The organism is Agrobacterium larrymoorei (genome assembly GCF_005145045.1).
Classification (GTDB): Bacteria; Pseudomonadota; Alphaproteobacteria; order Rhizobiales; family Rhizobiaceae; genus Agrobacterium; species Agrobacterium larrymoorei.
Map to the genome: position 1 here is coordinate 891,990 of NZ_CP039692.1, position 50,511 is coordinate 942,500.

The following is a 50,511-nucleotide window of genomic DNA, read 5'->3' on the forward strand; positions in this document are numbered from 1 at the left end:
CTCTTCAGGCCAATGCCGCTAATGGATGTGGCGGCGCATCTTGGTATGCTCTCAGCTCCAAGACTGCTTCGGGCGAGAGAATGAACGCCTCCAATCTTACCGCTGCACATCGCTCCTTGCGCTTCGGCACTAAGGTCAAGGTTACGAACTCCCGTAACGGCAAGGCCGTTGTGGTGCGCATCAATGACCGTGGCCCCTTCATCAAGGGTCGTGTTCTCGATCTCTCCAAGGCTGCCGCCAAGAACATAGGCATGGTAAGCTCCGGCACGGCAAAGGTCTGCTACGAGGTTCTGGCCTCCAATTAAGCGGAGGATTTCCGAACAGGATTTTCGGGAATTCTTGCCAAAGCCTTGCCCTCGCCGCCATTCGCGTCTACCAACCGGGCAATCACGGAAAGAGGTAGACAATGCGTTTGGGCGGGCGTTTAGCCGGGGCAATCGAAGTGTTGGCAGATATCGAGGCGCGCAGACGCCCGGTTGCCGACGCACTGAAAGACTGGGGACTGGCGCATCGTTTCGCTGGTTCCGGCGATAGGGCCGCCATCGGCAACATCGTTTACGATGCCCTTCGCATGAAACTTTCCCACGCATGGTTGATGGATGACGAGAGCGCCAACGCGCTCGGCTATGCCGTTATGCTGCGTCAATGGGGGAAGACGCCGGAGCAACTGGCTGCGGAATTCGAGGGCGACAAATTCGCGCCTGCTCCTCTTTCAGAAGACGCTATCAAAGCATTCAACACGCGCTCTCTTTCCGATGCACCGCTTCATGTCCAAGGCGATATTCCGGAATGGGTTCAACCTTCGCTCGAGGCTTCCTTCGCAGACCAGTGGCTGCGACAGGCGCAGGCCTTGAACGAGCGCCCGACACTGGACTTGCGTGCAAACACATTAAAGGCGAACCGCGACAAGGTTCTCAAGGCGCTTGAAGAAGCCGGAGCCGAGGCCACCCGGATCGCCCGCCAGGGCGTGCGTATTCCGGCAGGCGCTGGCCCGTCGCGGCTGCCCAATGTGACGGCTGAACTTTCCTTCCAGAAAGGCTGGTTCGAGGTGCAGGACGAAGGTTCGCAGATCGTTGCCGATCTCGTCGGCGCGCAGGAAGGCGAACAGATTTTGGATTACTGCGCAGGCGGCGGCGGCAAGACGCTCGCCATGTCTGCGAGCATGAACAATAAGGGCCAGGTCCACGCTTTCGATGCGGACCGCAAGCGCCTTGCGCCTATCATCGAACGGCTGAAGCGCGCTGGCACGCGCAACGTTCAGGTGCACGACCGCCCGGCCGGATTGGCTGCGTTTCGCGAGAAATTCGACCGCGTGCTGGTGGACGCACCCTGCACCGGCACCGGCACATGGCGCAGGCGCCCAGATACGAAGTGGCGCCTGACGCAGCGAAATCTCGAGGAGCGCGTGGGCCAGCAGGCGGAAGCTCTGGATCAGGCAAAGACGTTCGTGCGTCCCGGTGGTGAGCTGCTCTATGTAACCTGCTCCGTTTTGCCTGAAGAGAATGAGCGGCAAGTCCGCCGCTTCTGCGCGGAAAACTCTGAATTCTCGATCAAGTCCGCTCTCGACCGCTGGACGAAGACCTTCGGCGCTGCAGCCTCAAAACCTCATTCGCCAGACGGCGAAACCGTGACGCTGACACCGGCTACGACAGATACTGACGGCTTCTTCTTCTGCGTCATGAAGCGCGACGGCTGATCGATTTTTGCCTGCTCGAAGTGCCCGGCATCTGCTTTCTCTCAATGCCGGGCGCCTTGTTGGAAATCTTCTAAACTAGAATGTTTGACACAAGTTTGTGATTGGTTCAGAACTCGCCCTCACAGCCTCGTTACTGGAGCGCTGAACAGGAGAGAGCATGTTCCGCAAAACCGTCCTCAGCGCCAGTGCCGCGCTTCTAGCCGCTTCAGTGGCATTCACCGCCCTTCCCGCACGCGCCGCGACCGATCCGGCTGCAGTGGTCAAGCATTACGCCGAGCTTGCGCAGGCCAAATATCAGGATTCGCTGACAACGGCGGAAGCGCTGGACAAAGCCATCGATGCGCTGATCGCCACGCCGAGTGAGGCGAACCTGAAGGCGGCTCGCGCAGCCTGGATAAAGGCGCGCGTTCCCTACCAGCAGTCCGAGGTCTATCGCTTCGGCAACCCTATCGTCGATGAGTGGGAGGGCAAGGTAAACGCCTGGCCGCTGGATGAAGGTCTGATCGATTATGTCGATAGCTCCTACGGCACCGAGAGCGACGAGAACGAACTCTACACCGCCAACATCATCGCCAACAAAGAGATCACCGTTGGTGGCGAAAAAGTGGATGCATCCAAGATCACCCCGGATCTGATCCGCAGCCTTGCCGAAGCGGGCGAAGTGGAAGCCAACGTCACCACTGGCTATCACGCCATCGAGTTTCTGCTTTGGGGCCAGGATTTGAACGGCACCGGCCCCGGTGCTGGCAACCGCCCCTACACAGATTACGACACCAAGAACTGCACGGGCGGCAATTGCGACCGCCGCGCGGATTACCTCAAGGCTGCGTCAACGCTTCTGGTCGCCGATCTTCGAGAAATGGCCGCCAACTGGGCGGCGGATGGCGAAGCAACGAAGGCGGTGGAAGCCGACCCCAAGAAGGGCTTGACGGCGATCCTAACCGGTATGGGTTCGCTCTCTTATGGCGAACTTGCCGGTGAGCGCATGAAACTCGGCCTTCTGCTGCACGATCCCGAAGAAGAGCATGACTGCTTCTCCGACAACACTTACAACTCGCACCTGAACGACGCCATCGGCATCGCATCCGCTTACACCGGCGAATATACGCGCGTGGACGGAACGAAAATGACCGGCCCATCGCTTTCGCAACTGGTTGCCGCCAGCGACAAGAAGCTGGACGACGAGATGAAGGCCAAGCTCAACAAGACGCTCGATGCCATGCACGCCATGGAAAAACGTGCCCAGACCGTTGAAGCCTACGACCAGATGATCGGCGAAGGCAACAAGGAAGGCAACGCAACCGTGCAGGCCGCCATCGACGGGCTTCTCGACCAGACCAAGACCGTAGAGCGCGTCATTGCCGCCCTCGATCTCGGCAAGATCGAACTCGAAGGCTCCGAGAGCCTGGACAACCCCAACGCCGTGTTCAAGTAAGATATCGAAAGGGCCGTTGATGAACGGCGGCCCTTCGTCTCATGTCATAGGCCTTCAGGCTATCGTGCAACGAATGCTTCATACTCCCCGTCATCCCGGACTTGATCCGGGATCCAGCGGCGCCGCGTCTGCGGCGCAGGGAAGCATTTTGCCGCCGAGATGCGTAGCTGCTGAGTGCCGCGTCAGGCCCGGCATGACGCAGAACGCGGCTTGCTTCTTTGTTTCGGTGGACGATCTTCCATGAAACGGTCGCACCTACGTCCCCTCGTTTTGTCGATGGTCTGTGCTTCAGTTGGCGCCTTTGCGGCCGATCAAGCAACCCGTACCGATCTCTCCAAATCCGATCTCAACCGCGTCCGGCAGGTTACGAAACCCACCACGGATTTTTCAAAACCCGAGCCATTCGAGGCAATGTCCGCTGGCGCGACGACCACGCAAGCGGTCTCTAGCACCACTGCTTTCTCCCAGCCCTCCGCCAGCATCACCTTCGAGCAGCAGCAGGATTTCAAACTGGGAAATGCGCTGTTCCAGAAGCTCTGGGTGTCGTCGCCATCCTCCACGCAGGCATCCGATGGCTTGGGCCCACTTTACAACGCCCGCTCCTGCCAGACCTGTCACATCAATGATGGCCGAGGCCGCCCTCCACGTGACGGGGAAGATGCGGTGTCGATGTTGTTGCGGCTGGCGCGGCCTGCGAGAACCGAGGCCGAACGAGCGCGGGTTCAGGATCATCACGCGCTGAATTTGCCGGATGTCACCTATGGCGCACAGCTTCAAAACCTTGCCGTACCGGGCCTGAATGCGGAGGGAAGGCTCAAGATTACCTATGAAGAGCGTGAGGTTGCGCTTGGCGATGGCGAAATTATCCATTTGCGCAAACCCACCTACAGTATCGATGGTTTGAACTACGGACCGCTCGAAACCGATACGACGCTGTCCCCCCGCATCGCGCAAGCGACGCTGGGCCTTGGTTTGATCGAGGCCATCCCGCAGGAAGATATTCTGGCCGGTGCCAACACTGGTGACACCAACGGTATTACGGGCAAGCCAGCCTGGGTGCGGGATCACCGCACGGGACAGATCGCACTCGGTCGTTTTGGCTGGAAAGCGCAAAATGCAACCGTTCGGGATCAGGCTGCCGATGCCTTTTCCAACGACCTGGGCATCTCGACACCGGATACGCCCAACGCTTATGGCGATTGCACCAAGAAACAGACCGACTGTCTGGCGATGCCCAACGGTGTGCAGAAGCGGCTGGGCAACACGGAAGCGCCCTCTCCCGTTCTCGATCTGGTAACATTCTACACGGAAAATCTTGGTGTGCCCGCCAGACGCGATGTAGATGCGCCGGCGGTTCTGCGGGGCAAGCAGATGTTTTATGACAGTGGGTGCGCCGCGTGCCACAGGCCGAAATTCGTGACGCGGCGCGATGCCGCCGATCCGCTTCATTCCTTCCAGCTCATCTGGCCCTATTCCGATTTTTTGCTCCACGATATGGGTGAAGAGCTTGCCGATGGGCAACAGGTGGGTGAAGCCAGCGGACAGGAATGGCGCACGCCGCCGCTCTGGGGTATCGGCCTCACAGAGGCCGTCAACGGCAACGCGTTTTATCTGCATGACGGACGGGCGCGCAGCCTGACCGAAGCCATTCTCTGGCACGGCGGCGAGGCACAAATGGCGCGCGACGCCTTTGCCGCCTTGCAAAAAACCGACCGGCAGGCTTTGCTCACATTTCTGGAGTCTCTTTGATGGACGTTTCAATGCGAAAACTTCTCGCGACCCTACCGCTGATGCTCGTTCTCAGTCTCGGATCCGCCAAGGCGCAGGATGTGGAACTATTGCCACCGCCCCCTCTTGACCCTGCCAAGGTGCGCGCCACCATGGAAAAGGCCGTGGATGGCTTCATTCGCCCCGGTTACGAGAACTTCCGCGACAAGGCGAAAACGCTCGAAGGGTCCCTGCAGGCTTTGTGCAGGGCGCCGACGCCGGATGCCGTGAAGACGGCGAAGGATGAGTTCGCCCAAACCGTGGATGCATGGTCGCGCATCGAAATCGTCCGTGTCGGCCCCGTCATCGAGCAGAACCGGTTCGAGCGCATTCTCTATTACCCGGACAAGAAGGGTCTGGGGCTGAAACAGGTCCAGCGCTATCTTTCCGACAAGGACGAGAGCGTAACGACGGCAGATGGCCTGAAAGGCAAAAGCGTTGCGGCACAGGGGCTCGGCGCGTTGGAATTCGTGCTTTACGGCACCGGATCGGACGCACTCAACTCCGAACAGAACGGCTTCCGCTGCCGCTATGGCGCGGCGATTGCGGGCAATCTTGCCAATATCGGCGCAGAACTCGTGACGATCTGGAGCGCCCCGGATGGTACCGCACGCAACTGGAAAGAGCCGGGGCCGAACAACCCGGTTTTCCGGGACGAGCGGGAAGCGCTGGTTGCGCTGCTGGGCATTCTCGTTCACGCATCCGAAGCGATCCGGGACCAGCGCATCGAAACCTTTTACAAAGGGCCGGATAACGTCAAATTTCCGCGCACTGCGATTTACTGGCGCTCCGACCTGACATGGAAAAGCATCGGCGACAATATCGCTGCGGTGCAGGATTTGCTCCATGTCGCCCATATGGGAGACCTGTTGCCGCCCGATCAGCGCTCCATTATCGGCTCCATCGATTTCATTGCAAAATCCATGGTCCGCGTTTCCGGCACCATCGAGCCCGATGTCGAGAAAGCCCTTTCCGACGACAAAGAACGCGGCAAGGTGGACTATCTGCTTTTGAACGGAAGGGATCTGATCTACCGCATCAACGACCAGTACGGCGGCGCAATCGGTCTCAGTTCCGGCTTCTCCTTCTCCGACGGAGATTGATCGTGGCGGACAACGGGCGCTTTCTGATAGACCGCCGCAGCTTCATAAAGGCTGCGGGTGCGCCGTTCCTTGCATCGCTTGCGCCGCGCTCGCTCTTTGCGCTGGAACGGGCCGATGCCGTTTTCGCCTCAGCCTTTCGTGCGCGAGATGGGTCATACGGCGTGGCAACGTTGAGCGAGGCGGGAGAGATCATCGACAGGGTGGCGCTTCCGGCGCGCGCCCACGGCCTAGCCACAAGCCATGCAACGGGGATGACCGTCGCCTTTGCCCGCAGGCCGGGCACTTTCTTCGTAGCGTTCGATGCCACTCATCAACGCCCGCCAATCGTGATGAACACACCGGAAGGCCGCCATTTCTATGGCCACGGCCAGTTTTCGCCCGATGGCAAGATTCTCTATGCCAGCGAGAATGATTTCGATGGCAACCGCGGCGTGATCGGGCTGTACGACGCGCGCGACGGATTTCGGCGCATCGGGGAATATGATGCCCATGGCATAGGTACGCATGACATGGCGGTCAGCGCGGATGGCGGGATGATCGTGATTGCCAATGGCGGCATCGAAACCCACCCGGATTTCGGCCGCACGAAGCTCAATATCGACCGGATGGAGCCGTCTCTCGTTCTGCTAGACGCCGCGAGCGGAGCGCTTATCCAGAAACATCGACTGCCGGATAAGCTCAGGCAGCTTTCCACGCGCCACGTGGACCTCGGCAATGACGGACGCATCTGGTTTGCCTGCCAGTATGAAGGCCCGCGCAATGATCTGCCGCCTTTGGTCGGCTGCTTTTCGAAAGGTGAGGATTTGCGCTTCATTTCGCTTCCTGAGGAAACGACCGGGCGTCTAGCGAATTATGTAGGTGCAATTGCGGTGAACCGCCACGATGGCATCGTCGGCCTGACGTCTCCCAACGGCAACGCCTTCGTTACGCTGGATGAGAAGAGCGGCAGTGTTCTGAGCGAGACCAGTCTGCGAGAAGCGGCAGGTGTTGCGGCTGGGATTTCAGGCATGGTTGCTTCTTCCTATGACGGCCGGTTCGAGGGGCGCATCAGCGATGTCGCATGGGACCAGCACATCGTGCGGATTGCGCGCTAAATTATTGAAATGACGCCGGAACCAAAGCCATTTCGTCGCATTGTTTCCGCATGAAAAACGCGCTCGTTTATATCATCTTCATTGCGGTTGTGGTCACCATCGGCGCGTTGATCGGCATCAACAACGTGCCGGGTGAGTGGTATCAAGCGCTGAACAAGCCGTGGTTCAATCCGCCGAACTCAATTTTCGGACCCGTCTGGACGACCCTTTACGTTTTGATTGCGATTGCCGGTGCCCGCACATGGTTGCAAAGCCGCATGGGTGGGCGCATGCAGCTGTGGGGCAGCCAGATGCTGCTCAACTTTCTTTGGTCACCCATCTTTTTCGGCATGGAAAGCCCTGCAGGTGCATTGATCATCATCATCCCGATGCTGATCTGCATCGTCGCCTTCATCGTCATGACCTCGACCCGCGACCGGCTTTCGATGTGGCTGTTCGTGCCCTATGCCGCTTGGGTTTCCTTTGCCACATTGCTCAACGCCAGCATCGTTTACCTGAACTAAGAAGTGCCACGCCCCTTGTCTTGCAAGGCTACAGACGCCATGTCATTTTCGCAGAAAAATGAAAGGCAGGGGAATGGTGTTCACCGATCCTGGCGATTTTCGCCAGCGAATTCAAAAAAGCTTTGCGCGCCAGGGCGTCGTTCAGGCAATCAAGGCGGAGCTATCACGTATCGAGCACCGGCTTGTGGAAATCGAACTGCCTTTTCACCCTAAACTCACGCAGCAGCACGGCATTCTCCATGCGGGGGTCATAGCCGCCGCGCTCGATACCGCCTGCACCTATGCCGGTTACACGATCATCGAGCCGGAGGCGTCACTGCTTACCATCGAGTTCAAGGTCAACCTGATGTCGCCGGGGCGTGGCGAGCGTTTTCTGTTTCGCGGCGAAATCACCAAGCCGGGCAGCAATATCATCGTTGCCGACGGACGCGCCTACGCCATTTCCGATGGCCCGGCCAAGCTGATCGCCTCCATGACGGGCACGATGATGGTTCTGAAGGGCCGGGAAGGTTTCAGTGAAAATGAGCTTTGAACTGGTCGAAATCGAGGGCAAGCGCCTTCTCTTCGTAATGGCGGCTGATGCCGAATATGGGCCGCATCTGAAAGCGCGGTTCAAACCTTTAATGACAGGCGTCGGGCCGGTTGAGGCTGCGGTTTCCTTGACTGCGGCTCTTAGCGAACTCAACACGCAGTCCCGTTTGCCGCATCTCGTCGTTTCGCTCGGCTCTGCAGGATCGCGCAGTCTCGAACAGGCCGAAGTCTATCAGGCAACCTCCGTTTCCTATCGCGACATGGATGCCTCCGCCTTCGGTTTCGAGAAGGGGCGGACACCGTTTCTCGATCTTCCCGCCGAAGTATCGTTGCCTTTCGTCATACCTGATGTGGCCACCGCACGGCTCTCTACGGGCGCTAATGTCGTCTCCGGTACCATGTACGATCTTATCGACGCCGATATGGTGGAAATGGAGACGTTTGCGATTTTGCGCGCCTGCCAACGCTTCGGCATTCCCTTGGTTGGCCTGCGTGGCATCTCGGATGGCAAGGCGGATGTGCATCAAATCGATGACTGGACAGAGTATCTGCATGTCATCGATGAGAAACTGGCAGCGGCTGTGGATCGGTTGTGCGATGCGATAAAGAGTGGGGCAATTACTCTGTAAGGCTTGCGCTGTCGCGTATTTTCTGGCTTTTCAGGGCATCTGCCGGGTTGCCTTACGTCCGGCAATTCTTTAAAGGCTCGCCATGACCCAGATAGCCCATCCCGACAGCATCCTCATCATCGATTTCGGCAGCCAGGTGACGCAGTTGATTGCGCGCCGTGTTCGCGAAGCCGGCGTCTATTGCGAAATCCACCCGTTTCAGAGCGCGGACGAAGCCTTCCAGAAACTGCAGCCGAAGGGCGTCATTTTCTCCGGCGGCCCGGCATCGGTAACGGCAGAGGGAAGCCCGCGCGCGCCGCAGGCTGTGTTCGATGCAGGCATTCCGATCCTCGGCATCTGCTACGGCCAGCAGACACTCTGCACCCAGCTGGGTGGCACGGTAGAAGGCGGCCATGCCGCGGAATTCGGTCGCGCCGATATCGAGATCAGACAAGCAAGCCCACTCTTTGACGGCTTCTGGGAACTCGGCGGACGCTACCCCGTCTGGATGAGCCATGGCGACCGCGTCACGCAGCTGCCAGTCGGCTTCGAAGTGGCCGCAACCTCCGAGAACGCGCCTTTCGCCATCGCCGTCAATGAAGAGCGCCGATACTATACGACGATGTTCCACCCGGAAGTGGTGCATACGCCGGATGGTGCAAAGCTGCTTTCCAACTTCGTGCACAAGATCGTTGGCCTCAAGTCCGACTGGACGATGGCCGCCTATCGCGCCGAGATGATCCGCAAGATTCGTGAGCAGGTTGGTGATGGTCGCGTGCTTTGCGCCCTTTCCGGCGGCGTCGATTCTTCCGTAGCGGCTATCCTCATTCACGAAGCTATCGGCGATCAACTGACCTGCGTTTACGTCGATCACGGCCTGATGCGTCTTGCCGAGAGCGAGCAGGTCGTCGGCATGTTCCGCGATCACTACAATATCCCGCTCGTTCACGTCGATGCATCCGACCTTTTCTTGACGGAACTGGCTGGCGTTTCCGATCCTGAAGTCAAGCGCAAGACCATCGGACGCCTGTTCATCGAAACCTTCGAGGCCGAAGCTGCGAAGATCGCGGCTGACGGCAAGGGCGCACCGGCGTTTCTGGCGCAGGGCACGCTCTACCCCGACGTCATCGAAAGCGTCTCTTTCTCGGGCGGCCCGTCCGTCACGATCAAGAGCCACCACAATGTCGGTGGCCTGCCTGAGCGCATGAACATGAAGCTGGTCGAGCCGCTTCGTGAACTGTTCAAGGACGAAGTCCGCGCGCTTGGCCGTGAACTCGGCCTGCCGGAAAGCTTCATTGGGCGCCACCCCTTCCCAGGCCCGGGCCTCGCCATCCGCTGCCCCGGCGTCGTGACACGCGAAAAGCTGGACATTCTGCGCAAAGCCGACGCGATCTACCTCGACGAAATCCGCAAGGCCGGTCTCTACGACACGATCTGGCAGGCTTTCGCTGTGCTGCTCCCGGTCCAGACCGTCGGCGTCATGGGCGATTACCGCACCTACGACTTCGTCTGCGCCCTTCGCGCCGTAACCTCCGTGGACGGCATGACGGCGGACTTCTACCCCTACGACATGAACTTCCTCGGTCGCGCAGCCACGCGCATCATCAACGAGGTCAAGGGCATCAACCGCGTGGTCTACGACGTAACGTCCAAGCCACCGGGTACGATTGAGTGGGAATAAGGTTGAAGTGACTGCTTCTGTTAAAGCCGGGTGTCGCGAAAAAGCGGGATCCGGCTTTTTTATTGAAAATCACAGGGAATGATCGTATCTTACATTCGTCTTACTTTGAGGTGATGGTATGTCTCAACCTGAGAAGCTAACAACAACCGTCTCCACCAAAGGGCAGGTCATTCTTCCCAAGGCAATACGCCAGCACCGGGACTGGGGCGCGGGGACGCGTTTGACGGTTGAAGAAACGGCAGAAGGCGTTCTTCTGAAACGCATGCCCACATTTGCGCCAACACGATCAGCCGATGTGTTTGGGATGTTGCCCAACGACGGCGCACCGAAAACGCTTGAGGATATGGACAGCGCAATTCTAGCCGAGGCGCGCCGAAGCCATGATCGCGATTGATACCAATATCATCGTCCGTTACCTGACCGCAGATCATCCTGAACAATCGCCGCGAGCGCGTGTGATTGTAGATGGCCAAGCTGTGTTCGTGGCCGTCACTGTTGCATTGGAAACTGAATGGGTGTTGCGCAGCGCCTATGGCTACAGCAGAGTCGTTGCTGCAAATGCCATTCGTGCATTTTTGGGGCTGCCGACCGTCACCATCGAAGACGCCGATCTGGTCGCAACGTCACTGGATTTGGCCGAAGATGGTTTGGACTTTGGCGATGCATTGCATCTGGTACGAACAATGCAGTGCGATGGTTTCGTCACTTTTGATCGTAAATTTGTAAAAGCCGCTCAAACTGCCGGCTATGATTTGATATCGGAAGCCTGATAATATCCGCGTCTCGCAGAGATGCGTCGTCTTTATACCAATCAAGGCGAGGCTGGAATACCTCGCCAGCATATGGAAACGTCTTAGAGCTGAACCTTGTCGAAGGCCTGACGGTCGATGCCAAGCGCGTCGAGGTCAGAAGCAGCAGGCTTGCGGTGCGCACGAACTGCTGCGGAAACAGCAACGGCAGCGCCGAAAACAGCAAGGGTTTCACCGAAAAACTTACGCGATGTCTTTGCAACCGAACGCATTTCTTTCTCCTTTTGGGTTGCCCTGAATATGGTCAAAACCACCCCGCGCTACAACTCATGATATAGCGTGGGAGCCATGCAGCTTAGCTCGAACTCGTTTGGATGCCAGCTACGCTAAAATTGCATAGGTGGCTAAGGTTTGACTGCGCCGAGGATTTTGCTAATTCAGAATGAGCAAGGGAGAATCTGCCATGGCGACGACGATTTACGGTATCAAGAACTGCGATACGATGAAGAAGGCGCGCACGTGGCTTGAGACTAATGGCATCGAGAACAGCTTTCACGACTACAAGGCTAGCGGCATCGACCGTCAGCATCTTGAAGCATGGTGCGATGCCGCCGGATGGGAAACCGTTCTGAACCGGGCTGGCACCACTTTCAAGAAGCTGGACGACGCGCAGAAGAATGATCTCAACCGCGAAAAGGCCATCGAACTGATGATGGAACAGCCCTCCATGATCAAGCGACCTGTACTGGAGGCCGACGGCAAGATTACTGTCGGCTTCAAGCCCGACACCTATGCAGCGCTGTTCAACCGATAAATGCCATGTCGAAAACCACGCGCGCGACGCAGATGCTGACCAAGGCTGGCGTGTCTTTCACGACCGTTACCTATGATTACGATCCCAATGCCGACCGCATCGGGCTTCAAGCCGCAGAAGCCATCGGAGAGCCGCCGCATATCGTTTTGAAAACGCTGATGGCGGAGGTGGATGGCAAGGCGGTCTGCGTGGTCGTGCCTTCCGACCGTGAGGTCAGCATGAAAAAACTGGCCGCTACTTTCGGCGGCAAGTCTGCCAATATGATGAAGCCTGCGGATGCCGAACGGGCCACGGGATATCATGTCGGTGGTATCAGCCCCTTCGGACAGAAGAAGCTTGTGCCGACTGCAATCGAGGTGCAGGCCATGGACCACGACTATGTTTACATGAATGGCGGGCAGCGCGGTTTGCAGATTCGCGTTTCGCCGAAAGATGCGCTTGCCGTTCTCAACGCAAAGGCCGCCGCTCTCATCGCTGATTGAGAGGGCGGATTGAGAAGACCGCATCAACACGGTTGGCTTTCTCGCCGTATGGTCTATTGTCCTCACCTCTTCAAGCAGACATGTGAAGGCAGATCATGAGCGTTTCCCCTATCGATCCCGTCAAACTCGAAAAGCTGGCCGAAGTCGCCGTCAAGGTCGGGCTTCAGCTCCAGAAGGATCAGGATCTGGTCATCACGGCGCCGCTCGCGGCCTTGCCGCTGGTGCGCCTTTTGACCAAGCACGCCTATTTAGCTGGCAGCGGTCTCGTCACCACCTTCTATTCCGACGAGGAAACCACGCTTGCCCGCTACACCCACGCGAGCGATGCGAATTTCGACAAGGCATCCGGTTGGCTCTATGAGGGTATGGCGAAGGCCTATGCCAATGGCGCAGCGCGTCTGGCCATTTCCGGCGACAACCCGATGCTGCTTTCCGAGCAGAACCCGGCAAAGGTGGCGCGCGCCAACAAGGCCAACTCCACCGCTTACAAGCCAGCGCTGGAGAAGATTTCCAACTTCGACATCAACTGGAACATCATTTCCTATCCCAACCCGTCCTGGGCGAAGCAGGTCTTCCCGGGCGTGAGTGAGGATGAGGCGGTGCGCAAGCTGGCAGATGCGATTTTCGCGGCATCCCGCGTGGATGTTGCCGATCCGGTGGCTGCATGGGCCGAGCATAATGCCAACCTCGCCAAGCGCTCCAAGTGGCTGAATGGCGAACGCTTCTCAGCCCTGCACTTCACAGGCCCCGGCACCGATGTCACCATCGGCCTTGCGGATGGCCACGAATGGCACGGCGGCGCATCGATGGCGAAGAACGGCGTTACTTGCAACCCCAACATTCCGACCGAAGAAGTGTTCACCACGCCGCATGCACTGCGGGTCGATGGTTACGTTTCCAGCACCAAGCCGCTGTCGCATCAGGGCACGCTGATCGATGATATTAGAGTGACGTTCGAGGGCGGTCGCATCGTGGAGGCCAAGGCCTCCAAGGGAGAATCCGTGCTGAATAAGGTGCTCGATACCGATGAGGGCGCGCGTCGTCTGGGTGAAGTTGCGCTGGTGCCGCATTCCTCGCCAATTTCGGCAAGCGGTATTCTGTTCTACAACACGCTGTTCGATGAAAACGCATCTTGCCACATCGCGCTTGGCCAGTGCTACTCCAAGTGCTTCATCGACGGCGCGTCGCTCAGTCAGGATCAGATCAAGGCGCAGGGCGGCAATTCCAGCCTGATCCACATCGACTGGATGATCGGCTCCGACAAGGTCGATATCGACGGCGTCACAGCCGATGGCGCCAAGGTGCCGGTTATGCGCAAGGGCGAGTGGGCCTAAACGCCTGACAGGCTACCAAGCATTATTGTGCAGTAGTAGCCTGCCTCAAGTCTCAGAGTAGTGGGCACGTGGCCGGATCATGTGCCCACTTTCCACCTGTTCCAACGCATGGGCTAACCAGCCCACCGTGCGCGCCAGTGCAAAAATGACCAATGGCGCGTCATCCGGCAGATCAAATGTGGCTGCTAAGGCTGCTAAGGCAAAATCGATATTCGGTGGCTCGCCCAGCAAATCCTCGCCTTCGATTGCCAGCGAAGCGTAGATAGCTGGCATTTCAAAACTGCTCAGAATGACTTTAGCGCGTGGATCGCCGCGCGGATAAAGCGGGTGGCCAAATGCGCGCAAGGCACCTTTGAACGGCATTGAACGCTGCACCGCCTCGCGTGCACCGACCAAACTCGCCTGTCGAACAAGGTCCATAACGCTGAGCCATGCTCCGCCGTGCCGCGGGCCGGTAAGCGTGACGAGCCCGGAAAGTGTCGCCGCAGACAGTGATGCCCCCGAAGATGCCGTAACACGGGCGGCGAAGGCCGAGACGTTGAGTTCATGCTCGGCGGCCAGAACCAGAGACTTGCGAATGGGTTCTGCGGCTTCAGGGCGCCTCCAACCCGTAGCAAGCCGCTGGTGCATTGGCATCTGATCGGGCGATGGCGCTAGGCCCGCAGCGACGGTGGACAACACATCGGCGGCCTCTGCTCTTAACGCTTCCGGCGTTCGATCAATCGATGGAGGATCTTCCGTGACCCGATCCGCAAGGCTTCTCATTGCAACGGCCAAACGGGAAAGATGCTGCAACTCGGCCTTACCCGCACTGAAATCCGCGTTCGGCGCTTGCCAGAGTAATTTCGCTATGTCTTCCAAGGTCGCGCTGGCGGAGAGATCGGACGATTCGAGGCCCCGATAAAACAACCTGCCTTGAGCTATTTTGGAAATAGAGGTGGACAGTATCGGATCGCCCCAGCGGATGGCCTGCGCTGCAACGACATCCGCCTGTCTACGGCCTGAATGACGTTCCGCAAGCCGCAATACGTCATCGCTGTGATAACGGCTTCGGCGTGGATCGGCTGGATCGGGCTTGGCGCGGATACGCCCGCGGCTGACATTGGCGTAAAGGGTCTGCGGCTTCGTACCAAGCTTGGCGAGAGCCTCTTCAGCGGTCATCCAAAAGACGTTCATGTTGATCGATTTCATCAAGATTGACGCTACTAAAAGTAAATCTGATGATCATCGGCGTAAAGGAGAAAGCCAATGAAAAATGGACTTGACGACGTCGTTGCTGCCGAAACGCTACTCTCTGATGTCAATGGCGAGGCCGGGCGTCTCGTCATTCGTGGAGTCTCGCTGGACCGTCTTGTGGAATATGCAAGCTATGAAGATGCCATTGCGCTTTTGCTGGATGGATTGATTGAGGGCATGCCGGAAAAGACCGCACTCCGCAGCGAGCTTGGAAAAATGCGGCTGGAAGTATTCGACCACGTTCGCGCAATCGATGACGGCATGTTGAAACTGCCGCCTGTCGATGTCATGCGCGCGATGATGGCGCGCCTGCCAGATGGCGACGATTTCGAAACCGCGTTGCGTCTGCTTGCCGCGCCCGCAGTTTTTCTGCCAGCAATCCTGCGATTGCAGAACGGCCAAGCGCCGATTTCGCCAAATCCATCGCTCTCCCATTGCGAGGATATTTTGACGATGCTCGGAATTGCCCACCCCAGCAAGGAGCAGATTGCCGCGCTCGATACTTATCTTGTGACGATTTCAGATCACGGTCTCAATGCCTCGACGTTCGCATCACGCGTCGTCGCATCCACGAAGGCGGGGCTTACATCCTCCGTTCTGGCGGCTTTAGGCGCACTCAAAGGGCCGCTTCACGGCGGAGCGCCGGGTCCCGTGCTCGATATGCTGGACGATATAGGAACGCCGGAAAATGCCGAGCATTGGCTGACCCAGGCTTTGGACCGGGGAGAACGCCTGATGGGTTTTGGCCACCGCATCTATCGTGTCCGGGATCCACGCGCCGACGCTTTGAAGGGTGCGCTGCGGCCACTCATTCAAGCCGGTCAGGTGGACCGGAAGCTGGTCGAGCTTGCGGAGGCCGTAGAGAAAACGGCTCTGGGCATATTGAAAGAGCGCAAGCCCGATCGCTCGCTTGATATCAATGTGGAATTCTATACGGCGCTTTTGCTAAACGCGCTGCAATTTCCAAGAGAGGCGTTCACTGGCGTTTTCGCCATTGGCCGCACACTCGGATGGATCGCCCACGCCCGCGAACAATCCCTGAACGGAAGGCTCATTCGCCCGCGCTCGATCTATATCGGGCCGCTTCCGGAAGCGGCCTGACAGGGCGTGGCATCACGGCTTCGTCGTTGCTCCATCAGGCAGAGGCGACGCCACCCGTGATTTCGGCATCTGGCTCTTCTGGCTGAGCCAGACGCTGAACAGCACCATGACGAAACCTGCGAGTTGGAATGGCGTGAGGCTTTGGTCGAGTGCCAGCCAGCCCAGAAGCGTTGCCACCACGGGGCTGAGAAAGCCGAGAGGGGCGACGGCGGAGGGTTCCAGTCTTGATAGGCCGCGGAGCCAGAGGACGTAGGTCAGCGCCGCGCCGATAATGCCGAGATAGGCGAGACCCGCGATGTTGGCGAAGCTGAGCGCAGGCAATGGTGGCTCAAGGAAGAGTGCGACCGGTATCAGGAGAATTCCGCCAGCGGCCAGTTGCCATGCCGTGAAGGTGAGGTTGGAAACAGGCGGGCGCCAACGGCGCGTCAGCACCATGCCGAAGGACATGGAAACGGCTCCCGCCAGACCGGCAAGAACGCCAATCCCATCCAGCGCAGCTGTGGGCGTGAGCACCAGCAGTGCAACGCCACCGATGCCGACCAGACCGGCGGCGACTGTCGCGGGCTTGACTGGCGTTTCGAGAATGATGCGCGAAAGTGCGATGACGATGAGCGGCTGAACCGCGCCTACAGTGGCCGCAACCCCACCCGGCAGCCTGTATGCCGAAACGAACAGCATGGACCAGAAGAACGCAAAATTCAGTGCGCCCAGCACGAAGACGCGTGCCCACCAAATACCTTCTGGCAGCTTTCTCACAAGGAGCAACAAGATTATGCCCGCCGGAAGGGCACGTAGCAGCGCGACCGTCAGCGGATAACCCTGCGGTAGAAATGACGTGGTCACGACATAGGTGCTGCCCCATATGGCGGGCGCGATAGCGGTGGTGAGCACGAGCAGATAATAATCGATATTTTTCTTCATCTCAAGAATCTCTACTTCAAGATAAAATGAAAGTAGCGCTAATTATCTTGACGTCAAGATACTCTCCGTTATCCTGACGTTATGAGCGACCAACATCATGATCACATTGATAGAATTCTGGCCCAGTGGCACCGGGAAAGGCCGGATCTTGACGTCGAGCCGATGGGGCTCATGGGGCGCGTGAAGCGTCTGAGCGTGCATTTGCTGCGCGAGGTCGAGACGGTGCTGCTGGAGCATGGCCTTTCATCATCGGCGTTCGATGTGCTGGCGACATTGCGCCGCTCTGGTGCGCCATACCGTCTCTCTCCGGGCGAGTTGCTGACCATGACGATGGTGAGTTCCGGCACGATGACCAATCGCATCGACCAGCTGGAGAAAGCTGGACTGGTCGAGCGCCTGCACAACCCGGAAGACAGACGCAGCGTATTGATCTGTCTGACGCAAAAGGGTCTGGGCATCGTTGAAGCTGCCGTGACGGCGCATGTGGAGAACCAGCACAGGCTCGTAAGCCCGCTGACGGACAAGGAGCAGAAGACGCTGAACGCTCTCTTGAAACGCTACCTTTCGCACTTTGAGTAACGGGCAGGTGGGATTAACTGGCAGGTCGCTTGAACGGCGCTGCAAGCGCAACCGACTTATGAAATGGGAGGAAGACCATGAAAATTACCGGCATCGAAACGGTGCGAGTGGAGGAACGCGCCAATCTTTTATGGGTTCTGGTTCACACGGATGAAGGCATCACAGGTCTTGGTGAAACCTTTTACGGCGCTCAGACGGTGGAAGCCTATGTGCATGAATATATTGCGCCGCGCGTCATCGGACGTGATCCGCTGCAGATCGACCTTCTTGCGCAGGATCTCGTCGGCTATCTCGGTTTTCGCTCCTCTGGTGCAGAAGTGCGCGGCAACTCCGCCTTCGATATTGCCCTCTGGGATATCTTCGGCAAGGCGACAAACCAGCCGATTGCACAATTGCTGGGTGGCTTTAGCCGCCGGGAAATCCGCACTTACAACACCTGCGCAGGCACCGAATATATCAAGAAGGCAACTGGCCAGCAGACCGCCAATTACGGCCTGACGGGTGGCACCGCCTATGATGACCTGAACGGCTTTTTGCACCGGGCCGACGAGCTGGCACATTCTCTGCTGGAAGACGGCATAACCGCCATGAAAATCTGGCCATTCGATGCAGCCGCAGAGAAAACAAGGGGTCAGTATATATCCATGCCTGACCTCAAAACGGCGCTGGAGCCTTTCGAGAAAATCCGCAAGGCGGTGGGTGATCGTATGGATATCATGGTGGAGTTTCACTCCATGTGGCAGCTTCTGCCTGCCATGCAGATTGCCAAGGCGCTGACGCCTTACAATACTTTCTGGCACGAGGACCCGATCAAGATGGACAGCCTGTCCAGCCTTGCACGCTATGCCGCCGTTTCGCCAGCGCCTATTTCCGCTTCCGAGACGCTCGGTTCACGCTGGGCGTTTCGCGATCTTCTGGAAACGGGAGCGGCAGGCGTCGTGATGCTGGATATCAGCTGGTGCGGCGGGCTTTCTGAAGCGCGCAAGATTGCGGCCATGGCGGAAGCCTGGCATCTGCCGGTCGCTCCGCATGATTGCACCGGCCCGGTCGTGCTGTGTGCCTCGACACATCTTTCGTTGAACGCGCCAAATGCACTTGTGCAGGAAAGCGTGCGTGCTTTTTACAAGACCTGGTATCGGGATATGGTGACCGCATTGCCGGAGGTGAAGAACGGCATGATCACGGTGCCGCCGGGGCCTGGCCTTGGCATGGAGCTTCACCCGGATATAGAGAAGATGTTTACAGTCATCCGGAGAACGTCCGACTTGACGTCGATCTGACAAATCAGAAGAGGTTGCCTTGATCCCCCGGTTCCGCCGATGGGGTCTTGGCGACTTTTCGCTTGGCCGGAACCGAAGCCTCTGGCGCAGAAGCGTCCTCGCCTCCGGCAACCGCTGAAACGCGACCATCCGCAAATTCCAGCGAGATGTTTGCGCCGCTGGCAACCGCTGCCGCCCGCGTCAAAGGACGATTATCCTCGTCACGAATGACGGCATAACCGCGCTTGAGCACATTCTTGTAGGAAAGCGATTGCAGAATCCGCTCATGCGCAGCAAGGCCGGAACGGTTCTGCGCCATGCGGTGAAGAACGGCGGTATCCGCCCGCCGAACCGAACCCGCAAGACGCTCCTTCTGCCGCTCCAACTGCCCAAGCAGACGGGCAGGAAGTGCACGTAAGGAAGAATCCGAGGATGAAATGCGAGATTGCGCTTGTAATAAACGTCTTTCGACCAGCGCTTCCGCGCGCTGCATCCGCTCATTGATCCGCTGGCGCTGCTGGCGCAGGCCGTGGCCGAGCACATCCGGGCGCAAGCCGGATGCGGCACGCTCGAAACTGCGACGCTTGTTCATGGTGTTGAGTTCAAGCCCTCTTCCAAGGCCGCCGGACGCTTCATCGAAACGCCGCCGTGGCAGGGCCAGAAGCTGATCCAGCGACGGAAGAGCACGAACCAGTGCGCGCAGCCCTTGCCGCCGGTTGTCCATCTGTCGCGAGGTCGAACCGGAAAGCCGTGCGGCGAGGCCGGAGATCTGCGCCTCCAGATCGGCGCGAACCGGAACGGCCATTTCGGCAGCACCCGTTGGCGTCGGCGCGCGCACATCCGCAGCGTAGTCGATCAGCGTCGTATCGGTCTCGTGTCCGACAGCGGAAATCAACGGAATCTCGCTTTCCGCAGCCGCCCTCACAACGATCTCGTCGTTGAAGCTCCACAGATCTTCAAGGCTGCCACCGCCACGGGCAACAATCAGCACGTCGGGTCTTGGAATCTGGCCACCTTGCGGCAGGGCATTGAAGCCGCGAATGGCATTCGCCACTTCCTCACCGGACCCCTCCCCCTGCACCTTGACGGGCCAAACGAGGACATGGACCGGAAAGCGATCTGAAATTCGATGCAGAATATCCCGTATGACTGCGCCGGTCGGAGAGGTAACGACACCGATCACATGCGGCAAATATGGCAGGCGGCGCTTGCGACCCTGATCGAACAGACCTTCGGCAGCAAGCTTGCGACGCCGCTCTTCGAGAAGCGCCATCAAAGCACCTGCACCGGCAGGCTCAAGGCTTTCGATCACGATCTGGTACTTGGACGAACCGGGGAAAGTGGTGATCTTGCCGGTCGCAATCACCTCCATGCCTTCCTCTGGCCGAAACTTCAGCCGCGAGAACGTGCCTTTCCAGATGACCGAATCGATTCGGGCGCGATCATCCTTCAGGGAAAAATAGGCGTGGCCGGAAGAATGCGGGCCACGATAGCCGGAAATTTCACCGCGCACCCTCACCTGATCGAATGCGGTTTCCACGGTCCGCTTGATCGAGCCGGAAAGCTCCGAAACCGAGAATTCGGTGAGGTTACTGAGGGAAGACTGGCTGAAAATATCGCTCATGCCCGTTTCTAACCCATGCTCTACGATTCGCAAACCATCCCGCTTATAGGCTCGATTGGCTGAAGATAAAATTTAACAATTTTGCAACAATGTGGTAGTGTGGGAGTTGGAAGTGCATGACTTGGAGGAGAGTGCAGGGTCTTGAGGAGAAGGTGCCATTACCTCAGGCCCCAGAGGAGGAGCGGCATCATGGTATTTATTATTGGATTATGTCTTGGTTTAGGCGCGGCTGCTTTACGCTCATTTGCGGCAATAGGTGCAGTTGGCGTGCTGATGGTGGTTGCGTTTTTAATTGCCGCACTCGTTTCGCCCTTGGGCGTATCGCTTGTGGCTCTGGCAACCGCGATTGTCGCCTATAACTTCGCGTTGGCGAGCGTCATCATAGGTGCTTTGATTTATAGGAAACAGCTTACGGCTTAACCGCTGACAGGGATATTGCTTTGAATTATGCTCGACTCCACCCTGTGAGGGCTGGAGTCGAGCTTTCTTGAAAACCGTATCATTCCTTCTGTTTTACGCAGCGTGCGCGGTAGTCGATGCTGGTCTGACGTGGCTATTTCTGTGGAGCGGCGAGACTTCCGTTCTGTTGGCTCGCGCCTTCGGTGCCGCCAGTGCCATCATGTGCTTTGTTTTTTTTCAGCGTCGTTTTCTTAAAAAACGGCCTGTCGGCCCGCTGCTTGCTGGCAGCATTGGCACAGTCTCGACTATCGTCAGCTATGGGCTCTTTGCCCTGCTGCTTTCCCGCAACCCGCTGCTTCAGTGGTACGTGCCATTTCTGGCCGCAACCTTGGCCGCACTCATTCTGTGCGGCCTTGGATATTGGCGGGCAAGCAAGATCAGCGCGATAAAGGGTTAACCGTTTCCCAGCCATCTTTCTCTGCCGCGCGATAAATTGCGTCGATGAAGCGCTGGCTGTTTTTGGAGCTTTCGAGCGAAACGACGTCCGCACCTCCACCTTGCGCAGCAGAAGCGAAAGCCTCGATCTCGCGGCGATATTGGCGGCTATCCTGAAAACGGAATATTTGTGACTGCCCATGGTTCTGGTTGGTCACCTCTATTTCTTCGGCACCCCACCGGTCGGCATTGAAGGGCGACTTCACTTCGATGTAGCCTTCGGTGCCGTGGAATACCATGACCTGTCGGGCGGCAAGCTGCGTGGAGATGTAGAAGCTCAGTTCGAAATCTCCGAAATCTGCCTTGATGCTGGCATAGATATCCGTGCCGAACGTCGGGTCACGCTCTACAACGGCCTGAACGCGCTGCGGCTCTATCCCCGTCGCAAAACGAGTTGTGATGGTGGGATAAACGCCGATATCCGGCAGCGCACCACCGCCAAGTTCAGGGATGTTGCGCATATTTGCGGGGTCGCGATTGAAGTAGCTGAAAGCGCCCTGCACATGCTTCAATTTTCCGATTGCACCGGCGCTGAGAAGCTCACGGACTTTCAGCCAGACCGGCGAGTAGGTCACCATATACGCTTCGGAGATGAGGACCTTATTGCGATCCCGCGCCGCGATGAGGCCGTCTATATCCTGCGCCTTCAGCGCAATCGGTTTTTCGCACAAAACATGTTTGCCTGCATCGGCAGCCTTGATGCTCCATTCCACGTGCTGCGCGGTGGGCAAGGGAATGTAGACCGCGTCGATCACATCCGATTCCAGCATTTCCTGATAGGACCCGAAAACATGCGGAATGGAGAACCTGTCGGCTATCGGCTGCGCCTTTACGGGATCGCGGCTGGCAATCGCGCTGACCACGGCATTTTCCGCATCCAGAATGGCTGGAATGACCAATTCCCGCCCGATCTTGGCTGTCGACAGAATTCCAAAACGCAGCATTCTCATCTCCCTTTATCCTGTTGTTGCAACTGTAATGAGTGAGCGCAGGCGGCGCAACATCCCCGATTGGCATTCGCGCCAACGATGGCCGGATTGGTCCTCTCTTCGTCGCTTTAGTTGCTTTCTGCCTTTGCTAAAACGGGAGATCATGCAATCATCCTAAATCGGAGATACATGAAATGTCCCATAACACCGCACTTCTTGTCATAGATGTGCAAGAATCTTTTCGCCACGCTCCCTATTTTGAAGATAGCGGGCTCACGGCCTATATCGCCGCCCAGCAGAAACTTATCGACGGTGCCGAGGCGGCAGGCATCCCGGTCGTGCAGATATTCCATGTCGATGGAGATAGCGCATTTTCTGCCGATAGCGGTCTGGTTCGAACATTCGAAGGCATTCGCATCACCCCCGCAGCCACATTCCGCAAAAACCGCCATTCGGCTTTCGTCGGCACCGGCCTCGATGTGTGGTTGACCCAACGGGGCATCAACCGCCTTATCGTATCCGGCATTCGCACGGAGCAATGCTGCGAGACCACCACGCGCCACGGTGCCGATCTGGGCTACAAGGTCGATTACGTGACCGAAGCGACGCTGACTTTTCCGATGACACACGCTTCCGGCGAGACATTCTCGCCCGCCGAAATAGCCAGGCGCACCGAGCTTGTCCTGTCCGGCCGGTTCGCCACGATCGCCACCGTGGAAGAAGTTCTCGCCAGAGAGCAGAAGGCAGCCTGAGGATGAGAGACGGCGACAACCAGACGCATATCATTCCGGTTTTCGTGGTGCTGCCACCACAGACACTGCTTCTGGATGTCGCCGGTCCGCTGGAGGTTCTGCGCTATGCGAACGAACAGCAAACCGGCATCCATTTCGATTGCCGCTATATCGCCGCGCAGGCAACCCAGACGACGACGATCGGGATCGGGCTTTGCGGCATCGAACGCTTGCCGGACACTTTGCCAGCCAATGCCATCGTGATCGTTTCGGGAAGTTCATCACGCTCTGAAACGGAAGCCGATGCCAGGCAGGAGCGCCGCATTCTGTCAGACTGGCTGCGTGCGGCAGCCAGGCCCGATACGACAATCATCTCCATCTGCTCCGGCGCTCTCATCGTTGGGGAAGCGGGACTTTTTGATGGCCATCAGTGCACCACCCATTCAGCCTGCATTTCAGCACTGCGAAAGATGGCCCCTCTGGCCCAGGTGCAGGAAAACAGGCTCTTCGTGGAAGACGGCAGGCGTTACTCCAGCGCGGGTATTTCCACGGGCATAGATCTTCTGCTGCACGTCGTCTCCAACCTCACCAGCCCCGTCGTTGCCGCACGCATCGCGCAGATCATGGTCGTTTACCTGCGCCGTACTGCGAGAGATCCGCAAATCTCTCCATGGCTTTCGGGCCGAAACCACATTCATCCTTCGATCCACCGCGTGCAGGATGCCATTGTCGCGGAACCCGCTGCCGACTGGACGCTGACCAGCCTCTCGCGCTTGGCAAACCTCAGCGAACGGCATTTATCTCGGCTCTTCAGGGAGCATACCGGGCTCAGCGTCGTGGACTATGTCAACCTGATGCGGGTAAACCTTGCGCGCGATATCATCACACATTCCCGTCTCGATATGGAGAGCGTGGCAGAGAAGTCCGGCTTTGCTTCGGCCCGCCACTTGCGCCGCGTCTGGCAACAGCATCACGCCGAGCCTCCCAGCACCTATCGAACCCTATCGTCCTGACGTCGTTAACACCAATGTAACCATCACGCAAATTGAATGGTTATTGCCCGGCTCTGTTGATAACGTCACAGAAAATCAGAAGGATGAAGGGAGAATTTCCTTGGAGAAACGAGCACTTGGCCGCACAGGCCTTTCCATCGCACCAATCGTCTTTGGCGGCAATGTCTTCGGCTGGACCGCCGACGAAAAAACGTCCTTCCAGCTTCTCGACGCCTTTTTCGATGCAGGCTTCAACGCAATCGATACGGCAGACGTCTATTCGGCCTGGGTTCCCGGCCATCAGGGTGGCGAGTCCGAAGCCATTATCGGCAAATGGCTGAAGACTGGCAGCGTCAAGCGCGAAGACGCCGTGATCGTCACGAAGGTCGGCTTCGATAATAACGAACGCAAAACAGGCCTGAGTGCTAACTGGATTGCCAAAGCAGTGGAGGATTCGCTCCGCCGCCTGCAGACGGACTACATCGATCTTTATCTCGCCCACAAGCCGGATGAGGATGTTCCTCTCGAAGAAACGCTGGGTGCTTTTGCCAAGTTGAAGGAACAGGGCAAAGTCCGCGCTATTGGCTGCTCCAATTACGATGCCGCTCAGCTTCAGGAATCGCTCGATGTCGCTGAAAAAACCGGCCTCGGTCGCTTCGATGTTCTTCAACCGGAATACAATCTCTATAACCGCAACAGCTTCGAAGGCCCGCTGGCCGATCTTTGCCTGCGGGAAGAGATCGGTGTAATCAACTATTACAGTCTCGCGGCTGGCTTCCTGACGGGCAAGTATCGGAGCAAGGCGGATACGGAAGGCGTTGCGCGATCCTATCGCGTTGGCAACTATGTCGACACGCGCGGCCTTGCCATTCTGGGCGTAATGGACACGATTGCCGCAGAGACCGGCGCCAAACTCGCCGACATCGCGCTTGCCTGGTTGCTGCGCAAGAAGGCCGTGACAGCGCCGATTGCAAGCGCAACGAGCCTTTCACAGCTTGAAAGCTTCAAACGCGCCGTCGATCTTCGCCTGACTGACGAGATGGTCACACTTCTGGATAAGGCTGGCGCATAAGATGACACTGACAATACGCGATGTGCGTCCCGATGATCGGGACGCATGGCTGCTTTTATGGAATGCCTATCTCGATTTCTACCGGGTTGATCTGGGAGAAGACGTGACGGCACACACCTGGAGCCGCATCATCGACTCCGCCTCCCGCCTGTCCATGCGGCTTGCCATCCTCGACGGTCAACCGGTCGGCTTTGCGATATATCATTTCCACGACTCAACCTGGACAAAAACGCCGGATTGCTACCTTGAAGACCTCTTCATCGATGAGGCCATACGCGGCAAGGGCATCGGCCGAGCCCTGATGGACGACCTCATAAACACCTGCCGGAACGAAGGCTGGTCACGCCTCTACTGGCACACAAACGAGGACAACCACCGCGCCCGCAAACTCTACGATAGCTACGTCAAAAGCGACGGCCACATCCGCTATCGTATCAAGCTCTAATCGGCGTTTTATATTCAAAACCCAACAAGATTTCTTTTTCATGACAATTCGGCATTTTAAGCTTGCATGGTTTAATGCCTATAGCTATGAACGGCCCGCTTACCACAGCGCGCCGGAGAGGTGGCAGAGTGGTCGAATGCACCGCACTCGAAATGCGGCATACCTGCAAGGGTATCGTGGGTTCGAATCCCACCCTCTCCGCCATATTATAAAATCAGGCCACAGAATTCTTATCCAAAAACGTGCCCAATAACGGGATGCAGTTATAGTCGCGCAAGCCTAACCTTGTCCGCATTGGGATGGTCATCAGTTACCTTAAACTTTCGACCTCATGAATGAAATCTGCCGCCTCTGGAGGCGGCAGATTTTTTGCTTTTAGGCGAGTTTGCCCTCTTCGGGTTGCCGGGCTTCGTCTTCCGGCTTGATCCGGAACCACGCCACGTAGAGCGCGGGCAGGAACAACAGGGTTAGAACCGTGCCGACCACGATGCCGCCCATCATTGCGTAGGCCATCGGGCCCCAGAAGACTTCGCGGGAGATTGGGATGAGCGCGAGTGTCGCGGCAGCGGCGGTCAGCATGATGGGACGCATTCGGTGTTCCGTTGCCTCTATGACTGCCTGCCAGGCTGCAACGCCCTCCTGTCTCAGATGCTCGATCTGCACGACGAGGATGACCGAATTTCTAATGAGAATTCCGATCAGGGCGAGGATGCCGAGAATGGCGACGAAGCCCATCGGGGCATTGCTGAGCAGCAGTGCCGCAACCACGCCGATCAGCGCTGTGGGCGCAACGGCGAAGACGAGGAACAGTCTGCTGAAGCTTTGCAACTGGATCATCAGGATCGTTGCCATGGCAAACAGCATCAGGGGCGCGACGGCAGCGATAGGGCCTTGAGCCTCTGCACTGGATTCGACGGAACCACCATTTTCGATCTTATAGCCGGGTGGCAGCGACTTGATGAACTGATCCACGTCCGGCTTCAGCTGGGTTACGATCGTCGCGGGCTGCGTGGAACCGGTGACCGCAGCTTTCAGCGTGATCGTCGGGATACGGTTGCGGGATGCAATCATGGACTGCTCCACATCGTAACGCAGGTTCGCCACGGCCGAAAGTGGGATGAGCTTGCCGTTGGAGCCCGGAATCTGCAGATTTTGCAGCGTTTCGATGGACCCACGATCAGCGTCATCCGCACGTCCGATGACATCGATGAGATAGATGTCATCACGAACCTGGGTTGCGCTGGAACCCTCCACGACGCTGTTGAGAACAGTCGCGATATCCTCGGAGGTTACACCGAGCTGACGGGCCTTGTCCTGCAACACATCGACCTTCACCACGCGTGACGGCTCGTTCCAATCGTAGATCATATTGGTCAGCAGCGGATGCTTTCCAACGATTGTTGCGAAGCGCTGGGAAATATCGCGCACCTTCTGGATATCCGGGCCACTGATACGATACTGGACGGGCTTGCCGACGGGCGGGCCGATATCCAGCAGTTTCACGAAGGCATCCGTGCCGGGGAAGGTCGTGTTCAGATACTTCTGGAAATCAGCTCTGACACGGTCGCGGGCCTCGAGATTCTTCGTCACGATAACCGTCTGACCGAAGAAGACATTCTGGCTTTGCACATCGAAAGACAGAATGAAGCGCGGGGCACCCTGACCGACATAAGTCGTCCAGTGGTCTACATCGGGGTTGTTCGCCAGCTTCTCGCGCTCGAACTGCGCCATCTGCCGGTTGGTTTCGGCAATCGAACTGTTCTGCGGCAGGTTCCAGTCCACGATCAGTTCAGGCCGGTCGGAGTTGGGGAAGAACTGTTGCTGAACGAGGCTCATACCGCTAACGGAGACGCCGAAGACGGCAACGGTCAACAATATGGTGATCCAGCGCCAGCGCATGGCGAGTTTGAGCAACCACGAGAAGACCGATGCAAACCTGCCCTTTTTCTCGTGATGACTCTTCATCTCCTTTGGCAGCATGACCACACCCAGAAGCGGCGTGAACAGAACGGCCACGATCCACGATACCAGCAGAGACACGGCAATGACGACGAAAAGGGTGAAGGTGAATTCACCTGCCGCACTGCTGTTCAGGCCAATCGGAATAAAGCCTGAGACGGTAACCAGAGTGCCGGTGAGCATAGGAAATGCCGTGGACGTATAAACATAGGTCGCGGCTTTTCTTAAGGTGTCCCCCGCTTCCAGCCGCGCCACCATCATTTCCACCGCGATCATCGCATCATCGACCAGCAGCCCCAGCGCGATGATGAGTGCGCCAAGCGAGATACGCTGAAGCGAAATGCCGGCATATTCCATGTAGACGAAGGTTATCGCCAGCACGAGCGGGATGGAAACGGCCACCACCAGACCGGCTCTCAAGCCCAGACTGATGAAGCTGATGACGAGAACGATGGCGACAGCTTCGAAGAGGGCATGCGTAAAGCCCGAGACGGCCTCATCAACCACCGCTGGCTGGTCCGAAACGCGGTTCACGTCCACGCCGATGGGAAGATCGGCCACAATCGCTTTGATATGCTGGTCGATGTCTTCGCCAAAATGAAGCAGGTTGGCACCAGACCGCATGCCGATGGCAAGGCCGATTGCGGGCATGCCGTTGTAGCGGAAAAGAGCCTTCGGTGGATCGACATAGCCACGGCGGATCGTCGCCACATCGGTCAGCGGGAAGAAGCGATCATTGACCCGCAAATTGATGGATTCAAGCGTATTCTCGGAGGCGAACTGGCCGCCCACCCGGATGGCTATGCGCTCCGGCCCGGCCGTCACGAAACCGGATTGCGTGACCGCATTCTGCGCCTGCAGGGTGGAGATGATGGACTGTCGATCAATGCCGAGGGCCGCAATCTTGCGTGTCGAGAATTCGAGATAGATCGCCTCGTCCTGCGCGCCGATGATATCGACCTTGCCGACATTATCGATTGTCAGGATTTTCGAGCGTGCATCCTCGACCAGATCCCTCAGCTGGCGTTGCGAAAGGCCATCGCTGGTGAAGGCGAAGATATTGCCGTAAACATCGCCAAAACGGTCGTTGAAGAACGGCCCCTGAACACCGGATGGGAAATCCGCCTGGATATCCGCAATCATGTTGCGAACGCGGCGCCATGTCGGCTCAACATCCTTTGCCTTGGTTGTTGCCAAGAGCTCGAGAAATACTGTGGTCTGTCCAGCCGTGGTTTCACTGCGGGTATAATCGAGCGATTCCAGTTCCTGCAGCTTCTTTTCGATACGGTCGGTAACCTGTCGGCTGACTTCCTCTGCCGTGGCGCCCGGCCAGCTGGCGGAGATGACCATGGTCTTGATGGTGAAATTGGGGTCTTCTTCGCGACCCAGATTGAGATAGGAAAAAACGCCCGCAATAATGAAGACGATCATGAAATACCAGATCAGCGAGCGGTGCTCCAACGCCCAGTCAGAGAGATTGAACTTTTTCACTTTGCGAGCTCCTGATCGATACGAATGGACTGTCCGTCCTCAAGCTTATTGACACCGGCAACGACGACCCGCTCCCCGGGAGAGACGCCCTCCTTGATGACCACGAAACCATAAGGGTTGGGTTCACCATCGACGACGACGGGACGAAGCTTCACCTTCGCTGCGGCCTCATCGACGATCCAGACGGCGGTCTGGTTGTCGCGCGTGCGGATCGCGGTTGCGGGCAGCATCAGGCTCGGCGCCGTGGCAATGCTGGCTGATGCTGTAATCACCGCACCAAGTCGGAAGGCATCGCCGGGATTGTTCAGCGCGATCTTCGTTCTGCGCGTGCGCGTTACCGTATCGGCCTGCGGCGCAATTTCACGCACCGTTCCGGGCACGCGAACGGAAGGGTCAAGCTGCAGAGCGACTTCGAAGGGCATGCCGAGTTTCAATTGTTCGGCCACCGTCTGCGGAACGTCGATGACCGCATCGCGCTCGTCAGGCTTTGCAATCGTTACCACAACCTGACCCACGGTCACGATCTGACCGAGCTCCGCGGAAGTTGCCGTCACGACACCATCGAACTCGGCGTGGAGTTGCGCATAACCCAGCTGCTCGTTGGCTTTATCGAGGTTGGCCTGCGCGCGGGCAACGGAGGCGACGGCTGTCTTCAACCCCTGCTCCGCCTCTTCGAGTGCGGCACGCGTTCCCGAGCGTGTTTCAGCAAGCTGCAATTGGCGCTGCTGGGTGCTCTGCGCATTCCGAAGCTGGGCCTGCGCGTTGGAAAGATCGGATTGAGAACTGCGAACCGCAAGTTCAAGCGCCGTCGGATCGATGGTGGCGATGACTTCGCCCTGCTTTACGAGATCGCCGACGCTTACGGTGCGCGATGTCAGCCGCCCAAGCGTGCGGAAACCCAGTTCAGCTTCGAAGCGCGGAGATACGGTTCCAGCAAGGCTCAACGATTGCGCCGGAACTTCTTTAGCGACGACCGACAGAACCGGGCGCGGGGGGATCTGCTCTTCGGAATCATCCTTGCTGCATGCGGTGAGCAGCAGGCCGGTGAGAAGAATATATGTAATATTTGCTCGGATCATCGTGAGGCCACCTTCTCGAATGCCACCTTTTCATCGGGACGAAGGAATTTCGCACCCTCGACCACGACGACCTCACCCTCTTTCAGGCCCTGCTTCACAATGAAATTTCCTGTTTCATATTCATCGACTTCGATCTCACGCAAGGTAGCTTTGGACGTTGCAGGATCGACAACCCAAACAGCTGGTTTTCCATCTGTTGCGGACATGGCAGACCAAGGCAGCTCCATGGCGGATTGCGGCTCATATTTGAATGCGCCCTTGACGGCGGCGCCGAGCGGCATGGGCACATCGGCTGCCAGCCCCACCTTCACCTTCACCGTTCCGGTGGAGGAATCGATTGTCGGAGATACTTCCCGCACCTGTGCCGTCACCTCGCGCGTCGGATCCAGCAGCAGCGTTATCTGGACATCCGGCTGAATCGGGCGCCCGAGGAAGAGCGTTTCCACCACTTCGAAAATCGCATCTCGCGGTCCGTCCTGCGCCAGCGTGAAAATAGCGGAAGCCGCCTGCGCCACCTGCCCGACTTCGGCATTGCGCGCAGTGATCACGCCATCCTGCTCTGCCCTCAGTTCCGTGTAGGAAAGCGTGTCTTGAGCGGTCCCCAACTGAGCTTCAGCGGAAGCCTCGCTGCCTTGCGCCGTGGAAAGCGCTTCCTGCGCCTGATCGAGCGATGAACGGGTCGTCACCTGCGTATCGAACAACTTTTGCTGACGGCTGAAAGCCAGTTCCGCCTGAATGCGCTGCGCAACCGCAGCTTCGAGATTTGCCTGAGCAACGGCAAGATCGGCCTCCTGCTCTTCGGCATCAATCCGCGCAAGAACCTGCCCGGCTTTGACGTGGTCTCCAACGTCAACCGTGCGCTCCACAATCTTGCCACCCACCCGGAAGGACAGATCGGACTGCACGCGCGCCTGTATTTCGCCGGTGACGGCGCCGCCCGAAACCAGCTGCTTGCTCTCGACCGTCACGACACGGACATGGCGAGGCTCCGCCTCTCCCCCACCTTCCTGCTGGCTACACGAGGTCAGAAAACCGGCGCTCGCGATTAGGAGGACGCTAACAATGTGCTTCATGGTCAGACCTTATCATCGAAATATTCTGAATGCGTATATTTGACTGACTGGAAAGTCAATGATAACTTCAGGACTGGTTAAATTGGAATGAACGAAATGCTGGAATATCAATGTTCAAGAATTGCCCGATGAAGCGCGGAAAAGTGAAGCTGACACGCGCCGAACAGAAGCAGCTGCGCCCGGGGCAAATTCTGGACGCGGCATTTACCGAATTCGTGAAGAACGGTTACGCCGCAACGCGCGTAGAGGACATTGCAGAACATGTGGGTGTCACCAAGGGCACGGTCTACGTCTATTTTGAAACCAAGGAAGTTCTGTTCGAGGCAACGATCCGTCATGGCTCGACATCCTTTGCAGACATCGTAAAGCACGCAGACACCTATCACGGCACGCCTGCCCAGAGACTGAAATCACTGCTTGAGGCACTGTACGGATATCTGGCCAGCGACAACCAGAACCGCGAAGTTCTCAAGCTCGTCATTTCCGAAGGTCAGAAGTTTCCCGATATTGTCGAAAGACATGACCGGGACGTGATTCAGCCCTTGATGAAAATGATAACCGAGCTTGTTGACGAAGGCGTGAAGGCTGGGGAGTTCAGAAGCGACAGCGTCGTTTTCCCTGAACTGGTCATGGCTCCTTTGATGACACTCGCCGTGTTGCGCATCATCTTCGACGACCGCAAGAAAATGGATGTCGAAGCCTTTCTCAACGCCCATCTCGATCTTCTCATGAACGGGTTGCTGGAGAAGCGAAATGACCACCCCTAACGCGGATGAGCGCCACGGTCGCTTCAGAATAAAAAACGCACTTATGGTGGCGATCAGCCTCGTCATTCTTATCGCGACGAGCGAGACCACAAAGGGCGGCGAACCGGCCAGAAGCGGAGCTATCTTCCAGCCGGTCAACGTCAGTCAGGCCGTTATCAAGCGCTTCTGAGATAAGGCCGCCGTTCCAGTTCCGCTGCGCGCTGCTTGCGACGCAGGTGTAACAGGTCTTTCCGCGTCACGAGCCCAATCAGGACATTCGAACTGTTGACGATGGCAACGCGTCCGGTATTTGCGCCTAGCATAAGGTCCGCTATCGCGCCGACCGTATCTTCCTCATGACCGGCAACGAGATCACGTTCGGCAAGCTTATCACTCAATGTTTCCGTGCCATGCGTTTCCTGTTGCCACAAAAGGATGTCGGCTCTCGAAACGACACCGACCAGCACGCCATCCGGCTTCACAACCGGATAGGTGCGGTGCGTTTCCTGGCTGGTGAAGAACTCGATCACCTCACTTATTTTCATGGTTGCAGGCAGCGTATCGACGTCACGAATCATGATCTCGGCAGCACGAGTCAGTTCGAATGCGTCCACCGCATATTCGCGCGTGATGTGCTGGCCACGTCTTGCGATTTTCTCGGTCAGTATCGAGCGTCGCATCATCAGCACCGTGACCGAGTAAGCTGCAATCGTTGCGATGAGCAACGGGATTGCCATCCCGAGATCACCGGTGATTTCGATTGCGAAGAAGATGCCCGTCAGCGGCGCACGCATCGTTCCGCCCATCATGGCCGCCATTCCAAGCAGCGCCCAGATACCCGGTTCGCCGGGAAGAAACAGACCAACGAGATAACCCAGCGCGCCGCCAAGAATGAGCAGAGGCGCCAGCACGCCGCCCGAAGTGCCAGACGAAAGCGCGATCAGCCAAATGCCGGATTTGACCAGAAGGATGGTGAGAATGGCCTGCGCAACGAAATGGTTCGCGAGCAGGTCGGCGATGATATCGTACCCGACGCCCAGCGCTCTGGGCTCGATGAGGCCGCCGAGACCAACCGCAAGCCCTCCCAGAGCAGGCCACCACATCCAGTGAATGGGCAGCTTCTCGAAGAAATCTTCTATTCTATAGAGGAGGACAGTCATCAGCCCGGATTGCAGCCCCGCGACTATGCCGACGAGAGCGCAGAGAAACAGGCCCCACCACGGAAGATCATAGGAGAAATGTGTCGCAAACAACGGACCGGAGCCGAAATAGAAGGGCCGCCATGTTATGGAAACAGCAGCGGCGACAGCGACCGGAATGAAGCTTCTCGGCTTCCATTCAAATAGCAGAAGCTCGACCGCCAGCATCACAGCCGCAATCGGCGATCCGAAAATCGCCGTCATGCCCGCAGCAGCGCCCGCGACAAGCAGGGTTTTCCGTTCTGCCGAACTCATGTGGAAACACTGCGCGAAGAGCGACCCGATGGCCCCGCCAGTCATGATGATCGGGCCTTCGGCACCGAAAGGCCCGCCGCTACCAATCGATATGGCGGAAGACAGCGGCTTGAGGACAGCCACTTTGGGCGACATCCTGCTTCCACCAATCAAAATCGCCTCTATGGCTTCCGGAATGCCGTGTCCGCGAATTTTTTCCGATCCGAACCGCGCCTTGAGCCCTATGACCAGTCCGCCGAGAACCGGTGCTGCGACCATCCACAGAGACGGGTGTACATCGGCGAAACTGACGGCTTCGGTGCTGATCCGACCCATCCAGACGAGATTGGTGACGAGTTCAATCAACTTCACGAGTATCCAGGCCGCGAATGCGCCCATGGAGCCGACGAGGACGGCCATCAGAATAAGAACGAGCACACGTCTGTCTGTCGTGAAATCGCCTGCAAGCTTTCTGGCAATCTGGCCGCCTCCCTGCGGCGGCTCAAGTGGTGAATGAAAATCGGTCATCGCAGTCCTTCGGAACGATAATAAAGATGCGATGCATTTATATCGTATTACGACATAAATCAATATGAGGAGCTTTCGCGGCGGTTGATTTGTATTTATGACGCCAGTTAAATAAGGCGCTTGAGATATTGAGGTTCGAGGTTTTAAAGCATGGACACCCCAACCGCGTCCGATTATCAGGCGCTGGCAAATTTTCGTCACACGTTGAAGAAGTTTCTCGAATTCAGCACATCTGCCGCCCAAGCCGCCGGCGTTCCCCCGCAGCAACATCAGGCTCTGCTGGCAATCAAGGGCCTTCGCCCTGATGAGACCATGACCGTTGGTTTACTCGCCGAAAAGCTACTGATCGCACCCCACACGGCAGTCGAGCTCACCAATCGGCTGGTAAAAGGTGGCTATATCACCCGGCAACCCGACCTTGAGGACCGCCGTCGGCAGACGCTGCACCTGACCGATCAGGCAGAAGAGGTCATGTCTCACCTGAGCGCAATTCACCTCAAGGAAATTCGCGAGCTGGCACCGCAATTGATCAAGATACTGAGCGATTTGCAAGGGCAGCGGTGACACGCATAGTCCGCGATGAACCTTGGCAAAGGGTTCGGCTTCTCTCAAGGAACAATCGTCACCTGGAAGTGGTTTCTATCCATCATTTGGAGAGAGGAAAATCACGATGACCACAATGACGATGGAAGAGCTGTCGAAAAAGCTCAGTAAAATCGACTTCTGCATGCTCAATACAAATAGCGGATCCGGACAGATCGGCAGTCGACCCATGAGCAATAATGGCGACGTGGAATATGATGGCGACTCCTGGTTCTTCTCCTATGGCAGTACGAAAAAGGTCACTGAGATCGAGAAGGACAAATCGGTCACGCTCACCTTTACCGCTCCACCCAGCATCCTTGGAAAGCCCGGAATCTTTATCGCGGTCCGCGGCGAAGCAAACCTGATCCGCGACAAGGCGCAGTTCGAAACTCACTGGGTCAAAGATCTGGATCGATGGTTCCCGAACGGCGTAGACACCCCAGGCATCGTGCTCATCAAAGTGTCCGCGCGAACAATCGAATATTGGGATGGCGAAGACAATGGGACAATCGAAACCGCTGGCGATGCTGCACGAATGGGCGCGGTATAAATCGATACCCGGCAGACGACTATATGGTTGTGAAACCGATCCCGTCTCCTTCTTGTGATCGCGGCACCACATGATACTGCTTGGAGATAAGGTCATACAGGCGGGAGCCGCGAGATGAGCAAATGGTCCTGGCCGACGATACGCCAGAATTATCTCACCATACCGACGTTGCTGAGATCAATTCCCGTTGGCGTCGTCATAGCGTCAGGCGTGCTGGCCACGACATGGACACATACGCTTTTAAGCGACCATCAGGACATGGTGGTCCACACCTACGAGGCAATCGACACGACGAAGGATGTGCTTATCGCGCTGGATGACGCGGAAACAGGGCAACGAGGGTATCTTGTCAGTGGAGACCGTCGATATCTCGATCCATATAATAAGGCTCTGGATCGGCTGCATACTCTCCTCGGCAATTTATCGAACAGAGTGTCCGACAACAGTGCCCAGACTGCCCGGGTGACAGCATTACAAGGCTTGGTTGACCGGAAGTTGAACGAATTGAGCCACTCCATTTCGCTCCATGACGAGAAGAGTGCAGAAGCTGCTCGCGCCAACGAGATCGACTATATGGCTGTCGGCACGATGGATCGAATACGTGACGTCATCGGCCAAATCACAGTCAGCGAACGTGATCTGCTGCAGTCCCGCCAGGCTGAAGTCGAGACTGATGAGCAGCGCATTCGTATCGTCGCAATCATCGTCGGATTAGCGTCATTTCTCACTCGGGCCGGAGTGGAAATGTATCTGACGAGAAAACGCATGGCGTCTTCTTGATAACGTTGTAAGCGGCGGCGCCAACTCACTTCTGGGTCGCCTCAAGGTTCTCACATCGATCCAAATCGATGAGCAGGCTATCCGAATTCAGGCAATCGCAGCAAATACCAAAGCCATCCTCATCGAAATCGTCATAACCTTTGGCACAACGGCAACAATCGCAAATCCTGCCTCCCCGATGTGACGGGGTCGGTGCAAGTATTTCGATTGCCAAAGTATCGTCATGCTCGGCAGGTCCAGGCATCGCAACCTCCGTAAATGAATGATCTCACAAGGAGATGGGAGCTTCATCGGCGATTTTCCAGATCACGCGCATCCAGTCGCTTGATGATCAACTGGCAGGCAGTCGAGACGGCAAGTCGCACTTCCTCTGGAACCAAGTCTGCACCGTCCGTGTTGCGTCTGGCGAACAAGGAGCGGTTGTATGCCACACGTCGATACCAACAATGTTCGGATCAGTTTTATCGAATCCGGTGCAAAACACGGACGACCGGTTTTGCTTTTGCACGGCTGGCCTGACGATGCTTCGACGTGGGATGATGTCTCCTCGAGACTTGCTGACCGGGGTTTGCGGCTGATCGCACCCTATCTCCGCGGGTTCGGCGGCAGCGTGTTCCGCAATGAAGACGCCTTGAGGACAGCCAATAGCGGTATATTGTCCATGGACGCGATAGCACTGATGGACGGCCTCGGGATCGACACCTTCTCGGTCGTCGGGCATGATTGGGGAGCAGGCATAGCCGAGGGATTGGCCGTCGGCTGGCCACAGCGCGTGGAAAAAATGGCGCTGCTATCCTCGCTGCCTCGCATGGGCGGACTGAAAACGCCATCTTTCCGGCAGGCACAACGATACTGGTACCACTGGTTCATGGCAACGAAGCGTGGTGCGGAGGCAATAGCCGAGGATCCGCACGGCTTTGCCCGCATCCAGTGGGAAAACTGGGGACCTGAAGGCTGGTTTGATGACGCAACATTCGACGCGGTATCGAAATCCTTCGACAATCCGGACTGGGTTACTGTTACGCTTCACAGCTACCAGGCCCGATGGGGCGAGGCAGAGGTGGACCCGGCGAGCAAGTGGCTGGAAGACCGGATCAGGGAAACGACATCGTTATCGTTACCCACGATCTATTTTCAGGGACTGGAAGATGGTGTCAATCCGCCTGAGCTTTCTGAAGCTCTGCATGAGAAGTTCTCCGGCCCATTCGAGCGCATCGCCCTTCAGAATGTCGGGCATTTTCCACAGCGCGAAGATGCTGAAGCGGTTGCCCGCGAGCTTGCCATATTTCTTGCGGCTTGAAGGCCTTTCCAGAAATTGAAGCGATCCAACCCTCAGTCCACGAAGGCGCTTTGGCGCTGACACAAAAGGATTACTCGACACGCCCCGAATGCAAGCGTACGAATGCGATTGGACGATGTGGTCCCTCGGGGTGTTCTCTTATGTTAGAGTTGTTCGCACGTATTGATGACGCCTTGGCCGATGACGTTGAAATCCAACCTGCGGGCGTTCTCTGGACTGTCCATACGACCGAACAGGGCAGCCCATCCGAACTGTGTTTCGGAACGGAAGAGGCGGCAAAATTATTTGCATCGGCTGAACGCAGTCGCCTGCATATCGAATGAAATCCGAATTGAGCGCTGGTCAGTTACTCCAGATCAAGTTCATGTTCGAGTTCAAAAAGCGTCTCGTCATCGATCTGCCCTCTCCATAACCGGAGCTGAACAAGCCAATCGTGAGATTATATTTCTGCCCGAGCATTGGGCGCCTCGAAACGCCCTGGTGACGTGGCGATAGATAGGCTTGGAGATATCGATTTCACCGGCGGGAACATTCGCAGGCCTCTTACGTTACAAATGTTCTCTCAGCTCTTTTTCCGAGGCACATCGTGGTCCAAGCTCAGCGCGCCGTTTCCGAAGACGAAGCGAAGCAAAACGGCGATCCAGAAGATCGCGAAGTCAAGACTGCCTCCTCTGAAGCGGAACCCGAGCAGAAAGAGAAAAAGCCCTCGGTTATCCGTCGGCATCCCGTCTGGACAGCGGATATTATTCTTGCCCTGATCGTCGTGGGAATTGCTGCCTACTTTATCTGGCTGGTCTATTTTCATCCTTACGAGACGACCGACGACGCCTTTGTCGATGCGCGTAGCTTCTCGCTTGCGGCGAAAGTATCGGGCTATCTCGATGACGTCGCCGTGGCCGACAATGCGCACGTCGAGGCCGGTGCCGTCATCGCCAGAATAGCACCGCGAGATTACCAGATCGCGGTTGATCAGGCTCAGGCGCAGGTGGAAGCTGCAAACGCTTCGATTACCAATGCAACTGCACAGATCGACGTTGCTTCCGCCGCCATCGAAGAGGCGAAAGCGCGCGAGGCCTCATCTGGCGCTGCGCTGCAGTTTGCGAAAGATGAAGCCGATCGACAGCGCCAACTCCAGCAAGGCGGCGCCGGAAGCCTGCAGACCTCCCAACAAGCCGAGTCAAACTTGCGGCAGGCCCAGGCGGCATATACCGAAGCGCAGGCAAATGTCAGTTCGGCAATGAAGAACAAGGTCGCAGCAGAGGCGCAGCGCACGAGCGCTCAAGCCAGCCTGAAACAGGCCGAAGCGCAGAAGGAAAGCGCGGACCAGAACCTTAACTACACCACGTTGACGGCAGCACAGCCGGGCCGAGTCGTGAAGATCAGTGGTGCAAAAGGTCAATTCGTTCAGGCAGGTCAGGCGATAGCCATGTTCGTGCCGGACGAAGTTTGGGTAACCGCCAACTTCAAGGAAACACAGCTGGCAGACATGCGTCCCGGCCAGCCGGTGGAACTAACGATTGATGCCTATCCAGACCACATTCTGCACGGGAAAGTCGATTCGGTTCAGCCCGGCTCCGGCACCGCATTCTCGCTTCTGCCAGCAGAAAACGCCACCGGCAATTATGTGAAGGTGACCCAGCGAGTCCCGGTCAAGATCGTCGTGGAAGAGTGGCCGAAAGATGTTTCGATTGGCCCGGGCATGTCCGTTGTGCCGACCGTGACTGTTCGCCCCAGAAGCTAAGTCCAGGAACCGGAACGAGGATCGGACAACGAGGATCTGACATGGCAACGGCGGCAGCGACAGGCGGAACCGGTTCAAGAGCGAGCGGGCGCGCTACAAACCCATGGCTTGTGGCGGTCGTCGTAGCGCTCGCGGTGTTCATGGAAGTCCTCGATACGACGATTGCCAATGTCGCGCTCCGCTATATTTCCGGTGGATTGGCGGTCAGTGCGGATGAGGCATCTTGGGTGGTCACGACCTATCTCGTGTCCAATGCCATAGCGCTCATTGCCTCCAGCTTCATTGCTCAACGTTATGGCCGCAAACGGTTTTATCTCGTCTGTCTGGCCATGTTCACGGTGGCCTCCGTTATGTGCGGACTGGCATGGGACCTGCCATCGCTCCTTATTTTCCGCATGATCCAGGGGTTTGCGGGCGGCGGTATGGTGCCGGTGTCGCAATCAATTCTTACGGACGCCTTTCCGCCAGCAAAACGCGGTCAGGCCTTTGCAATTTTCGGTATTGCGGTGGTGGTGGCGCCAGTCGTGGGACCAACGCTTGGCGGCTGGCTTTCCGACAATTTCTCCTGGCATTGGTGTTTCCTGATCAACGGTCCAGTCGGCGTGTTTGCTTTCATGCTCGTCTATTTTCTGGTCAATGAATCCGAGGAGCAGGAGAAGAAGCGCCAGGACATGCGTGAGCAGGGCATTCGCTTCGATATCATCGGCTTCCTGCTAGTCGCGACCTTCCTTGGTTCATTGGAACTGGTTCTCGACCGAGGGCAGATAGAAGACTGGTTCGACTCGACGTTCATCATCGTAACGGCGTTGATCTGCTTTTCCGCACTCATCGCATCCATACCCTGGCTGCTGACGGCGAAAAACCCGGTGCTGTATGTGCGGCTGATTGCAACCCGCCAATTTGGATCATGCATGATCGTAATGCTGGCAATAGGCGCAATCCTCATTGCCACCACCCAATTCGTACCGCAGGTGCTGCAGGAAAATTATGGTTACACCGCCACCTGGGCTGGCCTCGCCCTTTCGCCCGGCGGTCTCGTGACGATGGTCATGATGTTCATGGCAGGTCAGTTAACCTCGCGCTTCCAACCGAAATATCTCATCGCCATCGGCGCGACGATCATTGCATTATCAATGTATGATCTGACACGGCTGAACCCGAATGCCGATTTCAGTTTCTTCGTCTGGTCGCGCTGCATCCTCGGTCTCGGCCTGCCCTTGATCTTCATTCCAATCACAGCAGCTTCCTATGACGGCTTGAGGCCGGACCAGACCGACCAGGCGTCTGCGCTGATCAACGCAGCCCGCAACACCGGTGGCTCGATAGGCGTTTCGGTCGCTTCGAACGTGCTCGCCCACCGAGAACAGTGGCACCAGAGCCGACTGGTCGAGCACATCAACCCGACGGAACCCGCCTATCATCAGACAATGCAGAATCTACAGGGCTTCTTTACGGAGCGAGGCTCCTCCATGGTCGATGCACAAAGTCAGGCCATGGGCCTTATCGGCCAGCAGGTTGGCCTTCAGGCAAGTTATCTCGCCTATATCGATGTGTTTTTTGTTCTCGCGATCATTTCGGCCCTTGCAGTCCCGCTGGCGCTCATCCTGCGCAACGTCGATCTGAAGTCCGGTCAGGGCGGGATGCATTGAAAGTCGCGATAGGCGTCTAAGCGTTCTCAGGCTTCACCAGAAGCGGACAGATCATTCTCCAACGACGGTTTCCTGACTTATCGTCAGCGTAGCGTCGCGACCTTTCTCCATTCGCCGTTTCTCAAGAAAGTAACGCTTCAAACGGCTTTATCGAACGCATCTGCCTCGGTTTGGCTGATGAAGGTAAATGTCACCAGTTCACTGTCGTCCTGCTGCCGGATGCCGATAGCAGTCACAATCAACCGAGCGATTTCATCCTGAGCTTCACGTCCCGACCGAGACGAGTTCACCGACTTCTCGATTGCTGGCGCGAATACTTCACTGATAACGCCGAGGCGCATATTGTGTTTCATGATGATGTCGCGGTCCTCGATGATTGCCGCCTGTTCCGCCTTCGGAATTCCAGCATTGTCCATCGCAGTTATCGTGGCATTCGTCGCAAGCTTGATCGGCCCCTCTTCAAGCCACCGATCAACCATCTGATGAAACTGCCGCATACGAGCAGCGGGAATAGTTTTCTGTACAGTGATCGACATCCGCGTTCCTTTCTCGGCCTGTATGCATGCCGATACATGCTCTCTGGATAAGGGACAAGCTTTGCGATCATAAAGAGCTCGGGTAGCGAGCGTACTGGACTAATAGACTTGTTGGTCGAGGTCAGAAACGCCGCTTGAGAGCAACGTCCACTAATCGGCTGAACCTGTCTATAGGCCGCGAGTACCCTCCTCCTGAGCGTTTAAACCATCAAATCTTGTTCGGATTGGCTATTCCCCATGGCGTTTCTTTCTCTGCAGAGCCAGGTCACACAGATATCCCCGGCCCGCCATTAAAAGTGTTGACACATTTATAAAATTGTCATTTCTTAATATTTACAGCGATACGCCAAACTTCTCTCAGGGTTCGGCGATGCTGCTGTAGGGAGGAAATTCAATGAAATTAACAACGGACCTTCTCGCCGGAGGATTCTTTTCTATTTTCGGCGGCGCGGCTTTCGTCGCTTCTATTGGCTACAAACTTGGTACCCCGGCGGCGATGGGCCCCGGGTTCTTTCCCACGATGATCGCGGTAGGCATAATGATCCTGGGTCTTTCGCTCGTCGCAACCGCTATTGTGAAATCCGGATTTTTGGAGCGACCCGAGCGAATTCACGTCAAACCACTACTCTTGATCACTCTTTCAGTCGTCAGTTTCGCGATCCTTCAGGAAGAGGTCGGTCTCCTTGCAGCTCTTGTCGGCTTGATCTTGATCAGCGCGGTCGCGGCGGGCGCACGGCGTCCCCTGGAAATTGTAGCGATCACTGTGGCGCTGGTCGCGATCGCCTACCTGATCTTTATCACGGGGCTCAACATCCCCTTTACAATGTGGGCTCAGTGAATGGATACCTTATCAAATCTCGCGCTGGGATTCAGCGTCGCACTTTCCTTGTCCAACCTAACCTACTGCTTTCTTGGCGTTTTGCTCGGTACATTTATCGGCGTGCTGCCTGGCGTGGGACCGCTTGTCACCATCGCCGTTCTGCTACCCTTGACCTTCGGGCTGCCGCCGGAAGGTGCATTGATTATGCTTGCGGGCATCTACTATGGCGCAGCCTACGGCGGCTCAACGACAGCGATCCTCGTAAATCTTCCGGGAGAGTCTTCAGCCGCCGTTACGTGCATTGACGGCTACCAAATGGCCCGCAAGGGAAAGGCGGGACAGGCGCTGGCAATCGCTGCACTCAGTTCCTTTGTCGCAGGAACCATCGGAACGATTTTGATCGCAACCTTTGCACCTCCGCTGTCCGCGATGGCGCTCGAATTCGGTCCGCCCGAGTACTTCTCCATGATCCTTATGGCAATGGTGTTTTCGTCTGTATTGGGACACGGTTCGTTGCTTAAAGGTGTGTTGATGGCGCTCTTCGGCGTCATGATCGGTCTGGTCGGGACTGATGTTATCTCGGGGGTTTCGCGTTTCAGCTTCGGTTTTGACAGCCTTACGGACCGTATCGACTTCGCCGTCGTTGCAATGGGCCTTTTCGCATTTGCAGAGATAATCAAAACCCTGGAAACTAATGTGGATGGGCAGACTGCGATGAAAGTCGGGTCCCTTGGGCTAAGCCGACAGGAAATTCGTGCCTCCACAGGCCCCACGCTTCGAGGTACCGCGCTTGGATCATTTTTCGGAGTGCTTCCCGGCGCTGGGCAGGTCATCAGTTCTTTCGCGGCATATATGCTGGAAAAGAAGATATCCAAAAATCCCGAGCGCTTTGGAACGGGAGCAATCGAGGGGGTTGCCGCGCCTGAAGCGGCCAACAATGCAGCGGCCCAAACCGCTTTTATCCCCACTCTCACTCTTGGCATTCCAGGCAGCGCCACCATGGCTCTCATGCTGGGCGCCCTCATGATCCAGGGCATCACCCCTGGGCCGCAAGTGATGACCTCTCATCCATCACTCTTCTGGGGCCTCATCGCGAGCATGTGGATTGGAAACCTGCTGCTGGTGATCTTGAACCTGCCGCTGGTTGGGCTGTGGGTCACCCTGCTGCGGGTACCGTATCGCTGGCTGTGCCCTGCGATCCTGGTATTCTCATGCGTGGGAATTCTCAGTCTGAACTTCAGGACTGCCGATATTTTCTTGACCGCCGGTTTCGGAGTGCTTGGCTATGCGCTCGCCAAGCTCGAGTGCCCACCGGCACCATTCGTGCTCGGTTTCATCCTCGGACCAATGATGGAAGAGAACCTTAGGAGAGCAATGCTCTTCTCTCGCGGTGACCCATCGATCCTTATTACAAGCCCGATCAGTGCAGGCTTCCTGGCTGTGACAATCATCCTTCTCATCGTCAGTATCGTTCCAGCGGTGCGGCGACGCAAGGATGAAGCAATAGGAGCCGAATGACATGTGTGAATCCGCAAATACGAAGTTACTGAAACGATGGGTAAATCGGCCAGAAGGGTCCACATGGGGAGACTTCGGCCCCGATGATCAGCATGGCAGAATGAACCTGATCACCAATGAAAAACGACAGGCGGCGCTTGCGGAAGTGAAAGAGGGGCGCACGTTCTGCCTGAGCTTACCTTTGGACCGTCCGGGAGGCTCGGTGCTTAACGGCCGACGACGCCCTCCCCATTTTCACCCAATCCATCGAGATGGCCAGTTGGCATTCAACCAGCGGCTCAACACCGTGGATCCGGCGATTACAGATGTCCATTCGGATGAAGCGGTGATGCTCTACAATCAATACTCCACCCATTGGGACGGCTTTGCACACAAGGGCGCGATGTTCGATGCAGATGGAGACGGCATCGAAGAGCAGGTCTTCTACAACGGTTTCAAGATTGTGGATGAAAACGGCAAAGGTCTGCAGGGCGACCTTGGTGCGACCGCCGTGTCGATCATGGAGATGGCCGAAACCTGCGTTCAGGGCCGCGGCGTTATGATCGACCTTCGACATCACTTCGGCGACGAACGCGTTAACGTCGGGCGGGAACTCTTGGAGAAGGTGTTGAATGCAGACGGGATCAAAGTAGAGGAAGGCGATATCGTATGCTTGCATACGGGGCTTGCCGATCTGATCCAACAATCCGATGGAGAGCCAGATCCCGAGCTCCGCACTGCATGTGCAGTCCTCGATGGCTATGACCAAGCGCTGCTCGACTGGGTGACGGAAAGTGGCGTGGCGGCTATCGCGGCAGACAATCTTGCGGTCGAAAGATCGTCGACTTTGGGATTACATCCAATGGCGTGCCACATCGGAAGCACCCTGCCCTTACATCGCCATTGTCTTTTCAAGCTCGGAGTTCATCTGGGGGAACTCTGGTTCTTGACCGAACTGGCTGATTGGCTTCGTGCAAACCGTCGCTCACGGTTCCTGCTCACGGCACCACCACTTCGCCTTCCCGGCGCGGCTGGTTCGCCTGTCACGCCCGTTGCTACCGTTTGAGCCTCGATCCGCACCATGGATAAGGAGAACAGCTTGCTTTCAGAGACCGAAATCGTTTCCGCCCGCGAAGAAAGAGGCGAAACCAGAGCAAAAGAAGCTCTCGATCAAATAATGGCGCTCATCCGTGCAGGCGAACTTCGACCGGGGTCTATCCTAAAGGAAGTCGAACTCGCGAAGCGCTTCTCAATGAGCAGAGGTCCAGTGCGCGAGGCGATCAGAAACCTCGAAGGAAGAAAGATCGTGGAGCGCGAAGCCTTCCAGCGTGCTCGAATTACGCCCCTTCGCAAACCCGAGATCGTCGCAATCTTTCAACTACGCGAATGTCTCGAAGGCATGGCTTTCAGCCTTGCCGCAGCACGTATGTCCGACAGCGAACTCGATGCCTTGGTTGAAGACGTGGAGCGTAGCAGCGACCCAAGCTATTACGGAGAAGTTTTCAATGCAGGGTTCAAATTCAAGTTTCACGCTGCTGTCGTAAGCCGCTGCGGAAACGAGAGGATCAAGCACGTTCTGGATGTCGAGGTCTATGAACTCATCCGCCTCTACCGTTGGATAGCTGGGACACTACCCGGCCGCGGCGGAAGTGCCCAGGCCGAACATCTCGAAATCGCGAAAGCTATGCGGGTTAGAGATATGGAACGGGTTGAAAAACTGACCCGAGCCCACATCCACAAATCAATGATCTATCTGCTCGGCGACGGGAATGATGCCGTCGACTAACCGCGCCGGTGAAGCTTAAACATAAAGGGAGGAATACATGAATTTCAGACGATTTAGCAGGCAGGTAGTTACTGCATTAACCCTGCTCACCCCGATGGCAGCAATAGCCGCGGACGGCTTTCCGCAACGCCCCATAACACTGGTTGTTCCTTTCGCGCCGGGTGGCGGCAACGATTCCCTGGCACGGATCGTAGCCGCAAAAGCTGGCGAAGTTCTGGGAGGAGTAATCGTCGTGGAAAACCGCCCTGGCGCCGGGGGTGGTATCGCTGCGCAGGCGGTGGCGAAGGCCCGCCCAGATGGTTACACCTTATTGCAGGGCAATATCGCACACGCGATAAACATGTCGTTATATGCGAAGCCCGGCTACGATATCGTAAAGGATTTCGAGCCCGTGACCATGATTGCGACTTCGCCTCTTCTTTTCTGCGTTCCTCCACGCCTCGGCGTTAAAACAATGAAGGAATTCGTGGAGCTTGCGAAGTCTAAGCCGGGTTCGCTGAACTATGGTTCATCAGGCATGGGGGGAGCGAGCCATCTGGCGGTCGAGCTACTGAAAGCAAAGACTGGCATCGAACTACAACATATCCCCTATCAGGGGTCCGGCCCATCTGTTACCGATCTGCTTGCAGGCCGCCTCGATCTGGCACTTCCCGCCATCAGCAGTGCTCCTCCGCTGATGCAAGCGGGGAAAATCGTGTGCCTATCCTCTACAAGCTCGGTCCGTTCAAAATCTTTACCTGACATGCCCGCAACAGCAGAGGCCCTTGGTATCGACGAATACGAAGCACTGCCTTGGTACGGTATTCTCGCGCCAAAGGGCACACCTCCAGCAATTGTGTCAGCCTTGGCCGAAGCGGTAAAGAAGGCTGTTGAGGACCCGAAGGTGAGAGATGCGCTTACCAAGCAAGGGTTTGACGTCCAGGTCGACACGCCTGACAACTTCCGGACCTATATCACCGCCGAGGTCGACAAGTGGTCCCAGGTCGTTAAGGAGTCCGGCGCGAAAGCGGAATAGGAATTCATCCAGCGCCAAAGGCGGCATCTCAGGTTCGACTTCGCGCGGAATTGCAAGTGCGGAGTCGAATCGGGTGATAATCGATTACCTTCAAAAACCGGTGCATTTGGCTCCAGCTGTTGCCAAGCGCACCGTCGGCCTGGATGACACTCAGGCGCCAATCATGAATTTTCTGAATCTTCGAGGCAATACATCTCCTTGCCACGGGCCTTGTCGATGGTGACGTCGACGCCTGCTTCGACGGTCGGCTTGAGCGACCGTGGTCGTATCGCCGCTGGCCTGCGGGGAGATCTGGTGCGCGTACACCGTGAGGCAGGTGTTCCCGTCGTGCGCAGTGTCTGGCGTCAGGGTGTTCGTGTTGCATGAGTGCCGACGAAACTGACTCTAGCCCGAACACCTCCTCTACACTCGGCACGATGATCGTCGTGGTTGGCCCAAGCGGTGCGGGCAAGGATACGCTGATCGACTATGCGCTTGAGCGTATCGGCAAGCACCCTCGCCTTCACCACGTCCGCCGCGTCATTACACGCAGCAGCGATGCTGGCGGGGAACTGCATGAGGGCGTGGATGACGCCGAGTTCGAGCGCAGGCGGTTGTCGGGTGCGTTCTGCGTGTCGTGGAGCGCCCACGGCCTGAGCTACGGCATCCCCGCCTCAGCGAAAGATGCAACGGAGCGTGGCGCAATCCTGATCGCCAATGGCTCCCGCTTAGCGCTTGCTGATTTCCGGGAGATTTTCTTAAAGCTGCTGGTGATCAATGTGATTGCGCGCCCAGAGGTTCTGGCTGCCCGTCTGTCGGGCCGCGGTCGTGAGAGCGTGTCGGAGATTTCCCGTCGGCTGGAGCGCAGCGGTGTCGACGTCTGCGGCGATTTCGAGGTGGTGACGCTGGACAATAGCGGGGATGTCTGTGTGGCGGGCGAGGCGTTCCTGACAATCGTGAGGGATTTGCTAGCAAACTAAAATCTTGCCTGTCTTTGCCCGCGCCTTGAAGGGCAGAGAGCCATGACATTGCCGAGGCTTACGAACCGCCCCAGCCCGCAATCAGCGGCTCCTAAGTTTTTCAGGGGGAGAAGTCCCAATCAAAGAGCGACGCTGTGTCGAACATCTCTGCTGGCGTTATTTTCGGGATATGCTGGGGGATTTGGTTGCGGGGGCAGGATTTGAACCTGCGGCCTTCAGGTTATGAGCCTGACGAGCTACCGGGCTGCTCCACCCCGCGTTATTTATGAGCTGACGTTCGAGCAAGCGCCCGGTCTTTTTGTTTGTCCTTCCTCGGAAGCTTTGCTTCCTGCGGGAGGACGGGGGCTGCTCCACCCCGCGTTATTTATGAGCTGACGTCGAACAAGCGCCCGGGTCTTTTGTTTGTCCTTCCTCGGAAGCTTTGCTTCCTGCGGGAGGTCGGGGGCTGCTCCAGCCCGCTTTATTTTTGATCAAGCTATCATAACACAAAAGGCCGCTTGGTTAGCGGCCCTTTTGATTTCGGCTGGGCCGAGGGTGTGACGAGAAGATGGAGTATATGTTTTGCGTTTTGCAGACCTGGCAGCGACCTACTCTCCCGCGTCTTAAGACGAAGTACCATTGGCGCTGGGGCGTTTCACGGCCGTGTTCGGAATGGGAACGGGTGCAGCCGCCCCGCAATAACCACCAGGTCGGCAAAGCGCAAAACATACGCTGTTTTCGAGAAGCTGGGTGGCTTGGCCACTTTCTATTTTTAACACGTCTTTCTCTGACCTATCCGTATGTTTCCCATACAGACCAGAGGTCGTCGCGCCTCGTGGCGCGGCCCGTCCGGAGCGTATTCCACGCGTCAGGACAGAAGAGGAATGCTCATCTTCGATGAGCATGAACAATGGGAACGAAGAAGTCGATCGAGCTATTAGTAACGGTAAGCTTCATGCATTGCTGCACTTCCACACCCGTCCTATCGACGTGGTCGTCTTCCACGGCTCTGATAGGGAACACTCGTTTTCAGGTTGGTTTCCCGCTTAGATGCCTTCAGCGGTTATCCATTCCGTATATAGCTACTCTGCTATGCCCTTGGCAGGACAACAGATCCACCAGAGATACGTCCATCCCGGTCCTCTCGTACTAGGGACAGATCCTGTCAATATTCCTACACCCACGGCAGATAGGGACCGAACTGTCTCACGACGTTCTGAACCCAACTCACGTACCGCTTTAAATGGCGAACAGCCATACCCTTGGGACCTGCTCCAGCCCCAGGATGCGATGAGTCGACATCGAGGTGCCAAACAACCCCGTCGATATGGACTCTTGGGGGTCATCAGCCTGTTATCCCCGGCGTACCTTTTATCCGTTGAGCGATGGCCCTTCCACACGGGACCACCGGATCACTATGACCGACTTTCGTCTCTGCTCGACTTGTCAGTCTCGCAGTCAGGCTAGCTTATGCCATTGCACTCGACGACCGATTTCCGACCGGTCTGAGCTAACCATCGCGCGCCTCCGTTACTCTTTCGGAGGCGACCGCCCCAGTCAAACTACCCACCATACACTGTCCCGGATCCGGATAACGGACCGCGGTTAGACATCCACGAAGATAAGGGTGGTATTTCAAGGATGGCTCCACGCAAACTGGCGTCCGCGCTTCAAAGCCTACCACCTATCCTACACATGCCTTGGCGAATGCCAGTGTAAAGCTATAGTAAAGGTGCACGGGGTCTTTCCGTCTGACCGCAGGAACCCCGCATCTTCACGGGGAATTCAATTTCACTGAGTCTATGTTGGAGACAGCGGGGAAGTCGTTACGCCATTCGTGCAGGTCGGAACTTACCCGACAAGGAATTTCGCTACCTTAGGACCGTTATAGTTACGGCCGCCGTTTACTGGGGCTTCAGTTCAAAGCTTGCACCTCTCCCTTTAACCTTCCAGCACCGGGCAGGCGTCAGACCCTATACGTCGTATTGCTACTTCGCAGAGCCCTGTGTTTTTGATAAACAGTCGCTACCCCCTGGTCTGTGCCACCCCATCATAGTTGCCTAAAATGGGGTCACGCTTCTTCCGAAGTTACGCGTGCAATTTGCCGAGTTCCTTCAACATAGTTCTCTCAAGCGCCTTGGTATACTCTACCTGACCACCTGTGTCGGTTTCGGGTACGGTCTATACGGTGGAGCTATTTCCTGGAACCTCTTCGCCGCACATCCAATCCAATAAGAATGCACAACACACAAGATCCGTCACTACCACCAGGCCCACGAATATTAACGTGGTTCCCATCGACTACGCGTGTCCGCCTCGTCTTAGGGGCCGGCTAACCCTGCTCAGATTAACTTTAAGCAGGAACCCTTGGTCTTTCGGCGAGGGAGTCTCTCACTCCCTTTATCGTTACTCATGTCAACATTCGCACTTCCGATATCTCCAGCAGCCCTCACGGGTCCGCCTTCACAGACTTACGGAACGCTCCGCTACCACTTGAGCATAAGCTCAAATCCTCAGCTTCGGTGCATGGCTTTAGCCCCGTTACATTTTCGGCGCAAAGACCCTTATTTAGACCAGTGAGCTGTTACGCTTTCTTTAAATGATGGCTGCTTCTAAGCCAACATCCTGGTTGTTTTGGGATCCTCACATCCTTTCCCACTTAGCCATGACTTGGGGACCTTAGCTGGAGGTCAGGGTTGTTGCCCTCTTCACGACGGACGTTAGCACCCGCCGTGTGTCTGCCGACTAGTACTCCTCGGTATTCGGAGTTTGGTTAGGATCAGTAAGACGGTGAGTCCCCATAGCCCATCCAGTGCTCTACCCCCGAGGGTATAAGGTCGACGCTCTACCTAAATAGATTTCGCGGAGAACCAGCTATTTCCGAGTTTGATTGGCCTTTCACCCCTAGCCACAAGTCATCCCGAACTATTGCAACAGTTATGGGTTCGGCCCTCCAGTTGGTGTTACCCAACCTTCAGCCTGCTCATGGCTAGATCACTCGGTTTCGGGTCTAATGCAACGAACTGAACGCCCTGTTCAGACTCGCTTTCGCTACGCCTACACCTACCGGCTTAAGCTTGCTCGTTACACTAAGTCGTTGACCCATTATACAAAAGGTACGCCGTCACCCAACCCACTAAAGGGCTCGGGCTCCGACTGTTTGTAGGCATCCGGTTTCAGGTTCTATTTCACTCCCCTCGTCGGGGTGCTTTTCACCTTTCCCTCACGGTACTTGTTCGCTATCGGTCATGCACGAGTACTTAGGCTTGGAGAGTGGTCTCCCCATGTTCAGACAGGATTTCACGTGTCCCGCCCTACTCAAGGACAATGCCTGTTCTACGTCTACGGGGCTATCACCCGCTATGGCCGACCTTTCCAGATCGTTCGACTTTATTCAGCATTGCCACTGGCCTGGTCCGCGTTCG

The 50,511-nt window shown here is 56.9% G+C and carries 49 protein-coding genes, 2 tRNA genes, 2 rRNA genes and 1 pseudogene (2 of these 54 running past the window's edge); 41 read left to right on the forward strand and 13 right to left on the reverse strand.

What is annotated here, in order from left to right:
* The 12 genes from CFBP5473_RS18405 to CFBP5473_RS18460 all read left to right on the forward strand — a co-directional run.
* On the forward strand, window positions 1–305 hold the 3' portion of the coding sequence (locus tag CFBP5473_RS18405) for a septal ring lytic transglycosylase RlpA family protein (protein WP_027674013.1). Its footprint begins 64 nt before the window's first position; 305 of the gene's 369 nt are visible here — the last part of the coding sequence; its start codon lies off the left edge, out of view; the stop codon is at window positions 303–305.
* Between the two features lie 101 nt (window positions 306–406).
* A complete protein-coding gene (locus CFBP5473_RS18410; protein ID WP_027674012.1) occupies window positions 407–1,696 on the forward strand; it encodes an RsmB/NOP family class I SAM-dependent RNA methyltransferase in 1,290 nt (429 codons plus the stop codon).
* A gap of 157 nt (window positions 1,697–1,853) precedes the next feature.
* Window positions 1,854–3,131 (forward strand): imelysin family protein, encoded by a 1,278-nt coding sequence (locus tag CFBP5473_RS18415; protein ID WP_027674011.1) that lies wholly within the window; start codon window positions 1,854–1,856, stop codon window positions 3,129–3,131.
* 240 nt (window positions 3,132–3,371) lie between these two features.
* Window positions 3,372–4,880 (forward strand): di-heme oxidoreductase family protein, encoded by a 1,509-nt coding sequence (locus CFBP5473_RS18420; protein WP_106389333.1) that lies wholly within the window; start codon window positions 3,372–3,374, stop codon window positions 4,878–4,880.
* Window positions 4,880–6,001, forward strand: coding sequence for an imelysin family protein (locus CFBP5473_RS18425; RefSeq protein ID WP_037170715.1), 1,122 nt, complete (start codon window positions 4,880–4,882; stop codon window positions 5,999–6,001). Before CFBP5473_RS18420 ends, CFBP5473_RS18425 begins: the two co-directional genes overlap by 1 nt.
* A 2-nt stretch (window positions 6,002–6,003) precedes the next feature.
* Window positions 6,004–7,095, forward strand: a complete 1,092-nt coding sequence (locus tag CFBP5473_RS18430; RefSeq protein WP_413228975.1) for a DUF1513 domain-containing protein — start codon at window positions 6,004–6,006, stop codon at window positions 7,093–7,095.
* 50 nt (window positions 7,096–7,145) lie between these two features.
* Window positions 7,146–7,598 (forward strand): TspO/MBR family protein, encoded by a 453-nt coding sequence (locus CFBP5473_RS18435; protein ID WP_027674007.1) that lies wholly within the window; start codon window positions 7,146–7,148, stop codon window positions 7,596–7,598.
* A 73-nt stretch (window positions 7,599–7,671) separates the two neighbouring features.
* Window positions 7,672–8,130: a PaaI family thioesterase gene (locus tag CFBP5473_RS18440; protein WP_027674006.1), complete on the forward strand. Its 459-nt coding sequence runs from the start codon at window positions 7,672–7,674 to the stop codon at window positions 8,128–8,130.
* A complete protein-coding gene (locus tag CFBP5473_RS18445; RefSeq protein ID WP_027674005.1) occupies window positions 8,120–8,758 on the forward strand; it encodes a 5'-methylthioadenosine/S-adenosylhomocysteine nucleosidase in 639 nt (212 codons plus the stop codon). Before CFBP5473_RS18440 ends, CFBP5473_RS18445 begins: the two co-directional genes overlap by 11 nt.
* Window positions 8,759–8,840: 82 nt before the next feature.
* A complete protein-coding gene (gene guaA / locus CFBP5473_RS18450; protein WP_027674004.1) occupies window positions 8,841–10,418 on the forward strand; it encodes a glutamine-hydrolyzing GMP synthase in 1,578 nt (525 codons plus the stop codon).
* A gap of 118 nt (window positions 10,419–10,536) precedes the next feature.
* Entirely contained in the window at window positions 10,537–10,812 is a 276-nt protein-coding gene (locus tag CFBP5473_RS18455; RefSeq protein ID WP_027674003.1) for an AbrB/MazE/SpoVT family DNA-binding domain-containing protein, read from the forward strand.
* Window positions 10,799–11,188 carry a type II toxin-antitoxin system VapC family toxin gene (locus CFBP5473_RS18460; protein ID WP_027674002.1) on the forward strand — a complete coding sequence of 130 codons (390 nt, stop codon included), beginning with the start codon at window positions 10,799–10,801 and terminating at the stop codon, window positions 11,186–11,188. Before CFBP5473_RS18455 ends, CFBP5473_RS18460 begins: the two co-directional genes overlap by 14 nt.
* A gap of 83 nt (window positions 11,189–11,271) precedes the next feature.
* On the opposite strand, the gene CFBP5473_RS25115 is transcribed toward CFBP5473_RS18460, so the two are convergent.
* On the reverse strand, window positions 11,272–11,439 hold the full coding sequence (locus tag CFBP5473_RS25115; RefSeq protein WP_169696901.1) for a hypothetical protein: 168 nt from the start codon (window positions 11,437–11,439) through the stop codon (window positions 11,272–11,274).
* A gap of 191 nt (window positions 11,440–11,630) precedes the next feature.
* Between CFBP5473_RS25115 and CFBP5473_RS18465 the strand changes: the two genes are divergently transcribed.
* The 3 genes from CFBP5473_RS18465 to CFBP5473_RS18475 all read left to right on the forward strand — a co-directional run bounded on the left by CFBP5473_RS18465 (window position 11,631) and on the right by CFBP5473_RS18475 (window position 13,797).
* A complete protein-coding gene (locus CFBP5473_RS18465; RefSeq protein ID WP_027674001.1) occupies window positions 11,631–11,981 on the forward strand; it encodes an ArsC family reductase in 351 nt (116 codons plus the stop codon).
* Window positions 11,982–11,986: 5 nt separating this feature from the next.
* On the forward strand, window positions 11,987–12,463 hold the full coding sequence (gene ybaK, locus CFBP5473_RS18470) for a Cys-tRNA(Pro) deacylase (protein ID WP_027674000.1): 477 nt from the start codon (window positions 11,987–11,989) through the stop codon (window positions 12,461–12,463).
* A 95-nt stretch (window positions 12,464–12,558) separates the two neighbouring features.
* The gene (locus CFBP5473_RS18475; RefSeq protein WP_027673999.1) at window positions 12,559–13,797 is read left to right on the forward strand and encodes an aminopeptidase; all 1,239 of its coding nucleotides are present in this window, start codon (window positions 12,559–12,561) and stop codon (window positions 13,795–13,797) included.
* A gap of 45 nt (window positions 13,798–13,842) precedes the next feature.
* On the opposite strand, the gene CFBP5473_RS18480 is transcribed toward CFBP5473_RS18475, so the two are convergent.
* On the reverse strand, window positions 13,843–14,973 hold the full coding sequence (locus CFBP5473_RS18480; RefSeq protein ID WP_037170734.1) for a citrate synthase family protein: 1,131 nt from the start codon (window positions 14,971–14,973) through the stop codon (window positions 13,843–13,845).
* 72 nt (window positions 14,974–15,045) lie between these two features.
* Here CFBP5473_RS18480 and CFBP5473_RS18485 point away from each other — a divergent pair, with 72 nt between their 5' ends.
* Window positions 15,046–16,134, forward strand: coding sequence for a citrate synthase/methylcitrate synthase (locus tag CFBP5473_RS18485; protein WP_027673997.1), 1,089 nt, complete (start codon window positions 15,046–15,048; stop codon window positions 16,132–16,134).
* A gap of 12 nt (window positions 16,135–16,146) precedes the next feature.
* Here the strand turns inward: CFBP5473_RS18485 and CFBP5473_RS18490 are convergent, their stop codons facing one another.
* On the reverse strand, window positions 16,147–17,055 hold the full coding sequence (locus CFBP5473_RS18490; protein ID WP_027673996.1) for an EamA family transporter: 909 nt from the start codon (window positions 17,053–17,055) through the stop codon (window positions 16,147–16,149).
* An 81-nt stretch (window positions 17,056–17,136) separates the two neighbouring features.
* Here CFBP5473_RS18490 and CFBP5473_RS18495 point away from each other — a divergent pair, with 81 nt between their 5' ends.
* Window positions 17,137–17,634, forward strand: a complete 498-nt coding sequence (locus tag CFBP5473_RS18495; protein WP_027673995.1) for a MarR family winged helix-turn-helix transcriptional regulator — start codon at window positions 17,137–17,139, stop codon at window positions 17,632–17,634.
* Window positions 17,635–17,711: 77 nt separating this feature from the next.
* Window positions 17,712–18,914 carry a mandelate racemase/muconate lactonizing enzyme family protein gene (locus CFBP5473_RS18500; protein WP_027673994.1) on the forward strand — a complete coding sequence of 401 codons (1,203 nt, stop codon included), beginning with the start codon at window positions 17,712–17,714 and terminating at the stop codon, window positions 18,912–18,914.
* Window positions 18,915–18,918: 4 nt separating this feature from the next.
* On the opposite strand, the gene xseA is transcribed toward CFBP5473_RS18500, so the two are convergent.
* The gene (gene xseA / locus CFBP5473_RS18505; protein WP_027673993.1) at window positions 18,919–20,517 is read right to left on the reverse strand and encodes an exodeoxyribonuclease VII large subunit; all 1,599 of its coding nucleotides are present in this window, start codon (window positions 20,515–20,517) and stop codon (window positions 18,919–18,921) included.
* A gap of 189 nt (window positions 20,518–20,706) precedes the next feature.
* On the opposite strand from xseA, the gene CFBP5473_RS18510 reads away from it, so the two are divergent.
* Together CFBP5473_RS18510 and CFBP5473_RS18515 are read left to right on the forward strand one after the other, a co-directional pair.
* Window positions 20,707–20,937, forward strand: a complete 231-nt coding sequence (locus CFBP5473_RS18510) for a hypothetical protein (RefSeq protein WP_027673992.1) — start codon at window positions 20,707–20,709, stop codon at window positions 20,935–20,937.
* 67 nt (window positions 20,938–21,004) lie between these two features.
* Window positions 21,005–21,373: a hypothetical protein gene (locus tag CFBP5473_RS18515; RefSeq protein ID WP_037170714.1), complete on the forward strand. Its 369-nt coding sequence runs from the start codon at window positions 21,005–21,007 to the stop codon at window positions 21,371–21,373.
* On the opposite strand, the gene CFBP5473_RS18520 is transcribed toward CFBP5473_RS18515, so the two are convergent.
* A complete protein-coding gene (locus CFBP5473_RS18520) occupies window positions 21,354–22,355 on the reverse strand; it encodes a Gfo/Idh/MocA family protein (protein WP_027673991.1) in 1,002 nt (333 codons plus the stop codon). The genes CFBP5473_RS18515 and CFBP5473_RS18520 overlap by 20 nt on opposite strands.
* Window positions 22,356–22,534: 179 nt before the next feature.
* Here CFBP5473_RS18520 and CFBP5473_RS18525 point away from each other — a divergent pair, with 179 nt between their 5' ends.
* The 5 genes from CFBP5473_RS18525 (at window position 22,535) to CFBP5473_RS18545 (ending at window position 25,784) form a co-directional block, all read left to right on the forward strand.
* Complete coding sequence (locus CFBP5473_RS18525) at window positions 22,535–23,092, forward strand: cysteine hydrolase family protein (protein ID WP_027673990.1); 558 nt, start codon at window positions 22,535–22,537, stop codon at window positions 23,090–23,092.
* A gap of 2 nt (window positions 23,093–23,094) precedes the next feature.
* Window positions 23,095–24,084, forward strand: coding sequence for a GlxA family transcriptional regulator (locus CFBP5473_RS18530; RefSeq protein WP_027673989.1), 990 nt, complete (start codon window positions 23,095–23,097; stop codon window positions 24,082–24,084).
* Between the two features lie 100 nt (window positions 24,085–24,184).
* Window positions 24,185–25,135, forward strand: coding sequence for an aldo/keto reductase (locus tag CFBP5473_RS18535; protein WP_027673988.1), 951 nt, complete (start codon window positions 24,185–24,187; stop codon window positions 25,133–25,135).
* A 1-nt stretch (window position 25,136) separates the two neighbouring features.
* Window positions 25,137–25,580, forward strand: coding sequence for a GNAT family N-acetyltransferase (locus CFBP5473_RS18540; protein ID WP_027673987.1), 444 nt, complete (start codon window positions 25,137–25,139; stop codon window positions 25,578–25,580).
* Between the two features lie 114 nt (window positions 25,581–25,694).
* Window positions 25,695–25,784, forward strand: a tRNA-Ser gene (locus CFBP5473_RS18545).
* A 171-nt stretch (window positions 25,785–25,955) separates the two neighbouring features.
* On the opposite strand, the gene CFBP5473_RS18550 is transcribed toward CFBP5473_RS18545, so the two are convergent.
* The 3 genes from CFBP5473_RS18550 to CFBP5473_RS18560 are packed head-to-tail and all read right to left on the reverse strand — an operon-like array spanning window position 25,956 to window position 31,182.
* On the reverse strand, window positions 25,956–29,030 hold the full coding sequence (locus tag CFBP5473_RS18550) for an efflux RND transporter permease subunit (protein WP_027673986.1): 3,075 nt from the start codon (window positions 29,028–29,030) through the stop codon (window positions 25,956–25,958).
* On the reverse strand, window positions 29,027–30,109 hold the full coding sequence (locus CFBP5473_RS18555) for an efflux RND transporter periplasmic adaptor subunit (protein WP_027673985.1): 1,083 nt from the start codon (window positions 30,107–30,109) through the stop codon (window positions 29,027–29,029). Before CFBP5473_RS18555 ends, CFBP5473_RS18550 begins: the two co-directional genes overlap by 4 nt.
* Entirely contained in the window at window positions 30,106–31,182 is a 1,077-nt protein-coding gene (locus CFBP5473_RS18560; RefSeq protein ID WP_027673984.1) for an efflux RND transporter periplasmic adaptor subunit, read from the reverse strand. The genes CFBP5473_RS18555 and CFBP5473_RS18560 overlap by 4 nt, the downstream gene beginning before the upstream one ends.
* 128 nt (window positions 31,183–31,310) lie before the next feature.
* Here CFBP5473_RS18560 and CFBP5473_RS18565 point away from each other — a divergent pair, with 128 nt between their 5' ends.
* Complete coding sequence (locus CFBP5473_RS18565) at window positions 31,311–31,949, forward strand: TetR/AcrR family transcriptional regulator (RefSeq protein ID WP_027673983.1); 639 nt, start codon at window positions 31,311–31,313, stop codon at window positions 31,947–31,949.
* Window positions 31,936–32,118, forward strand: a complete 183-nt coding sequence (locus CFBP5473_RS18570; RefSeq protein ID WP_027673982.1) for a hypothetical protein — start codon at window positions 31,936–31,938, stop codon at window positions 32,116–32,118. The genes CFBP5473_RS18565 and CFBP5473_RS18570 overlap by 14 nt, the downstream gene beginning before the upstream one ends.
* On the opposite strand, the gene CFBP5473_RS18575 is transcribed toward CFBP5473_RS18570, so the two are convergent.
* Complete coding sequence (locus CFBP5473_RS18575) at window positions 32,105–33,889, reverse strand: chloride channel protein (RefSeq protein ID WP_037170713.1); 1,785 nt, start codon at window positions 33,887–33,889, stop codon at window positions 32,105–32,107. The two genes, CFBP5473_RS18570 and CFBP5473_RS18575, sit on opposite strands and share 14 nt — an antisense overlap.
* A gap of 150 nt (window positions 33,890–34,039) precedes the next feature.
* On the opposite strand from CFBP5473_RS18575, the gene CFBP5473_RS18580 reads away from it, so the two are divergent.
* From CFBP5473_RS18580 to CFBP5473_RS18610, 7 genes are all read left to right on the forward strand, one after another.
* Window positions 34,040–34,453: a MarR family winged helix-turn-helix transcriptional regulator gene (locus CFBP5473_RS18580; protein ID WP_027673981.1), complete on the forward strand. Its 414-nt coding sequence runs from the start codon at window positions 34,040–34,042 to the stop codon at window positions 34,451–34,453.
* 106 nt (window positions 34,454–34,559) lie between these two features.
* Window positions 34,560–35,024, forward strand: a complete 465-nt coding sequence (locus CFBP5473_RS18585; protein ID WP_027673980.1) for a pyridoxamine 5'-phosphate oxidase family protein — start codon at window positions 34,560–34,562, stop codon at window positions 35,022–35,024.
* Between the two features lie 114 nt (window positions 35,025–35,138).
* A complete protein-coding gene (locus CFBP5473_RS18590; protein WP_027673979.1) occupies window positions 35,139–35,804 on the forward strand; it encodes a CHASE3 domain-containing protein in 666 nt (221 codons plus the stop codon).
* A 424-nt stretch (window positions 35,805–36,228) separates the two neighbouring features.
* Window positions 36,229–37,104, forward strand: a complete 876-nt coding sequence (locus tag CFBP5473_RS18595; protein WP_027673977.1) for an alpha/beta fold hydrolase — start codon at window positions 36,229–36,231, stop codon at window positions 37,102–37,104.
* 140 nt (window positions 37,105–37,244) lie between these two features.
* Complete coding sequence (locus CFBP5473_RS18600) at window positions 37,245–37,427, forward strand: hypothetical protein (RefSeq protein ID WP_136954400.1); 183 nt, start codon at window positions 37,245–37,247, stop codon at window positions 37,425–37,427.
* Between the two features lie 263 nt (window positions 37,428–37,690).
* A complete protein-coding gene (locus tag CFBP5473_RS18605) occupies window positions 37,691–38,845 on the forward strand; it encodes an HlyD family secretion protein (RefSeq protein ID WP_027673976.1) in 1,155 nt (384 codons plus the stop codon).
* A gap of 41 nt (window positions 38,846–38,886) precedes the next feature.
* Window positions 38,887–40,494 carry a DHA2 family efflux MFS transporter permease subunit gene (locus CFBP5473_RS18610; RefSeq protein ID WP_027673975.1) on the forward strand — a complete coding sequence of 536 codons (1,608 nt, stop codon included), beginning with the start codon at window positions 38,887–38,889 and terminating at the stop codon, window positions 40,492–40,494.
* A 137-nt stretch (window positions 40,495–40,631) separates the two neighbouring features.
* Here CFBP5473_RS18610 and CFBP5473_RS18615 read toward each other — a convergent pair whose 3' ends face one another.
* A complete protein-coding gene (locus tag CFBP5473_RS18615; protein ID WP_037170712.1) occupies window positions 40,632–41,030 on the reverse strand; it encodes a hypothetical protein in 399 nt (132 codons plus the stop codon).
* 394 nt (window positions 41,031–41,424) lie between these two features.
* Here CFBP5473_RS18615 and CFBP5473_RS18620 point away from each other — a divergent pair, with 394 nt between their 5' ends.
* The 7 genes and pseudogenes from CFBP5473_RS18620 to phnN all read left to right on the forward strand — a co-directional run bounded on the left by CFBP5473_RS18620 (window position 41,425) and on the right by phnN (window position 47,107).
* On the forward strand, window positions 41,425–41,868 hold the full coding sequence (locus CFBP5473_RS18620; protein WP_027673973.1) for a tripartite tricarboxylate transporter TctB family protein: 444 nt from the start codon (window positions 41,425–41,427) through the stop codon (window positions 41,866–41,868).
* Window positions 41,869–43,368: a tripartite tricarboxylate transporter permease gene (locus tag CFBP5473_RS18625; protein ID WP_027673972.1), complete on the forward strand. Its 1,500-nt coding sequence runs from the start codon at window positions 41,869–41,871 to the stop codon at window positions 43,366–43,368.
* 100 nt (window positions 43,369–43,468) lie between these two features.
* On the forward strand, window positions 43,469–44,413 hold the full coding sequence (locus tag CFBP5473_RS18630; RefSeq protein ID WP_328703250.1) for a cyclase family protein: 945 nt from the start codon (window positions 43,469–43,471) through the stop codon (window positions 44,411–44,413).
* Window positions 44,414–44,446: 33 nt separating this feature from the next.
* Window positions 44,447–45,133, forward strand: a complete 687-nt coding sequence (locus tag CFBP5473_RS18635; RefSeq protein ID WP_051441161.1) for a GntR family transcriptional regulator — start codon at window positions 44,447–44,449, stop codon at window positions 45,131–45,133.
* Window positions 45,134–45,170: 37 nt separating this feature from the next.
* Window positions 45,171–46,148 carry a tripartite tricarboxylate transporter substrate binding protein gene (locus CFBP5473_RS18640; protein WP_027673970.1) on the forward strand — a complete coding sequence of 326 codons (978 nt, stop codon included), beginning with the start codon at window positions 45,171–45,173 and terminating at the stop codon, window positions 46,146–46,148.
* Window positions 46,149–46,340: 192 nt separating this feature from the next.
* Window positions 46,341–46,514, forward strand: a pseudogene (locus CFBP5473_RS18645) (alpha-D-ribose 1-methylphosphonate 5-triphosphate diphosphatase); the annotation flags it as partial.
* Window positions 46,511–47,107, forward strand: coding sequence for a phosphonate metabolism protein/1,5-bisphosphokinase (PRPP-forming) PhnN (gene phnN / locus CFBP5473_RS18650; RefSeq protein ID WP_027673969.1), 597 nt, complete (start codon window positions 46,511–46,513; stop codon window positions 47,105–47,107). The pseudogene CFBP5473_RS18645 and the gene phnN, both read left to right, overlap by 4 nt.
* A 182-nt stretch (window positions 47,108–47,289) precedes the next feature.
* On the opposite strand, the gene CFBP5473_RS18655 is transcribed toward phnN, so the two are convergent.
* The 3 genes from CFBP5473_RS18655 to CFBP5473_RS18665 all read right to left on the reverse strand — a co-directional run.
* Window positions 47,290–47,366 (reverse strand) — tRNA-Met (locus tag CFBP5473_RS18655).
* 315 nt (window positions 47,367–47,681) lie between these two features.
* Window positions 47,682–47,796, reverse strand: a 5S ribosomal RNA gene (gene rrf, locus CFBP5473_RS18660).
* A 206-nt stretch (window positions 47,797–48,002) separates the two neighbouring features.
* Window positions 48,003–50,511: ribosomal RNA gene (locus CFBP5473_RS18665) — 23S ribosomal RNA — on the reverse strand; it runs 438 nt beyond the window's last position.

Coding starts and splice junctions, on each gene's coding strand:
- CFBP5473_RS18475 (WP_027673999.1), top strand. CDS start 12,559: ATGAGCGTTTCCCCTATCGATCCCGTCAAACTCGAAAAGCTGGCCGAA.
- CFBP5473_RS18530 (WP_027673989.1), top strand. CDS start 23,095: ATGAGAGACGGCGACAACCAGACGCATATCATTCCGGTTTTCGTGGTG.
- CFBP5473_RS18445 (WP_027674005.1), top strand. CDS start 8,120: ATGAGCTTTGAACTGGTCGAAATCGAGGGCAAGCGCCTTCTCTTCGTA.
- CFBP5473_RS18460 (WP_027674002.1), top strand. CDS start 10,799: ATGATCGCGATTGATACCAATATCATCGTCCGTTACCTGACCGCAGAT.
- CFBP5473_RS18640 (WP_027673970.1), top strand. CDS start 45,171: ATGAATTTCAGACGATTTAGCAGGCAGGTAGTTACTGCATTAACCCTG.
- CFBP5473_RS18620 (WP_027673973.1), top strand. CDS start 41,425: ATGAAATTAACAACGGACCTTCTCGCCGGAGGATTCTTTTCTATTTTC.
- CFBP5473_RS18485 (WP_027673997.1), top strand. CDS start 15,046: ATGAAAAATGGACTTGACGACGTCGTTGCTGCCGAAACGCTACTCTCT.
- CFBP5473_RS18510 (WP_027673992.1), top strand. CDS start 20,707: ATGGTATTTATTATTGGATTATGTCTTGGTTTAGGCGCGGCTGCTTTA.
- phnN (WP_027673969.1), top strand. CDS start 46,511: ATGAGTGCCGACGAAACTGACTCTAGCCCGAACACCTCCTCTACACTC.
- CFBP5473_RS18555 (WP_027673985.1), bottom strand. CDS start 30,109: ATGATCCGAGCAAATATTACATATATTCTTCTCACCGGCCTGCTGCTC.
- CFBP5473_RS18495 (WP_027673995.1), top strand. CDS start 17,137: ATGAGCGACCAACATCATGATCACATTGATAGAATTCTGGCCCAGTGG.
- CFBP5473_RS18615 (WP_037170712.1), bottom strand. CDS start 41,030: ATGTCGATCACTGTACAGAAAACTATTCCCGCTGCTCGTATGCGGCAG.
- CFBP5473_RS18630 (WP_328703250.1), top strand. CDS start 43,469: ATGAACCTGATCACCAATGAAAAACGACAGGCGGCGCTTGCGGAAGTG.
- CFBP5473_RS18590 (WP_027673979.1), top strand. CDS start 35,139: ATGAGCAAATGGTCCTGGCCGACGATACGCCAGAATTATCTCACCATA.
- CFBP5473_RS18585 (WP_027673980.1), top strand. CDS start 34,560: ATGACCACAATGACGATGGAAGAGCTGTCGAAAAAGCTCAGTAAAATC.
- CFBP5473_RS18415 (WP_027674011.1), top strand. CDS start 1,854: ATGTTCCGCAAAACCGTCCTCAGCGCCAGTGCCGCGCTTCTAGCCGCT.
- CFBP5473_RS18520 (WP_027673991.1), bottom strand. CDS start 22,355: ATGCTGCGTTTTGGAATTCTGTCGACAGCCAAGATCGGGCGGGAATTG.
- CFBP5473_RS25115 (WP_169696901.1), bottom strand. CDS start 11,439: ATGCGTTCGGTTGCAAAGACATCGCGTAAGTTTTTCGGTGAAACCCTT.
- ybaK (WP_027674000.1), top strand. CDS start 11,987: ATGTCGAAAACCACGCGCGCGACGCAGATGCTGACCAAGGCTGGCGTG.
- CFBP5473_RS18480 (WP_037170734.1), bottom strand. CDS start 14,973: ATGAACGTCTTTTGGATGACCGCTGAAGAGGCTCTCGCCAAGCTTGGT.
- CFBP5473_RS18595 (WP_027673977.1), top strand. CDS start 36,229: ATGCCACACGTCGATACCAACAATGTTCGGATCAGTTTTATCGAATCC.
- CFBP5473_RS18575 (WP_037170713.1), bottom strand. CDS start 33,889: ATGACCGATTTTCATTCACCACTTGAGCCGCCGCAGGGAGGCGGCCAG.
- CFBP5473_RS18465 (WP_027674001.1), top strand. CDS start 11,631: ATGGCGACGACGATTTACGGTATCAAGAACTGCGATACGATGAAGAAG.
- CFBP5473_RS18455 (WP_027674003.1), top strand. CDS start 10,537: ATGTCTCAACCTGAGAAGCTAACAACAACCGTCTCCACCAAAGGGCAG.
- guaA (WP_027674004.1), top strand. CDS start 8,841: ATGACCCAGATAGCCCATCCCGACAGCATCCTCATCATCGATTTCGGC.
- CFBP5473_RS18490 (WP_027673996.1), bottom strand. CDS start 17,055: ATGAAGAAAAATATCGATTATTATCTGCTCGTGCTCACCACCGCTATC.
- CFBP5473_RS18540 (WP_027673987.1), top strand. CDS start 25,137: ATGACACTGACAATACGCGATGTGCGTCCCGATGATCGGGACGCATGG.
- CFBP5473_RS18425 (WP_037170715.1), top strand. CDS start 4,880: ATGGACGTTTCAATGCGAAAACTTCTCGCGACCCTACCGCTGATGCTC.
- CFBP5473_RS18570 (WP_027673982.1), top strand. CDS start 31,936: ATGACCACCCCTAACGCGGATGAGCGCCACGGTCGCTTCAGAATAAAA.
- CFBP5473_RS18410 (WP_027674012.1), top strand. CDS start 407: ATGCGTTTGGGCGGGCGTTTAGCCGGGGCAATCGAAGTGTTGGCAGAT.
- CFBP5473_RS18600 (WP_136954400.1), top strand. CDS start 37,245: ATGTTAGAGTTGTTCGCACGTATTGATGACGCCTTGGCCGATGACGTT.
- CFBP5473_RS18500 (WP_027673994.1), top strand. CDS start 17,712: ATGAAAATTACCGGCATCGAAACGGTGCGAGTGGAGGAACGCGCCAAT.
- CFBP5473_RS18435 (WP_027674007.1), top strand. CDS start 7,146: ATGAAAAACGCGCTCGTTTATATCATCTTCATTGCGGTTGTGGTCACC.
- CFBP5473_RS18560 (WP_027673984.1), bottom strand. CDS start 31,182: ATGAAGCACATTGTTAGCGTCCTCCTAATCGCGAGCGCCGGTTTTCTG.
- CFBP5473_RS18580 (WP_027673981.1), top strand. CDS start 34,040: ATGGACACCCCAACCGCGTCCGATTATCAGGCGCTGGCAAATTTTCGT.
- CFBP5473_RS18525 (WP_027673990.1), top strand. CDS start 22,535: ATGTCCCATAACACCGCACTTCTTGTCATAGATGTGCAAGAATCTTTT.
- CFBP5473_RS18440 (WP_027674006.1), top strand. CDS start 7,672: ATGGTGTTCACCGATCCTGGCGATTTTCGCCAGCGAATTCAAAAAAGC.
- CFBP5473_RS18610 (WP_027673975.1), top strand. CDS start 38,887: ATGGCAACGGCGGCAGCGACAGGCGGAACCGGTTCAAGAGCGAGCGGG.
- CFBP5473_RS18565 (WP_027673983.1), top strand. CDS start 31,311: ATGAAGCGCGGAAAAGTGAAGCTGACACGCGCCGAACAGAAGCAGCTG.
- CFBP5473_RS18625 (WP_027673972.1), top strand. CDS start 41,869: ATGGATACCTTATCAAATCTCGCGCTGGGATTCAGCGTCGCACTTTCC.
- CFBP5473_RS18420 (WP_106389333.1), top strand. CDS start 3,372: ATGAAACGGTCGCACCTACGTCCCCTCGTTTTGTCGATGGTCTGTGCT.
- xseA (WP_027673993.1), bottom strand. CDS start 20,517: ATGAGCGATATTTTCAGCCAGTCTTCCCTCAGTAACCTCACCGAATTC.